General features: G+C 69.0%; 59 protein-coding genes (2 of these 59 running past the window's edge). 31 read left to right on the forward strand and 28 right to left on the reverse strand.

Annotated elements, in window-relative coordinates; translation table 11 throughout:
• The 5 genes from LT965_RS07435 to LT965_RS07455 form a co-directional block, all read left to right on the forward strand.
• Positions 1-249, forward strand: partial view of a DUF424 domain-containing protein gene (locus LT965_RS07435; RefSeq protein ID WP_232703387.1) — the 3' portion only. The gene continues 42 nt to the left of window position 1, outside the view; the window shows 249 of its 291 coding nt (coding positions 43-291); its start codon lies off the left edge, out of view; its stop codon occupies positions 247-249.
• 408 nt (positions 250-657) lie between these two features.
• Positions 658-1,899 carry an aminotransferase class V-fold PLP-dependent enzyme gene (locus LT965_RS07440; RefSeq protein ID WP_232703388.1) on the forward strand — a complete coding sequence of 414 codons (1,242 nt, stop codon included), beginning with the start codon at positions 658-660 and terminating at the stop codon, positions 1,897-1,899.
• Between the two features lie 61 nt (positions 1,900-1,960).
• The gene (locus LT965_RS07445) at positions 1,961-2,380 is read left to right on the forward strand and encodes an iron-sulfur cluster assembly scaffold protein (RefSeq protein WP_232703389.1); all 420 of its coding nucleotides are present in this window, start codon (positions 1,961-1,963) and stop codon (positions 2,378-2,380) included.
• A gap of 45 nt (positions 2,381-2,425) precedes the next feature.
• Positions 2,426-2,830, forward strand: coding sequence for a hypothetical protein (locus tag LT965_RS07450; RefSeq protein WP_232703390.1), 405 nt, complete (start codon positions 2,426-2,428; stop codon positions 2,828-2,830).
• Positions 2,831-2,950: 120 nt separating this feature from the next.
• Positions 2,951-3,643 carry a hypothetical protein gene (locus LT965_RS07455; RefSeq protein WP_232703391.1) on the forward strand — a complete coding sequence of 231 codons (693 nt, stop codon included), beginning with the start codon at positions 2,951-2,953 and terminating at the stop codon, positions 3,641-3,643.
• A 3-nt stretch (positions 3,644-3,646) separates the two neighbouring features.
• Here LT965_RS07455 and radA read toward each other — a convergent pair whose 3' ends face one another.
• Complete coding sequence (radA, locus tag LT965_RS07460) at positions 3,647-4,678, reverse strand: DNA repair and recombination protein RadA (protein WP_232703392.1); 1,032 nt, start codon at positions 4,676-4,678, stop codon at positions 3,647-3,649.
• A 116-nt stretch (positions 4,679-4,794) separates the two neighbouring features.
• On the opposite strand from radA, the gene LT965_RS07465 reads away from it, so the two are divergent.
• The 3 genes from LT965_RS07465 to LT965_RS07475 are packed head-to-tail and all read left to right on the forward strand — an operon-like array spanning position 4,795 to position 7,717.
• On the forward strand, positions 4,795-5,526 hold the full coding sequence (locus LT965_RS07465; protein ID WP_232703393.1) for a hypothetical protein: 732 nt from the start codon (positions 4,795-4,797) through the stop codon (positions 5,524-5,526).
• A gap of 59 nt (positions 5,527-5,585) precedes the next feature.
• The gene (locus LT965_RS07470) at positions 5,586-6,686 is read left to right on the forward strand and encodes a 60S ribosomal export protein NMD3 (RefSeq protein ID WP_232703394.1); all 1,101 of its coding nucleotides are present in this window, start codon (positions 5,586-5,588) and stop codon (positions 6,684-6,686) included.
• Entirely contained in the window at positions 6,683-7,717 is a 1,035-nt protein-coding gene (locus LT965_RS07475; protein ID WP_232703395.1) for a class I SAM-dependent methyltransferase, read from the forward strand. The genes LT965_RS07470 and LT965_RS07475 overlap by 4 nt, the downstream gene beginning before the upstream one ends.
• Positions 7,718-7,852: 135 nt before the next feature.
• On the opposite strand, the gene LT965_RS07480 is transcribed toward LT965_RS07475, so the two are convergent.
• Positions 7,853-9,655, reverse strand: a complete 1,803-nt coding sequence (locus LT965_RS07480) for a helicase C-terminal domain-containing protein (protein ID WP_232703396.1) — start codon at positions 9,653-9,655, stop codon at positions 7,853-7,855.
• Positions 9,656-9,769: 114 nt separating this feature from the next.
• On the opposite strand from LT965_RS07480, the gene LT965_RS07485 reads away from it, so the two are divergent.
• Positions 9,770-10,372, forward strand: a complete 603-nt coding sequence (locus LT965_RS07485; RefSeq protein ID WP_232703397.1) for an amphi-Trp domain-containing protein — start codon at positions 9,770-9,772, stop codon at positions 10,370-10,372.
• A gap of 37 nt (positions 10,373-10,409) precedes the next feature.
• On the opposite strand, the gene LT965_RS07490 is transcribed toward LT965_RS07485, so the two are convergent.
• Positions 10,410-11,411: a potassium channel family protein gene (locus LT965_RS07490; protein ID WP_232703398.1), complete on the reverse strand. Its 1,002-nt coding sequence runs from the start codon at positions 11,409-11,411 to the stop codon at positions 10,410-10,412.
• A gap of 182 nt (positions 11,412-11,593) precedes the next feature.
• Positions 11,594-11,794 carry a DUF7561 family protein gene (locus tag LT965_RS07495; RefSeq protein WP_232703399.1) on the reverse strand — a complete coding sequence of 67 codons (201 nt, stop codon included), beginning with the start codon at positions 11,792-11,794 and terminating at the stop codon, positions 11,594-11,596.
• A gap of 132 nt (positions 11,795-11,926) precedes the next feature.
• Here LT965_RS07495 and LT965_RS07500 point away from each other — a divergent pair, with 132 nt between their 5' ends.
• Positions 11,927-12,799 carry a YkgJ family cysteine cluster protein gene (locus LT965_RS07500; RefSeq protein WP_232703400.1) on the forward strand — a complete coding sequence of 291 codons (873 nt, stop codon included), beginning with the start codon at positions 11,927-11,929 and terminating at the stop codon, positions 12,797-12,799.
• Between the two features lie 17 nt (positions 12,800-12,816).
• On the opposite strand, the gene pstA is transcribed toward LT965_RS07500, so the two are convergent.
• From pstA to LT965_RS07525, 5 genes are all read right to left on the reverse strand, one after another.
• Positions 12,817-14,535: a phosphate ABC transporter permease PstA gene (pstA, locus tag LT965_RS07505; RefSeq protein ID WP_232703401.1), complete on the reverse strand. Its 1,719-nt coding sequence runs from the start codon at positions 14,533-14,535 to the stop codon at positions 12,817-12,819.
• Complete coding sequence (gene pstC, locus LT965_RS07510; RefSeq protein ID WP_232703402.1) at positions 14,535-15,470, reverse strand: phosphate ABC transporter permease subunit PstC; 936 nt, start codon at positions 15,468-15,470, stop codon at positions 14,535-14,537. Before pstC ends, pstA begins: the two co-directional genes overlap by 1 nt.
• 39 nt (positions 15,471-15,509) lie before the next feature.
• Complete coding sequence (locus LT965_RS07515) at positions 15,510-16,559, reverse strand: phosphate ABC transporter substrate-binding protein PstS family protein (protein WP_232703403.1); 1,050 nt, start codon at positions 16,557-16,559, stop codon at positions 15,510-15,512.
• A gap of 243 nt (positions 16,560-16,802) precedes the next feature.
• Complete coding sequence (locus LT965_RS07520; RefSeq protein WP_232703404.1) at positions 16,803-16,973, reverse strand: DUF5786 family protein; 171 nt, start codon at positions 16,971-16,973, stop codon at positions 16,803-16,805.
• A 64-nt stretch (positions 16,974-17,037) separates the two neighbouring features.
• Positions 17,038-17,322, reverse strand: coding sequence for a DUF5789 family protein (locus LT965_RS07525; protein ID WP_232703405.1), 285 nt, complete (start codon positions 17,320-17,322; stop codon positions 17,038-17,040).
• A gap of 121 nt (positions 17,323-17,443) precedes the next feature.
• Here LT965_RS07525 and LT965_RS07530 point away from each other — a divergent pair, with 121 nt between their 5' ends.
• Both LT965_RS07530 and LT965_RS07535 read left to right on the forward strand, forming a co-directional pair.
• Positions 17,444-18,247, forward strand: a complete 804-nt coding sequence (locus LT965_RS07530; protein ID WP_232703406.1) for a PHP domain-containing protein — start codon at positions 17,444-17,446, stop codon at positions 18,245-18,247.
• Positions 18,248-18,294: 47 nt separating this feature from the next.
• Positions 18,295-18,456, forward strand: a complete 162-nt coding sequence (locus LT965_RS07535) for a DUF6757 family protein (RefSeq protein ID WP_009486969.1) — start codon at positions 18,295-18,297, stop codon at positions 18,454-18,456.
• 50 nt (positions 18,457-18,506) lie between these two features.
• Here the strand turns inward: LT965_RS07535 and LT965_RS07540 are convergent, their stop codons facing one another.
• Positions 18,507-18,827 carry a 4Fe-4S dicluster domain-containing protein gene (locus tag LT965_RS07540; protein WP_232703407.1) on the reverse strand — a complete coding sequence of 107 codons (321 nt, stop codon included), beginning with the start codon at positions 18,825-18,827 and terminating at the stop codon, positions 18,507-18,509.
• A gap of 97 nt (positions 18,828-18,924) precedes the next feature.
• Between LT965_RS07540 and LT965_RS07545 the strand changes: the two genes are divergently transcribed.
• Entirely contained in the window at positions 18,925-19,392 is a 468-nt protein-coding gene (locus LT965_RS07545; protein WP_232703408.1) for a cupin domain-containing protein, read from the forward strand.
• 2 nt (positions 19,393-19,394) lie between these two features.
• The gene (locus LT965_RS07550; protein ID WP_232703409.1) at positions 19,395-19,766 is read left to right on the forward strand and encodes a thiol-disulfide oxidoreductase DCC family protein; all 372 of its coding nucleotides are present in this window, start codon (positions 19,395-19,397) and stop codon (positions 19,764-19,766) included.
• Positions 19,767-19,800: 34 nt separating this feature from the next.
• Here the strand turns inward: LT965_RS07550 and LT965_RS07555 are convergent, their stop codons facing one another.
• The 3 genes from LT965_RS07555 to LT965_RS07565 all read right to left on the reverse strand — a co-directional run bounded on the left by LT965_RS07555 (position 19,801) and on the right by LT965_RS07565 (position 22,688).
• Entirely contained in the window at positions 19,801-20,685 is an 885-nt protein-coding gene (locus LT965_RS07555) for a DUF7979 domain-containing protein (RefSeq protein ID WP_232703410.1), read from the reverse strand.
• A gap of 77 nt (positions 20,686-20,762) precedes the next feature.
• Positions 20,763-21,923 carry an acyl-CoA dehydrogenase family protein gene (locus LT965_RS07560; protein WP_232703411.1) on the reverse strand — a complete coding sequence of 387 codons (1,161 nt, stop codon included), beginning with the start codon at positions 21,921-21,923 and terminating at the stop codon, positions 20,763-20,765.
• 75 nt (positions 21,924-21,998) lie between these two features.
• Positions 21,999-22,688: a type 1 glutamine amidotransferase gene (locus tag LT965_RS07565; protein WP_232703412.1), complete on the reverse strand. Its 690-nt coding sequence runs from the start codon at positions 22,686-22,688 to the stop codon at positions 21,999-22,001.
• Positions 22,689-22,877: 189 nt separating this feature from the next.
• Between LT965_RS07565 and LT965_RS07570 the strand changes: the two genes are divergently transcribed.
• Positions 22,878-24,059 carry an HD domain-containing protein gene (locus LT965_RS07570; RefSeq protein WP_232703413.1) on the forward strand — a complete coding sequence of 394 codons (1,182 nt, stop codon included), beginning with the start codon at positions 22,878-22,880 and terminating at the stop codon, positions 24,057-24,059.
• A 101-nt stretch (positions 24,060-24,160) separates the two neighbouring features.
• Complete coding sequence (locus LT965_RS07575) at positions 24,161-24,544, forward strand: DUF7344 domain-containing protein (RefSeq protein WP_232703414.1); 384 nt, start codon at positions 24,161-24,163, stop codon at positions 24,542-24,544.
• Positions 24,545-24,571: 27 nt separating this feature from the next.
• Here LT965_RS07575 and alaS read toward each other — a convergent pair whose 3' ends face one another.
• Entirely contained in the window at positions 24,572-27,349 is a 2,778-nt protein-coding gene (gene alaS, locus LT965_RS07580; RefSeq protein ID WP_232703415.1) for an alanine--tRNA ligase, read from the reverse strand.
• A gap of 225 nt (positions 27,350-27,574) precedes the next feature.
• Here alaS and LT965_RS07585 point away from each other — a divergent pair, with 225 nt between their 5' ends.
• The 3 genes from LT965_RS07585 (at position 27,575) to LT965_RS07595 (ending at position 30,449) form a co-directional block, all read left to right on the forward strand.
• Positions 27,575-28,855, forward strand: a complete 1,281-nt coding sequence (locus LT965_RS07585; protein WP_232703416.1) for an outer membrane protein assembly factor BamB family protein — start codon at positions 27,575-27,577, stop codon at positions 28,853-28,855.
• Between the two features lie 98 nt (positions 28,856-28,953).
• Entirely contained in the window at positions 28,954-29,937 is a 984-nt protein-coding gene (locus tag LT965_RS07590) for a glutathione S-transferase family protein (RefSeq protein WP_232703417.1), read from the forward strand.
• A 32-nt stretch (positions 29,938-29,969) separates the two neighbouring features.
• On the forward strand, positions 29,970-30,449 hold the full coding sequence (locus LT965_RS07595) for a TspO/MBR family protein (RefSeq protein ID WP_232703418.1): 480 nt from the start codon (positions 29,970-29,972) through the stop codon (positions 30,447-30,449).
• 9 nt (positions 30,450-30,458) lie between these two features.
• Here LT965_RS07595 and LT965_RS07600 read toward each other — a convergent pair whose 3' ends face one another.
• Together LT965_RS07600 and LT965_RS07605 are read right to left on the reverse strand one after the other, a co-directional pair.
• On the reverse strand, positions 30,459-30,755 hold the full coding sequence (locus LT965_RS07600; RefSeq protein ID WP_232703419.1) for a hypothetical protein: 297 nt from the start codon (positions 30,753-30,755) through the stop codon (positions 30,459-30,461).
• A 103-nt stretch (positions 30,756-30,858) separates the two neighbouring features.
• Positions 30,859-31,830: a replication factor C small subunit gene (locus tag LT965_RS07605; protein ID WP_232703420.1), complete on the reverse strand. Its 972-nt coding sequence runs from the start codon at positions 31,828-31,830 to the stop codon at positions 30,859-30,861.
• Between the two features lie 196 nt (positions 31,831-32,026).
• On the opposite strand from LT965_RS07605, the gene LT965_RS07610 reads away from it, so the two are divergent.
• From LT965_RS07610 to LT965_RS07620, 3 genes are read left to right on the forward strand one after another with little or no spacing between them, the layout of a single operon-like run.
• Positions 32,027-33,115 (forward strand): bactofilin family protein, encoded by a 1,089-nt coding sequence (locus LT965_RS07610; protein WP_232703421.1) that lies wholly within the window; start codon positions 32,027-32,029, stop codon positions 33,113-33,115.
• Between the two features lie 38 nt (positions 33,116-33,153).
• Positions 33,154-33,351, forward strand: coding sequence for a ubiquitin-like small modifier protein SAMP2 (gene samp2 / locus LT965_RS07615; protein ID WP_232703422.1), 198 nt, complete (start codon positions 33,154-33,156; stop codon positions 33,349-33,351).
• The gene (locus LT965_RS07620; RefSeq protein ID WP_432419313.1) at positions 33,341-33,724 is read left to right on the forward strand and encodes a GNAT family N-acetyltransferase; all 384 of its coding nucleotides are present in this window, start codon (positions 33,341-33,343) and stop codon (positions 33,722-33,724) included. Before samp2 ends, LT965_RS07620 begins: the two co-directional genes overlap by 11 nt.
• 3 nt (positions 33,725-33,727) lie before the next feature.
• Here LT965_RS07620 and LT965_RS07625 read toward each other — a convergent pair whose 3' ends face one another.
• The gene (locus LT965_RS07625; protein WP_232703423.1) at positions 33,728-35,098 is read right to left on the reverse strand and encodes a phosphoglucomutase/phosphomannomutase family protein; all 1,371 of its coding nucleotides are present in this window, start codon (positions 35,096-35,098) and stop codon (positions 33,728-33,730) included.
• Between the two features lie 134 nt (positions 35,099-35,232).
• Here LT965_RS07625 and LT965_RS07630 point away from each other — a divergent pair, with 134 nt between their 5' ends.
• Positions 35,233-35,820 (forward strand): NADPH-dependent FMN reductase, encoded by a 588-nt coding sequence (locus tag LT965_RS07630; RefSeq protein WP_232703424.1) that lies wholly within the window; start codon positions 35,233-35,235, stop codon positions 35,818-35,820.
• Positions 35,821-35,852: 32 nt separating this feature from the next.
• On the opposite strand, the gene LT965_RS07635 is transcribed toward LT965_RS07630, so the two are convergent.
• Both LT965_RS07635 and LT965_RS16695 read right to left on the reverse strand, forming a co-directional pair.
• On the reverse strand, positions 35,853-36,086 hold the full coding sequence (locus tag LT965_RS07635) for a GIY-YIG nuclease family protein (protein WP_232703425.1): 234 nt from the start codon (positions 36,084-36,086) through the stop codon (positions 35,853-35,855).
• Between the two features lie 38 nt (positions 36,087-36,124).
• The gene (locus LT965_RS16695; protein ID WP_432419314.1) at positions 36,125-36,274 is read right to left on the reverse strand and encodes a DUF7563 family protein; all 150 of its coding nucleotides are present in this window, start codon (positions 36,272-36,274) and stop codon (positions 36,125-36,127) included.
• Positions 36,275-36,584: 310 nt separating this feature from the next.
• Between LT965_RS16695 and LT965_RS07640 the strand changes: the two genes are divergently transcribed.
• Positions 36,585-36,752, forward strand: coding sequence for a DUF1931 family protein (locus LT965_RS07640; RefSeq protein ID WP_232703426.1), 168 nt, complete (start codon positions 36,585-36,587; stop codon positions 36,750-36,752).
• A 69-nt stretch (positions 36,753-36,821) separates the two neighbouring features.
• Here the strand turns inward: LT965_RS07640 and rpiA are convergent, their stop codons facing one another.
• The gene (gene rpiA, locus LT965_RS07645) at positions 36,822-37,496 is read right to left on the reverse strand and encodes a ribose-5-phosphate isomerase RpiA (protein WP_232703427.1); all 675 of its coding nucleotides are present in this window, start codon (positions 37,494-37,496) and stop codon (positions 36,822-36,824) included.
• Between the two features lie 136 nt (positions 37,497-37,632).
• Here rpiA and LT965_RS07650 point away from each other — a divergent pair, with 136 nt between their 5' ends.
• The gene (locus tag LT965_RS07650) at positions 37,633-38,160 is read left to right on the forward strand and encodes a DUF7504 family protein (protein WP_232703428.1); all 528 of its coding nucleotides are present in this window, start codon (positions 37,633-37,635) and stop codon (positions 38,158-38,160) included.
• Positions 38,161-38,366: 206 nt separating this feature from the next.
• Here the strand turns inward: LT965_RS07650 and LT965_RS07655 are convergent, their stop codons facing one another.
• A complete protein-coding gene (locus tag LT965_RS07655) occupies positions 38,367-39,491 on the reverse strand; it encodes an ORC1-type DNA replication protein (protein ID WP_232703429.1) in 1,125 nt (374 codons plus the stop codon).
• Between the two features lie 60 nt (positions 39,492-39,551).
• Complete coding sequence (locus tag LT965_RS07660; RefSeq protein WP_232703430.1) at positions 39,552-40,325, reverse strand: helix-turn-helix transcriptional regulator; 774 nt, start codon at positions 40,323-40,325, stop codon at positions 39,552-39,554.
• A gap of 127 nt (positions 40,326-40,452) precedes the next feature.
• Between LT965_RS07660 and LT965_RS07665 the strand changes: the two genes are divergently transcribed.
• Positions 40,453-41,298 carry a Rieske 2Fe-2S domain-containing protein gene (locus LT965_RS07665; RefSeq protein ID WP_232703431.1) on the forward strand — a complete coding sequence of 282 codons (846 nt, stop codon included), beginning with the start codon at positions 40,453-40,455 and terminating at the stop codon, positions 41,296-41,298.
• Here the strand turns inward: LT965_RS07665 and LT965_RS07670 are convergent.
• From LT965_RS07670 to tatC (LT965_RS07680), 3 genes are all read right to left on the reverse strand, one after another.
• Positions 41,273-42,421, reverse strand: coding sequence for a sensor histidine kinase (locus LT965_RS07670; RefSeq protein ID WP_232703432.1), 1,149 nt, complete (start codon positions 42,419-42,421; stop codon positions 41,273-41,275). The genes LT965_RS07665 and LT965_RS07670 overlap by 26 nt on opposite strands.
• A gap of 48 nt (positions 42,422-42,469) precedes the next feature.
• Positions 42,470-44,440: an endonuclease MutS2 gene (locus tag LT965_RS07675; protein WP_232703433.1), complete on the reverse strand. Its 1,971-nt coding sequence runs from the start codon at positions 44,438-44,440 to the stop codon at positions 42,470-42,472.
• 308 nt (positions 44,441-44,748) lie between these two features.
• Positions 44,749-45,879, reverse strand: coding sequence for a twin-arginine translocase subunit TatC (gene tatC / locus LT965_RS07680; RefSeq protein ID WP_269782718.1), 1,131 nt, complete (start codon positions 45,877-45,879; stop codon positions 44,749-44,751).
• Positions 45,880-45,971: 92 nt separating this feature from the next.
• Between tatC (LT965_RS07680) and tatC (LT965_RS07685) the strand changes: the two genes are divergently transcribed.
• The 4 genes from tatC (LT965_RS07685) to LT965_RS07700 all read left to right on the forward strand — a co-directional run bounded on the left by tatC (LT965_RS07685) (position 45,972) and on the right by LT965_RS07700 (position 50,411).
• Positions 45,972-48,137 (forward strand): Sec-independent protein translocase TatC, encoded by a 2,166-nt coding sequence (tatC, locus tag LT965_RS07685; RefSeq protein ID WP_232703434.1) that lies wholly within the window; start codon positions 45,972-45,974, stop codon positions 48,135-48,137.
• Positions 48,138-48,309: 172 nt separating this feature from the next.
• Positions 48,310-48,486 carry a ribbon-helix-helix domain-containing protein gene (locus LT965_RS07690; protein WP_232703435.1) on the forward strand — a complete coding sequence of 59 codons (177 nt, stop codon included), beginning with the start codon at positions 48,310-48,312 and terminating at the stop codon, positions 48,484-48,486.
• Positions 48,476-49,189 carry a queuosine precursor transporter gene (locus LT965_RS07695; RefSeq protein ID WP_232703436.1) on the forward strand — a complete coding sequence of 238 codons (714 nt, stop codon included), beginning with the start codon at positions 48,476-48,478 and terminating at the stop codon, positions 49,187-49,189. Before LT965_RS07690 ends, LT965_RS07695 begins: the two co-directional genes overlap by 11 nt.
• Before the next feature lie 52 nt (positions 49,190-49,241).
• Positions 49,242-50,411 (forward strand): DUF7537 family lipoprotein, encoded by a 1,170-nt coding sequence (locus LT965_RS07700; protein ID WP_232703437.1) that lies wholly within the window; start codon positions 49,242-49,244, stop codon positions 50,409-50,411.
• Here the strand turns inward: LT965_RS07700 and LT965_RS07705 are convergent.
• From LT965_RS07705 to LT965_RS07715, 3 genes are all read right to left on the reverse strand, one after another.
• Entirely contained in the window at positions 50,408-51,181 is a 774-nt protein-coding gene (locus LT965_RS07705) for a 23S rRNA (uridine(2552)-2'-O)-methyltransferase (protein WP_232703438.1), read from the reverse strand. The two genes, LT965_RS07700 and LT965_RS07705, sit on opposite strands and share 4 nt — an antisense overlap.
• A 52-nt stretch (positions 51,182-51,233) precedes the next feature.
• The gene (locus LT965_RS07710) at positions 51,234-51,893 is read right to left on the reverse strand and encodes an SOUL family heme-binding protein (protein WP_232703439.1); all 660 of its coding nucleotides are present in this window, start codon (positions 51,891-51,893) and stop codon (positions 51,234-51,236) included.
• 244 nt (positions 51,894-52,137) lie between these two features.
• Positions 52,138-53,454 (reverse strand): DUF4382 domain-containing protein, encoded by a 1,317-nt coding sequence (locus LT965_RS07715; RefSeq protein ID WP_232703440.1) that lies wholly within the window; start codon positions 53,452-53,454, stop codon positions 52,138-52,140.
• A gap of 244 nt (positions 53,455-53,698) precedes the next feature.
• Here LT965_RS07715 and LT965_RS07720 point away from each other — a divergent pair, with 244 nt between their 5' ends.
• On the forward strand, positions 53,699-53,851 hold the beginning of the coding sequence (locus tag LT965_RS07720; protein ID WP_232703441.1) for a DNA polymerase sliding clamp. It continues 591 nt past the right edge of the window; only the first 153 of its 744 coding nucleotides appear in the window; it begins with the start codon at positions 53,699-53,701; its stop codon lies off the right edge, out of view.

Raw genomic sequence — 53,851 nt, forward strand, 5'->3', positions numbered from 1 at the left:
ACCGCCTGTGACGCGGACGTGCTCGGCGAGACGTTCGAGAACGGCGAGGTGGAGTTCACGGTCAACGAGGAGTTCTACGGCGGCGACGAGGCCGACGAGGCCACCGTCCGGGACTCGCTCGCTCGCGCGAACGTCGCCAACCTCGTCGGCGACGCCGTCGTCGACATCGCCATCGAGGAGGGCTACGTCGAGGAGGGCAACGTTCTGGACCTCGACGGAACCGTTCACGCCCAGTTCATGCGTCTGTAGTTCCGTTCTGGCTGGGATTCGGTGGTTTCTGCTTCTGGGTGCAGTTCTACGACGTGTAGAAAGCCCCGGCCGTCTCGGGTCGAGGGGCTCGCTGCGCGCGCTCCCTTCGGTCGCGTGCTTGCGTCGCCCGTCTTCCCCGAGACGGCCGCCCCTTTCATTCCCACCCACTAACGGCTAGCCAGCTGACAACGGGCGGATTGAAAGGGGCGAGGCTGTGGACGATGGCAGGCGACGCTAGCACCGAAACGACCGGGGGGAGTGAGGAACGCAGCGAGCCTCCCGAGTCCACAGCCCCGGGGCTTTCTGGGTAGTGTAACTGCCCACAAAGCCGACTTCGCTCTATCCAACTACTCCCCATCTTCCCCGGCACCGAAGGACAGTTGAAGCCGGACTCCCTACCTCCGAGCAATGAAAGCGAGCGAACAGGCGCCGCTCGACGTCGAGGCTATCCGCGAGGACTTCCCCATCCTCGAGCGCGAGGTGGCCGACGGGAAGGGCCTCGTCTACCTCGACAACGCGGCGACCGCACAGACGCCCGACCAGGTCGTCGACGTCATCGCGGACTACTACCGCACGTACAACGCGAACGTCCACCGCGGCATCCACCAGTTGAGCCAGGAGGCCTCGGTCGCCTACGAGGACGCCCACGACCGGGTCGCGGAGTTCGTCGGCGCCGACGGCCGCGAGGAGATGGTGTTCACGAAGAACACCACGGAGTCCGAGAACCTCGTCGCGGGCGCGTGGGGGCTGAACGAACTCGGCCCCGGCGACGAGGTCGTGCTCACGGAGATGGAACACCACGCCTCCCTCGTCACGTGGCAGCAGGTCGCCAAACGGACGGGCGCCGAGGTGAAGTACATCCCCGTCGACGAGGACGGCTACCTCGACATGGACGCCGCGGCGGAGCTGATCACCGACGACACCCAGCTCGTCAACGCTGTCCACGTCTCGAACACGCTCGGCACCGTCAACCCCGTCGCCGACCTCGCGGACCTCGCCCACGACCACGACGCGCTGTTCTTCGTCGACGGCGCGCAGGCGGCTCCCACCCGCCCCGTGGACGTCGAGGCGATGGACGCGGACTTCTACGCGTTCTCCGGGCACAAGATGCTCGGCCCGACCGGCATCGGCTGCCTGTACGGCAAGCGCCACCTCCTCGAGGAGATGGAGCCCCACCTCTACGGCGGCATGATGATCAACCGCGTCACCTTCGAGGAGTCGACGTGGGCGGACCTCCCCTGGAAGTACGAGGCCGGAACGCCGGTCATCGCGCAGGGCATCGCGCTCGCGGCGGCCGTCGACTACCTCGACGACGTCGGGATGGAGCGCATCCAGGCCCACGAGGAACACCTCACCGAGTACGCCTACGAGCAACTCGACGCCGACGACGTCGACATCCTCGGCCCGCCGGGCGACGACCGCGGCGCCGTCGTCTCGTTCAATGTCGACGGCATCCACGCCCACGACCTCTCGACCATCCTCAACGACCACGGCGTCGCCATCCGCGCTGGCGACCACTGCACGCAGCCGCTCCACCAGAAACTCGGCATCCCGGCGTCCACGCGCGCCTCCTTCTACCTCTACAACACGAAGGAGGAGGTCGACGCGCTCGTCGAGGGCGTCGAGGCCGCTCGTGAGATTTTCCACTGAGCGGGTCCCGTCTCTGCCGCGCGGAACGCTTTTAGGTCGTTCTGCCCTACCAGCAGCCAAGATGAGTATGGGCTCGGACATGTACCGGCAGCAGATTCTGGACCACTACCGAAACCCCCGGAACCACGGCGAACTCGGCGACCCGACGTTCAGCCACGAGGGGTACAACCCCTCCTGTGGCGACGAACTGGAGTTCGACGTGGTCCTCGAGGACGACGGCGAGACCATCGAGCGCGTGGCGTTCCGCGGCGAGGGCTGTGCCATCAGCCAGGCGTCGGCGAGCATGCTCTCCCAGGAGCTCCCGGGGATGACCCTCGACGAGGTCGCCGACCTCGACCGCGACGACGTCCTCGAGTTGCTCGGCGTCGAGGTGACGCCGATGCGCATCAAGTGTGCGGTGCTCGCGGAGAAGGTCGTCCAGGACGGCGCACGGATCTACGAGGGCGAGGCGGACGTCGACCAGACGACGACCGAGGACTGAGGCCGCGGGCCGCGCTTTCTTCCGTTTTCGTCGCCTACGTCTGGTATGGTCGGACAGCCGACTGTCCCTGGGTTCGTCCTCGGCGCGCTGGTCGGCGCCGTCGCCACGGCCGCCGGGTCGTACTTCGTGTTCTGGCGGCGCCAGCGCGCGGCGACCGCACGACTCCGCGTCGCGCTCGCCCACGAGTTACAGTCACTGGACTACCTCGACGACCTCGTCGAGTCGGGGGCGTACGAGGCCGTGACGACGGCCGTCGAGACGCCGGTCGTCTACGAGGCGAACGCGGACGAACTGGGCCACCTCTCCGAGCGCGAAGTCGCGGCCCTCGTGGAGTTCTACGCGTCGCTCTACTGGTTGCGGGACCTCCAGGACCCGGAGGACAAGAAGGCACGGATCGACGACGTCGTCGTGAAGCGCCGGGCCGCCCTGGACGCCGTCGAGGGCGCCTGACGCCACAGACGGGCGGCGAGCACGAACTCGCCGTCATCCTCGCGGGCAAACACTTTTAGTCTCTACCCGCGCAGTCGAACCCGTATTCCCTCCAGACGGCTCGCAGCGGCTCTCGCAGCGATGGTACTGCTCTCCGGCTGTTCGATGCTCCCCGGCGGCGGGGGTGGTGGCGGCGACGTGGAGCCGGACGGCCCGGCGTACCACTCCTTCTCGTTCGCCTCCGATACCGGTGGTGCGGCGTTCGAGGCGACGCTGACCGTCGAGAAGGACGGGTCCGTGATCCACGAGGAGACGGTGTCCAGCGACGGCAGCCGGACGTTCGCAGAACTGGGCCAGGTCGAGGAGCCGGGGCCGTACACGGTGACGGTGAACACGACGATTCCGGCCGCCGGCAGCGGGAACACGAGCAAACGGGCGGAGTTGAACGGGACGCTGGGGACCGAGACGGTCGTCGACGTGACCTACCTCGGAATCTCCTTCGAGTCCCACTCACTGCCAGAACAGGAGATGGCGGAGCCGCTGTACTTCAAGAAGGACATCCCCATGGAGATCGCCTCGACCGTCGTCGTGTCCTACGAGGGCGAGACTGTGTTCTCGGACACCGTCGAGCGGCAGGGTACGGAGGCAGTCGAGCTCGCCGACCTCCCCGAGACCGGCGTCTACCACGTGGCGGTCAGCGGGTCGCACGGCGAGCGCTGGGAGAATCGGACGGTCGTCCTCTCCGACCCGGGGGAGAAACTGTTCGTCGGCCTCGACGGCGACACGCCGGAGATAACCGTCTACGCGCCGGGTGAGGGGCCGTCGCGGCAGTGACCGCTACTCCGGCTTGAGGCCGCCGTCCTGGACGCGCATGACGGCTTCGCCGTCTGCGAGGTTCGGCGCGTCGACGAGCTTCACGATGCGCTTGTCGTTCTTCGACTTCCGCAGGTACATGCGGAACGTAGACTTGTGCCCGAGGATGTTGCCACCGATGGGCTTCGTCGGGTCGCCGAAGAACGAGTCGGGGTTGGACTGCACCTGGTTCGTGACGACGACGGCGGCGTTGAACAGGTTACCGACCTTGTCGAGGTCGTGGAGGTGTTTGTTGAGCTTCTGCTGACGGTCCGCGAGTTCGCCACGGCCGACGTACTCCGCGCGGAAGTGCGCAGTCAGCGAGTCCACGCAGAGCAGGCGGACGGGGTACTCGTCGTCCTCGAACTCGCCCGCGATCTCCTGGGCCTTCTCGGCGAGGAGCATCTGGTGGTTGGAGTTGAACCCCTTCGCGACGTGGATCTTGTCGAGGAAGCTCTGGACGAGTTCCTCCATCGCCTCCTCGTCGTCGGGGGTCCCCTCGATCTCGCGCTGGTCCATCGCGGCCTGGAGCTGCTCCTCGGAGAGGCCACGCACCATGTCGTCGATGCGCTCCGGGCGGAACGTGTCCTCGGAGTCGATGAAGACGGCGCGACCGTGGAGGCCGCCGTGCTCCTGGGGGAGCTGGATGTTGACGGAGAGCTGGTGAGTCACCTGGGACTTGCCGGCGCCGAACTCGCCGTACACCTCGGTGATCGACTGGGTCTCGACGCCGCCGCCGAGCATCTCGTCGATCTCGGGGACGTTCCACGAGAGCTTCCCGATCTGTTCGCGGCGTTCGAGCACCGTCGCGCCGGTCTCGAAGCCACCGACGTCGGCGGCCTCGCGGGCGGCCTGGACGACGTCCGCGGCGGTGCTGTCGCCGACGTCGGCGGCGTTCGCGAGTTCGCCGGACGACGCGACGGCGAGACTCTGGAACGACTCGAATCCGTTCTCTCGGAGTTTCTCTGCGGTTGCGGGACCGACACCGGGGAGTTCCTCGAGGTCTGCTTCGGGCATGTACTCCTGGCTTGGCCCCTCCACCGTATAAAGGCTCGTATACACCGGACTGAAAGTGAAACTGGGGGTCGGAGGCAGGGGTACCTTTATTGCTGTCGTCCAACTCCTCTGTGCCGATGCCCTCCAGACGGCTCGCAGCGGTCCTCGCAGCGATGGTACTGCTCTCCGGCTGTTCGATGCTCCCCGGCGGTGGCGGCGAGCAGACCACGACGCTCGACTCTCCGGACCGCCACGAACTCGTCTTCGCCTCCGAGACCGGCGGCCACGAGTACGAGGCGACGGTGACCGTCGAACGGGACGGCGAGCAACTCCTCTCGGAGACCGTCGCCTCCGACGGCGACGGCCTGTACGCGGAACTCGCGACGTTCGACGAGCCGGGGCCGTACACGGTGACGGTGGACACGACGCTCCCCGACGCGGGCGGGGAGAACGAGCGCGTGCAGTTCGAGACGGACGGCGACCTCGGGAACGCGACCGCCGTCCACCTCGACTACCAGGACGTCGAGCACGCGACGTTCGAACTGCCCCGCCGCGACCTCGAACACGAACTCGGCGTGCAGTCGGATCACACGTCCATCGACGGGCCACAGCCGACGGAGGTCCACTTCCGCGTGGAGCACCGCGGCGAGCAGGTGGCCACCGAGACGACGACCGTCCAGGGGAGCGAACTCACGCGGTCCGTCGACCTCGCGGAGACCGGCGTCTACAACGTCGCAGTCCGCATCGACGACACGTGGGCGAACGACACCGTCGTCGTCACCACGCCCGCCCAGCACGTCGCGGTCACCGTCAACGACCACGGCGACGACGCGACCATCGAGGTCCAGCAGCCGTTCCAGTGGAACTGACGGCGGACCGCCCCGGTCGTGACGGGCGACTTAACACGGTCGGCGGCCTACGGCGCGGTATGACCGACGCAGGGACCTCTTTCTGCCCGCGCTGTGGCGACCCCATCGCCGAGGACGGCGACGGGGCCACTCGCCGCGAGCGCTCGCTCTGTGACGCCTGCTACTTCTCCGACTTCGACCTCGTGGACGCGCCCGACCGCATCGAGGTCCGGGTGTGTGCGCGCTGTGGCGCCGTCTACCGCGGCAACCGCTGGGTGGACGTCGGCGCCATGGACTACACGGACGTCGCCATCGAGGAGACCAGCGAAGCCCTCGGCGTCCACGTCGAGGCCGAGGACGTCGAGTGGGAGGTGCGCCCGGAGCAACTCGACGAGAACTCCATCAGGATGCACTGTTTCTTCTCGGGGACCGTCCGCGGCACCGTCCAGACCGAGGAGGTCGTCGTGCCAGTGAAGGTGAGCCGCCAGACGTGCACGCGCTGTGGCCGCATCGCCGGGGATTACTACGCCTCGACGGTGCAGGTGCGGGCGAACGGCCGCGACCCGACCAGCGAGGAGACCGACCGCGCGGAGGAACTCGCCCACAGCATCGTCGCCGACATGGAGTCGACGGGCGACCGGAACGCATTCGTCACGGAGATCACGGACGCCGAGTCCGGCATCGACATCAAGCTCTCGACGAACAAGATCGGGCTGAAGCTCTCCCGGAAACTCGTCGAGGAGTTCGGCGGCGGCTTCGAGGACCACGAGACGCTCGTCACTGAGGACGAGGACGGCAACGAGGTGTACCGGGTGACGTACGCGGTCCGCTTCCCGGAGTTCAAGCCCGGCGACGTCATCGACCTCGCGGACGACGACGGCGGCCCGGTGCTCGTGCGTTCCGTGCGTGGGAACCTGAAGGGCGTCCGGGTCACCACCGGCGAGCCGTACGAGGCGAGCTACGAGGACGGCGACAGTCCCGAGGCCCGGAAACTCGGCGCCCGCGAGGACGCCGCCGAGGCCACCGTCGTCACCGTCGAGGACGACAACTCAGTCCAGATCCTCGACCCCGAGACGTTCGAGTCGAAGACCGTGCCGCGACCGGACTACGTCGACGAGGACGCCAGCACCGTCCCGGCACTGAAGTCCCGCGCCGGCCTCCACGTCCTCCCCGAAGCGTGACGGACCTCGCCGTCGTCGTCCCGAAACCCGACGCCGAGGACCGCATCGCGGCCCTCGAAGCGGAGGGCGTCTACGACGACGCCCGGAAGGTCAGCGAGCACGACGCCGAGCGCGTCGAACTCCCGGTGACCGAACGCCCGCAGACCACGGCCTTCGAACGTGTCGTCGAGCAGCACGATCCCGAGATGCGCTCCCCGGACCTCGACGCGCTCCTCCGCGAGCGCGGCTGGAGCGACGAGGAACTGGCCCGTGCGCCCTCCTCGTGGGCGGTTATCGGGACCGTTCTCCTCGCGTCGTTCGGCGACTGCCCCCGCCCCGAGGAGGTCGGCGAGGCGCTGCTCGACCTCCACGGCGAGGCGGACACCGTGCTCGACCGCCGTGGGGTCAGCGGAGAACACCGCGAACCCGACGTGGCGGTCGTCGCGGGCGCGGGCGACACCGAGACCGTCCACACCGAACACGGCACGCGGTACGCGATGGACCTCGCTCGCGTGATGTTCGCGCCCGGGAACGAGGCCGAGCGCGTCCGCATGGGCGAGGTCACCGGCGACGGCGAGCGCGTGCTTGACATGTTCGCGGGCGTCGGCTACTTCGCGCTCCCGATGGCGCGGGCCGGCGCCGACGTCACCGCCGTCGAGACGAACCCCGAGGCGTTCCGCTTCCTCGCGGAGAACGCACAGCTCAACGACGTCGCCGACCGACTGGACTGTCTCCTCGGCGACTGCCGCGACGTGGAGACGACGGCGGACCGGGTCGTGATGGGCTACTACGACGCGCTCGGCGGCGGCCCCGTCCACGGTGAGGGTGACGACCCGGGCTACCTCGCGGCGGCCCTCGACAACCTGGTCTCGGGTGGCACGCTCCACGCGCACGCCGTCGCGCCCGAGACCGAACTCCCGGACAGGCCGGAGACGGCGCTCCGCGAGGGCTGTGAGCGCGCCGGCCGCGACGTCGACGTCGAGGCGGTGCGGCGGGTGAAGTCCCACAGCGAGGGCGTCTACCACGTCGTCCTCGACGCCCGCGTGGACTGACCAGCAGGTCTTTGGGTCGACAGTGCTACAGTTCCAGTATGACCCGGCAGCAGGTGCTCGCCGTCTTCCTGACGGTGCTGATGCTCGGCTCCTCGATAGTGTACGGGCTCTCCTTCATCTGAGGCGGCCGGCCGCCTACTCGGTGTTCCAGACATCGGCCATCGGTCCGGACACCGACGGCTGCTCGTCCTCGTCGTCAGCGCCGTCGCTTTCTGCCGACGCGCCAGTCGCAGTTCTGCCGCTGTTCTCGGTCGCGTTTCCACCCGTGGACGGGGCTTCCACCTGATCGACGCCGCCGGTCGTGTCGCCGAGCGCGGCGTCGACGTCCACCTCGGGCAGGTCTGGGACGCTCATCCGGTCGACCTGCTCGCGGAACCACGGCGGCATGTCGGTGCGGGCGCGCTCGAAGAGGTCGAGGATGCTGGTGTCCGCGACGTACGTCGCGCCCTGGTCGTCTGGTGCGCGGACGACCCGTCCGCAGGCCTGGATGACTGTCCGCAGGGCGGTGCGGTAGTACCACGCCCACTGGCCGTCGGCGAGGCGGGCGGCGACCCGGGAGTCGTTCGTGTTGAGGAACGGCGCCTTGCAGAGCACCTGCCAGCGCGAGAGGTCGTAGGCGAGGTCGAGGGCCTCCTCCATCTTCACGGCGATAAAGACCTCCGGGTCGTCGCTGGCCTTCCAGCGTTCGAGTTCCGCGTCCCGCGTGTCGCTGTCGTGGGTGCGCACGCGGTCGCCGACCCCGTACTTACGGAGGTGGCCCGCGAGTTTCTCCGCGATGTCGTAGGAGTGGGCGTGGACGATGCCCTTCTCGTCCGGGTGGTTCGCCATCACGCGCACCACCGTCTCGGCCACCTTCGGGAGGGTCTCGTCGCGGTGCTCGTAGGTCATCTTCCCCTGGGTGACGTCGTACAGCGGCCGGTTCTCCACGGGGAACGTGTGTTCGACGTCGACGAGCGCGACGTTCGACGGGTCGAGGCCGACGCTCCGGCAGAACGCCTCCTTGTTGAGGATGGTCGCCGAGAGTAGCGCGTGCCGGTTCGCGCGGTCCCACACCGTGTGCGTGAGGTAGCGCTCGGGGTCCATCGGCTTCACCGTCACGCCGTTCTCGTCGGCGTCGACCACCCACGTCGTGGCCGACTCCGGGTCGTTGTAGTCCTCGACGAACCAGCTTAACTCGGAGATGAGCTCCTGGAGGCGGTCGCGCTCGCCGGCCTCCTCGGCGGTGAGTTCGTCCTGGCCGAGCAGTTCGTCCTTGGCCGCCTCGCAGACCCGCGTGAGGTGTTCGGCGAAGTTCACCGCGGCGTCCACGTCGCCGTCGAGGTCCGGCACCCGAACCTCCTCCCAGACGGGGACGGTGCGGTCGTTCAGGTCGATGGTGGCGTACATCTCCGCCCACTCCGCGAGGCCGTGGGCCTCGTCGATGACGCAGACGTCCCGGGTCCGGAACACCTCCGACCCGGCGGTCCGCATGAAGTACGCCAGCGTCATCGCGGCGTAGTCCCGCGAGGAGGCGATGGCGCGGTCCGAGAAGTACGGACAGCGGTGTTTGACCGCGCAGTCGTAGCCCCGCTCGCGGGCGCAGGGCGCCCGGTCGACCGGCGTCGTCTCCTCGTTCGGGAGGATGCAGGTGTAGTTGGACTTCCCGCGGATGAGCTTGAGGTCGTCCAGCAGGTCGTCCTCCGCGACGTCGTCCAACTGGCTCACCTGTGGCGTGGTGTAGTAGGCGCCGGTGGCGTCCGTCGGGTCGGCCTCCTCGACGGTGCGAGCACACCCCATGATCGCGCGAGCGACGAGGCTCTTCCCGCTGCCCGTCGGCGCGCGCACCAGCACCACGTCGTTGCCGTCCTCGAAGGCCGCGCGCACGTCCCGGAGCGCCTGTTCCTGCGCGCCCCGGAACTCCGGCGCGGGGAACTCCCCGACGATGCGACCTGGTTTCACTGTCGGAGGGCAGGCGGGCCGCCGGGTTAACCTCACCGCTCGAAGACGACCGCGCGGCCGGGCCGGGCGAGTCGCCTGCTACAGTTTAACACGCTCGCGGCCGTTGGTCCTCTCATGGCCCGAGACCACTTCGAGTCCGAACTGACAGGCAGTCGCGAGGAGATCGCAGCGGCACTGAGCGGCGTGACAGACGGGATCCTCGCGGGGTCGGTGCGACTGGACGACGGCGCGGACGCCGTCACCGTCGACGTGCCCGAGGACATCTCCCTGGAGATAGAACTCGAGAGCGAGGACGACGAACTGAGCCTCGAACTCGAGATGGAGTGGCCCGCGCCGGACGGTTCGCCGGCCGTCGCCCCCGCCGAGCAGCAGCCCGAATCGAGCGGCGACGTGGGCGGAGCCGACACGGGCGAGACCGAACCCGTCGAGGGGGGCGCGGAGACGTCGGCAGCGGGCACGGACGCGTCCGACGCGGCGGCGCCCGCCGAAGGGACCGAGGACATCGTCGTCCCGGTGGCCGCGGCCGACGCCTCGCAGTCCCTGGCCCGCTTCGAGGTGTTCCGCGACCGGGGCGACGAGTGGCGCTGGCGGCTCCGCCACCGCAACGGGAACATCATCGCGACCAGCGGCGAGGGGTACACGCGCAAGCACAACGCCTGGAAGGGGCTCCGGAGCGTGGTGCAGAACGCGCCCGAAGCGGAGGTCCACGAGGACTGACGACCCGGGAACGGACGCCGGTCGGCCGGCGAGGCGCCTACGACTCGCGAGTGTTCGGCCACTCGTGCTCGTCGGACCGCACGAGGCCGAGTAGCCGCCGTCGACGCTCCTCGAGGTCGGCGAGTGCGTCGGCGAACGCCTCGTCGGAGACTGTGGGGACGCCCGCTTCGCGGAGGGCGTCGAGGTCGGGTCCGGGCGGCGCTTCCTCGGCCGGTTCGACGTACGCGGAGCCGACCGTCTGGAGGTACTCGCCGACGCTCGACCGGGACTCGGCGAGCAGGAGCGCGCCGGGGCGGTCGGCCTCGGGGACGCCGTGCTGGAACAGCGTGAGCGTCTCGTCGAGCACCGCGACGCTGGTCGTCGGCGCCCGGTCGGACTGTCTGGTGTAGAAGTAGTGGAGTACGGGGTACGCCATGTGGTTCGCGGTCAGGGTGTTGAGCTGTGTCGCGACCGTGTTCAGGGGGACGCGCAGCCCGGAGAACCGCTCGCCGTCCCAGCTCCGCCGGAGCACCTCCGTGCCCCGCTCCCCCAGTCCGCTGACGTTCTTCGCGAACGTCCGCTTCTGCGTGACCGCGCCGAGCACGGAGAGGACGTACGTGACACTCAGCGTCACGAACAGCATCCCGCTCCCGGCCGCGAGCGTGGTGGCGACCTGCCAGACCGTCCCGCGCGGGACGAAGTCGCCGTTGCCGAGCGTGAAGAACACGTACCCAGTGAAGTAGACGAGGTCTCCCCACCCGACCGTGCGGGCGCCGAACGCGTCCGCGATCGCCTCGCCCGCGCTCGCGAACACCAGCGTCCAGCCGCCCCACAGCCCGGCCGTCCAGACGACGAACCCGGCCCCCAGCACCAGCGGCCCCCCGAGCTCGAGCAGCCGCGACTCCCGCGACCCAACGCGCCGCAGCACCCGCCACGTCCCCGACATCAGGCGCGCCGTCAGCGGGCCAGCGCCGCCCTCCACCCAGACGATCGTCCACAGCAGGTCGACCACGACCCCGACGAGCAGGACGAGGCCGACGACGAGGGTGACGACGCTCATCCCCCGTCCCTCCCGCTGCCGGACGCTCGCTGCGGGACCCCACCAGCCGCGCCACCCGGAACCGTACTGCCTCCGCTGGACTGGTTCGAGTCAGTTCTCACCCGCGGGAGTACGCGCTCGACGCGGAAAGGTCCCCTACCGGCAGCCGCCAGCCGTTTTCCGAGTGCGCCGACAGCCCACGGTCAGTCCCGGAGGTCGTCGACGTCGCCAGCTCCCGGGTCGTCGGGCAGCGCGTCGATGCAGTCGAAACAGAGGAAGAACTCGGTGTCGTCCGTGAACTCCAGGGTCATCCCACCAGTCCTGGTCTGGCTGGTCGTCCAGATGTTCGCGATGCCGCCCGCGAGTCGGACCTCCCCGGCACACCCCTCGCACTGTTCGGCCATACCTCTCGTTGTGGTCCGGTGGGCAAACACTTTCGCCTCCAGGAGGGGGCCAGCCGTCTTTCACTACTCGAAGTAGTATCCCTGGCTCCCGCAGGGGGTACTCTGAACACCCTCAATCACGAACGCGCGACCATGGAGGTGGACTGCGAGAACTGCGCCGGCTGTTGTGTGGACTGGCGCGCGCTCGCGGACGTCCCCGAGCACGAGCGCCGCGGCCCACAGGAACCGCTCGACGACACGTACAACCTCGTGCCGCTCACGCGCGAGGACGTGCGGGCGTTCGTCGACGCGGGGCTGGGGGACGCGATGACGCCGCGGCTCTGGCGCGCTCGCGAGGGGCCGAGCGTCGAGGTGGACGGCCACCAGGTCGCCGCAGTCGCCGGCAAGCCGGCGTTCTTCGTCGGCCTCCGGAAGGTCCCGAAACCGGTCGCCCCGTTCGACACCGACCCGCGGTGGCTGCCGACGTGCGCGTTCCTCGACCCCGAGACCCTCCAGTGTCGCATCCACGACGACCCCGAGTACCCCGCGGAGTGCGGGGCCTACCCCGGCCACAACCTCGCGCTCGACGTCGAGACCGAGTGCGAGCGCGTCGAGGAACACGTCGGCGGCGACCGCCTGCTCGACGACACACCGCCCGGGGAGACGGCGGCGCTCCTGTTCGGCCCGGAGGCGGTCGGCCAGAAGGTGTTCGTCTACCCGGAGCCCGACGACCTGGCGGACGGCCTCGTCGACCGCCTCGTGGCAGGTGAACCCACCGACGTGGACCGGGCGCGGTTCGTCGCCGTCGCTGCCGCCAGCGCGCCCGGGACGACGGCCGTCGAACCGACGAAACGCGAGCAGGCGTACGAGGCGACTCTCGACGCCGACTCCTGGGTCGGGCGCGCGGTCGCGGACTGGGCGACTCGCGCCGACAGCGACGACCCCGACCCGGCGCTCGGCGAGCGCGTGGAGGCGGCGCGGGGAGCGCCAGAGACGCCCGGCTGGGACGCACTGCGGTCGGAGTGAGGAGTGACCGGCGTTCGTCACTCACTCCGCTGGTACCTGTTCCGGACGACGATCGCCGTCCCGTTCATCAACAGCAACACCACGACCAGTGTGACGACCCCCGCCGCCAAAACGCCGAAGCGGAAGTCCGGGTCGAACTCCGACGACCAGGCGAATATCTGGCGAGGCATCGCGCTGAACTTGTCGAAGAACCCGTTGGGCGCCAGGCGCACGGAGGCCGCAGCGCCGATCATCAGCAGTGGCGCGGTCTCCCCGATGGCGCGGCCGAGCGCGAGGATGGTGCCGGTGAGGATGCCCGGGAGCGCCCGTGGCAGTACCACGTTCCGTATCGTCTGCCACTGGGTCGCCCCCATCCCGTAGGAGGCGTTCCGCAGCGAGTCCGGGACCGCCCGGATGGCCTCCTGTGCGGAGATGATGACGATGGGGAGGATCAACAGCCCCACCGTCATGCCGCCCACGACGACGATGCCGCCGGCCAGCCCGACCTCCTTGACGAAGAGGGCCAGCCCGAGCAGCCCGTAGACGACCGACGGGACCCCCGCGAGGTTGCCGATGTTGATCTCGACGAGGTCGACGAGTCGGCCGCGGAGGCCGCTGTCGGGCGCGTACTCCTCGAGGTAGATGGCGGCGCCGACACCGACCGGGAACACGAGGACGACGATGACGGCCAGCATCAGCACCGAGCCGACGAGCGGCGGGTAGATGCCTGCCTTCTCCGGCGTGATCGACGTCGGACTCGTGAGGAACGCCCAGTTCAGCCAGGAGTCCGGACCGGCGAAGCCCAGACTGTCGGTGAGCGCGACCCCGAGGGCGACGCCTCCGGCGAGGACCGGGGGGAACGCGAGTCCGGAGCGGCCCTCGCGCCGACGCACCACCCCCTCCAGGTAGACCGCAGTCGGGACGACCGTCGCCGTCGCCAGCAGGACCCAGTTCTGCGCGCTCAGCCCAACCGCCGGAGCGATGAACGAGCCGACGGTCAGGACCAGCAGGGACCCGGCCACGGTCTCGCGAACGCCGCGGTCGTCGTTCCGGCGACGCTCGACCACGCGACCGAACAGCAGGGCCGTGGGGAGGGTGACCGCTGCGAGGAGCAGTAGCCAGCCCGGGACCGCGCTCAGCACCGGACGGAGCACCGCGCCCACGCTCGGCAGCAGGTCGGGCGTCGCGAAGCTGACCGTGACGATCTCCGTGTTCGTCAGCGGCGACGTGAGCGTCGTGTCGACGCTCACTGCAGGGACGCCCTGGACGGCGACGAGTGGCGCCAGGACGACGACGGCCAGCCGTTCCACGGCGGCCGCCGGCCGGAACCGCTGGTGGGCGAGGACGGCGGCGCCACCCACGAACAGGGCCGCGACGAGTCCGAACCAGTCTGCGGGTGTGGCGATCTCGATGAACAGGACGGCCAGCCCGGCGCCGACCACGAGGCCGACGACCGGAATCCCGGTGACTGCGACTGCGACCTCGCCGGCCGGTCCGTCGGCCGTGTAGTACGTCACCGCCAGCGCCAGCACCGGGAGGACGACGGTCGCCGCGTAGACGGCGTGCCACCCGGGGTCGGCAGTGAACGGCTGGACGGCGTCGACGAACACGTACGCCAGCATCGCGGCGACCACCACCAGCCCGAAGACGGTCGCGGCGAGCGTGACGCCCTCGAAGAGACGGCCACGGAGTCGGCTGACGCCGGTCTCGCCGGTGAAACGGTGTTCTCCGTCCTCCGAGCGGTGTTCCTGGGCCATCAGTTGTACTCCTCCCGGTGTCGTTCGGCGATCCAGTTGCTGAGGTAGTTCATCACGAAGGTGATAGCAAACAGCGTCAGTCCGAGCGCGAACATGCTCTTGTAGGTCGGCGACGCGGCGCCGGCGTCGCTCGTCACGGCCTGGACCATGGCCGACGTCATCGTCTGGCCGGACTCCTGGAGGCTGGACGTCGGCGAGGTGAGGTCGAGCATCCGTGGCCGGAGTCCCATCGCCATGACGACGACCATCGTCTCGCCGATGGCCCGCGAGAGCGCGAGGATGAACGACGCGAAGATGCCGGAGATGGCGGTCGGGACGACGACGCTCGTCGACACTTGGAACTTCGTCGCGCCGAGTGCGAACCCGCCCTGGCGCAGGGAGTCGGGGACGGCGCTCATCGCGTCCTCGCTCAGACTCGACACCATCGGGATGACCATCACGCCGACCATGATCGAGGCGCTCAACACGTTGAACGTCCCGAGGTCGAGGCCGAGCGTCCGGAGGAACGGCGTCAGGTAGATCAGCGCCAGGTAGCCGTACACGACCGTCGGGACGCCGGCCAGGATCTCCAGTGCGGGCTTCAGCACCGAGCGTGCGCGGTCGGAGGCGTACTCGCTGAGGTATATCGCCGCGAGGACGCCGACCGGAATCGCGACGAGCGCGGCGACACCGGTGACGAGCAGCGTGCCGGTCACGAGTGGCAGGACGCCGAACTGGTCACGGGCGGTGATCCACGTCGTCCCCGTGAAGAAGGCGACCGGGTCGACCAGCTCGAAGAACTGGAGCGCGTCGAACGCGAGCGTGAAGATGATACTGCCGGTGACGACCACCGTGAGCGACGCGCACAGCAACAACAGGTACCGGTACAGCCGCTCGCGGACGACTCGGCTCTGTTCGCCACCGGACAGCTGTAGAGATGGGGCTTGGTTACTCATCTGAAATAGGGGGCGGTCACGGTGTCGAGGCGACGGCGGCTAGTTCTCGTAGACGTCTTCGAGCGTGCTGAGGTTCTCGTCGCGCATCTCGACGCTCGACGGCACGTAGCCGATCTCCTGGACGAGGTCCGTCTCGGCGTTCTCGAGGTAGAACTCGAGGAACTCGTAGACCTCCTCGCGCTGGATCGCGGACTCCGAGCCGTAGATGAACAGGGGACGGGCCATCGGGTAGGAGCCGTCCTTCGCGTTCGCGAGGCTCGGCTCGGAGGGTTCGTCGCCCTCCTCGGCGGCGATCTTCACGGCCTTGACGGAGTCGGAGTTCTCGTTGTAGTAGGCGTACCCGAAGTACCCCATCGCGTACTGCGAGTCCTGGATGCCCTGCACGATGAGGTTGTCCTCCTCGGTGGGTTCGTGCTGGGCGGTGTGCTCGTACTCCTCGCCGATGACGTTCGCGTTGAACCAGTCGTACGTCCCGGAGGTCGAGGCCGGGCCGAACAGTTCGAACTCCTCGTCGGGCCACTCGTCGCGGACGTCCGACCACATCTGGGCGCCGTCCTTGCGCCAGATCTGGGACAGCTCTTCGAAGGTCATGCTGTCGACCCAGTCGGCGTCGTTGTTGACCGCCATTGTCAGCGCGTCGCCGGCGATGTGGAACTCGATCGGCTCGACGTCGTTGCCGCGGCAGTTCTCGACCTCGCTGTCCTTGACCGGGCGCGAGGCGCCGTTGATGTCCGAGTTGCCGGGGCAGAAGTGGTTCTCGAAGCCGCCGCCGCTGCCGGTCGAGTCGACAGTGACGTTGACCTGTGGGTGCTCCTCCATGAACCGCTCGGCCATCGCGTTCGTGACGGGGTACACCGTACTGCTGCCGGTGTTGACGACCTCCCCGGAGAGTGCGTCATCGCCGCTCCCCTCGGTCGTGTCGTTCCCGCTGCCGCCACTGTCACCGCCGCTGCCACCAGTGTCCCCGTCACCGTCGCCGTCGCCGCTCGAGGTACAACCGGCGAGTGCGGTCGCTCCGACGGCACCGGACGACAGCAGGAATCTCCGCCGCGATACCAGGTCGGACAGACGCTCTGAGTCGCGCGTCATCACCTGAAGCGGGGCGGTAATCTACTAAACCCCTTTATAATAGGGGTCCGGGCTGCTCTGAGGTGTCCGGACTGCTACGGGCCGTTCAGAGCGGTTCGGGTGTCACTGTTCGCCTATATAGTTCGCCTCGCTGGCTGGCAGCCCCACGCGTGGTAGTCGTGCCGGCCTGGAACGCTGCCGTCGCTATCGTGTGGAGAACACCGTGGTCACTGTCGCGTCGTCGTGCGCGGTAAAACAGGCGGGTCAGTTCTTCATCTGCTGGAACCGGTCGAGCAGTTCCTCCGCAGAGTCGCCCGAGTCGAACTCCACGGACCCCTCGTAGGTCGTCCGGGTGTCGTCGTCGGTAACCTCGACGTTGTTGTTCTTTGCCTCGCGGCGCTCGTGCTCGTCCTCGTCATAGGCACCCATTGACATGGCAGTCACTCACACGTTTGTAGTTGGTACCTATGAATGTAACGGATGTTCACACACCCGTCGGTCAGAACGAAACCTGGTCGGGGCCGTCGACACCCATCGGCGTCGGGTCGCGGTCGCTGTAGCCGACCCGTCCGACTGCGTCGGCGCCGACCGCACCGTACACCGCGAACGTCGCGTCGAGCGCGCTGTCGAACTCGCGGTCGCCGCTGCGCTCGATGAGCGCGCGCAGCGTCTCGCCGCCGTCGGCCTCGTCGAGTTCGTAGTCGCCGCAGGCCGCCACGAGTTCGCTGGCCGTCAGCGGGTACGACTGCGCCGCGAGCACGTCGGTGGTGTCTCTGAGTGTCATCAACGAGATGGTCGCCCAGGAACTACAAGAGGGTTCTGGATGAACAATAATGAATGTTCTAGGGGCCTTAGTCGCCGCGCCGGACCGGGCGGTTTAGGTGGCGCCGCGTCGCCACCCCCGTATGGTCTACGCGGACCTCCACGTCCACACCGACAACTCGGACGGCACGCTGGCGCTCGGCGAGGTTCCCGCGGCCGCCCGCAACGCCGGCGTCGAGGCGGTCGCCATAACCGACCACGACCGACTCCACCCCGACCTCGACGCACCGGTCACGGAACGGGACGGCGTCGAACTCGTCAACGGCATTGAGCTCCGCGTGGCGGCCGACGACCAGCGCCTCGACCTGCTCGGCTACGGCGTCAGGGCCACCGACGCGCTCGTCGCCGAGACCGAACGCATCCAGCGCGACCGCGTCGAGCGCGGCCGCCGCATCATCGAGAACGTCGAGGCCGAACTCGGCGTCACTCTCGACGTGGAACCCCGGGAGGGGCTCGGCCGACCCCACGTCGCCCGCAGCGTCGTCGCCCACCCCGACACCGACTACGACGAGATCGGCCCCGTCTTCGACGACCTCATCGGCGACGACGGCCCCTGTTTCGTCGCCCGCGACGTCCCCGACTTCGAGACGGGCGTCGCGCTCCTCTCGGAGTCGTGTGGACTCGTCGGCCTCGCCCACCCGCTGCGCTACGAGGACCCCCCGGCCGCGCTCGCGCGCTGTGACGTCCTCGACGCCGTCGAACTCCACTACCCCTACGACCGGCCGGTCGGCGACGACCCGGACGAGGGCGGCGCGGCGCTCGTCCGCGCGGCCATCGACGACCACGACCTGCTCGCTACGGGGGGTAGTGACGCCCACGAACGCACGCTGGGGAAAGCCGGTCTCGACCGCGAGGCGTACCTGGCAGTTCGACGACGACTCCCGTAACTTCCTCTGCCGTGAGGGTCATGTAGCCCGAGCCCCAACCAACGTGCATGCAGTGTCACTACTGCGACGGGAGTGCGGACGTCACTGTCGACAAGGACGGTGTGAAGGTCGGTGTCTGCGAGGACCACTTCCAGGACCGGCTCGACGAGCTGTCGGACAGTGAGACCCTCCAGCGACTCCGGGAGCAACTCGAGATAGAGCGGTCGTAACCGTCGCGGACGGCCGGAGCAGTTCTCTCGCCTTCGCTCGCGAACAGTCGCTACGTTCGGCCGGCGTCGACGTCGATGGCGTCGACGGGGCAGACGTCGACGCAGAGCATGCAGTCGATGCACTGGCTCTCGTTGGCCGGGTCGGCCTTGAGTTCGCTCTCCGGATGGTCGGGGGAGTCGACCCACTCGAAGACGTCGACGGGGCAGTCCTCGACGCAGGCGCCGTCGGCGAGACAGATGTCGAAGTCCACCGCGACGTGGGTGCCGTGGATGCCGAGTTTCTCGGGTTCCTCGACGGGACCCCACACGTCGTGGCCCTCGTGGGTGTCCACCTGCTCTCGGTTCTCCGTGAACTGCGGGTCGATAGCCATACTGGACCTCCGTCGTCCCGCGGTATCAACCCCTCGGGTCACACGTTCGGCACGCGCGACGAGTAGGCTTATGCGCCAGCCCCGGCTTCGTTCATCCATGCGGAAAGTACGCCTCGACGACCTCGACTCCCGGATGGGGCCCGCCGACCGGAGCCTCCCGCTGACCGACGCGCTCGGCGTCACGGACGCGGCGCTCAACGTCTACGAACTGGCCCCCGGCGACAGCTTCGCGTACGGCTTCCACGCCCACGAGAACCAGGAGGAGATCTTCTACGTACTCGAGGGCACGGTCACGTTCCGCACGCTCGACGACGACGTCGAGGTGGGGGCCGGCGAAGTCGTGCGCTTCGCGCCGGGCGAGTTCCAGCGCGGGGTCAACCGCGGCGACGAGCGCGTCCGGGCGCTCGCCGTCGGCGCGCCCCAGGACGCCGGCGACACCGAGATCCTCCGCGAGTGTCCGGAGTGTGGCGGCGAGACGACACACGACCTCGAACTCGCCGACGACCGCTCGGAGATCCGCGCGGTCTGCGAGGAGTGTGGGATGGTCACTGGCCGCTTCGACTGACCATGCCCGAACACCCGCCCCGGGTCGTCTTCGACGACGACTGCGGCTTCTGCACGTGGTGTGCGAACTGGGCTGCCCGGCACGGCGACGTCGAGACGGTCGGGTTCGAGCAGCTCACACCGGACCAGCTGGCGCGGCTCCCAGAGGACTGGGAGAACTGCACGCACTTCCTCACGGACGACGCGGTGTACTCCTGCGGCGAGGCCGTCGAGCGCGCGCTCGTCCACGACTTCCCGGTTCTCGGCCCGGTGTTCGCCGTGCTGCGTGCGATTCCCGGCTACGCCTGGCTCCGCGAGCGGCTCTACCGCTTCGGCGCCGACCGTCGGGTCCTGCTCGGGAAGCTCGCTCGCGACGACCCGCCCGCGCGGCGCTAGGCGTCGTCAAGCGATTCGAACACCGACGCTGCGGTCACTCCACGACGCGGACGGGCGTCACTTCTGCGACTGCGTCGACGGTGGCGACGTAGCCAACGTCGTCGAGGTAGTCGAGGAGTGCCTCCGGGTTCGAGACTCCCGAGAGACCAGTTCTGCCCATGGCTACCGCCGCCCGCAGTTCGTCCGTCCACCCCTTCTCGGGTTCACGGTCGACGACCGTGACGACTCGCGCATCCCCGTCCGGATTCGCCGGGTCGAGTCGGAGCATGTGGTGGGCCGCGTAGTCGCCGACGACCTTCCGGACGCGGTGCGTCGTCCCGTCCGCCCGGAGGTAGCTGTGGCCCTCGAACGTCTCGACGGCGGCCGGCCGCTCCTCGTGGTGGCCGACGGCGAACGACCCGTTGTCCAGCATCTCGTCGGCGACTGCGCGCTCGCTCTCGGTGAGGTCCGTGTAGTCGAGGACGTCACCGTCCGCCTCGCTGTCGGTCGCCTCGACGAGGCTGTACTGGTAGCTCGCCTCTTCGGCGAAGTCGGCGAACGACGCGGTCGCATCGTACGTCTCGTCCCGGAACTCGACGTAGTCGAACTGGCCGAGCACGAGCGTCTCCTCGGGGTCCGTGTCGCCGGGTCGGGTGAGGTCCACGCGTCCATCGCTCTCGGCGGCGTCGACGACCAACTGGGAGAGGTCCGGGGCGGCGACGGCGACCGTCGCCCCGTCCGGCACCTCGCTCGGCGCTACCTGCGTGGCGTCTAGTTGCAGGTCGACGGTCGTCTTCGGACCTGCCGTCGTCGTCTCCTCCGTCGTCGTGTCCGGCTCCTGGGTAGTGTCGCCGGTCGAACCGCCACCGCTCGCACAGCCAGCGACGACCGCGAGCAGCACTGCACTCCCCGTCCGGAGAGCGTTCCTGCGGGAAACCATACGCGTCGTTCCAGCGCGCCGAGTAAGTGCTTTGTCGGACGGCGATTGACGACGACCCCGTGGCAGAGAAGAGCGGCTTACTGGTACGCTGCGATGCCGGTGAGGTCCTCGCCCAGGATGAGCGTGTGGATGTCGTGGGTCCCCTCGTACGTGTAGACGGTCTCCATGTTCGCCATGTGGCGCATCGGCGAGTAGTCCGTGGTGATGCCGTTGCCGCCGAGCATCTCGCGGGCGACGCGGGCCTGGTCGCGGGCCATCCGGACGTTGTTGCGCTTGGCCATCGAGACGTGCTGCGGGCGGAGGTCGCCGCGCTCCTTGAGGTCCGCGAGGCGGTGGGCGAGCAGCTGGCTCGTGGTGATCTGGGTCGCCATCTCCGCGAGCTTCTGCTGCTGGATCTGGAAGCCGCCGATCGGCTTGCCGAACTGCTCGCGGTCGGTGGCGTAGTCGCGGGCGGTCTCGAAGCAGTCGCGGGCCGCGCCGACGGCGCCCCACGCGATGCCGTAGCGGGCCTGCGTCAGGCACGAGAGCGGCCCCTTCATCCCCTCGACGCCGGGGAGGCGGTTCTCCTGGGGGACGCGGACGTTCTGGAGGCTGATCTCGCCCGTGATCGAGGCCCGGAGGCTGAGTTTGTCGTCGATCTTGTTCGTCGTGACGCCGTCGCGGTCGGTCTCCACGAGGAAGCCGCGGACCGTGCCGCCCTCGGAGGCGTCCTTCGCCCACACGACCGCGACGTCCGAGATGGGGGAGTTCGTGATCCACGTCTTCGAGCCGTTCAGGACGTACTCGTCGCCGTCCTTCTCGGCGCGCGTCTCCATCGCGGAGGGGTTCGAGCCGTGTTCGGGTTCCGTGAGGCCGAAGCAGCCGACGGCCTCGCCGGCGCCGAGTGCCGGCAGCCACGTCTCCTTCTGCTCCTCGCTCCCGAAGGCGTGGATCGGGTACATGACGAGTGCGCCCTGCACGCTCGCCATCGAGCGCAGCCCCGAGTCACAGGCCTCCAGTTCCTGCATCAGCAGGCCGTACGCCTTCTCGCCGACGCCGGGGAGGCCGTACCCCTCGAGGTTCGGCGCGTAGAAGCCGAGTTCGCCCATCTCCGGGATGAGCTCGGTCGGGAACGTCCCTTCGACGTAGTGTTCAGCGACGTCCGGTCGGACGTTCTCCGCGACGAACTCGCGGGCGGTGTCGCGGATGAGCCGCTCCTCGGCGGACAGGTCTGCCTCCAGACCCACGTAATCGAGCATGAGAGCTAGTCGGCGAGCGGCGGTCAAAAAGCCTGCTAGTCGGTCTCGCACCGTCGAACGCCGACGGTGTGGCGCTCAGTCGGCCGCCGGGGAGTCGGCGACGCTGCGCGTGAAGTTGTCGAACAGCTGTTTGGCCTCGCAGGCCGCGGCGTAGTTCTCGTCGTCGATGCCCGCCAGCACCTCGGCGACGCGTTCGTCGCTCAACTCCCCCTTCCGGGTCGTCACGCGTTCTGCGGTCTCGGGGTCGTACTCGGGGTGGAACTGGACGCCGACCGAGTCGTCGACGCGGAACGCGTGGACGCCGTAGTCGTTCTCCGCGAGCAGTTCCGCGCCCGGTGGGAGTTCCGTGACCGTGTCGGAGTGGGTCGTGAAGACGGTGACGGAGTCGCCGACGCCGTCGAAGATCGGGTCGTCCGTCGTCACCTCGACCTCGCGGTAGCCGATCTCGTACTCGCCCATCGTCTCCACGTCGCCGCCCAGCGCCGCTGCGATGACCTGGTGGCCGAAGCAGACGCCCAGTAGGGGCACACCAGCGTCGTGGACGTCGGCCACGTAGTCGACGAGCGGCTCGATCCACGCCTCGTCGTAGTAGACCGAGGCGCGGGACCCGGACACGACGACGCCGTCGTAGTCCGTGCTCTCGGGGAGTTCACCCGAGACGGCGTGGAACTCGACGAGGTCGGTGTCGAGTTCTCGGCGGAAGTTCCGGGTCGTGTCCGTGGAGTCGTGGGCGGCGTTCAGCAACGCGACGCGGGACCGGCTCATTCGAGTACTGGTAGTAGCTGCAGCTTAAAGGCGGTTTCGCCGCCGCAGGGGGCCCCGGGGTCGTTCGAGCGGGGGCGGACACCCGGTAGCACCGGCCTACTCGTTCGTAGACTCGACTTAGGACGGTCCGGGGGGCCGGTCGCGGGCGCTCCGAATCACCTTTGACGGGGCACCGTCACGTCCGAACAAATGCGTGCCATCAAGGACAGCGTCCACGACTACATCGAGGTCGCGGGCGTCGCGGAGGCGCTGCTGGACGCGCCCGCCGTCCAGCGGCTCCGCCACATCAAGCAGCTGAGCACGATTCGGCTGGTCTACCCGTCGGCGAACCACACGCGCTTCGAGCACTCCCTGGGCGTCTACCACCTCGCCGACCGCGCGCTCGACTACCTCGACGTCACCGGCGCGCGAGCCGACACCGTCCGGGCCGCCGCGCTCCTCCACGACGTCGGCCACGGCCCCTACGGTCACCAGACGGAGGGCATCATCCAGCGTCGCCTCGGCCGCCACCACGACGAGGTCGGGGAACTGCTCACGGAGGGCGTCGTGGGGGAGACGCTCCGCGACCACGGCCTCGACCCGGACCGCGTCGCCGCCGTCGTGGCGGGCGAGGGGCGACTCGGCCAGCTCGTCGCGGGCGAACTCGACGTCGACCGGATGGACTACCTCGTGCGGGACGCCCACCACACCGGCGTCCCCTACGGCACCATCGACCACGGCCGCCTGCTCCGTGCGCTCACCTTCCGCGACGGCGACCTGGTGCTCGCCGAGGGGAACGTCGCGACCGCCGAGAGCGTGCTCGTCGGCCGCGCGCTGATGAACGCCACCGTCTACCGCCACCACGTCTCCCGCATCGCGGGGTCGATGCTCGAGCGCGCGAGCGAACGCCTCCTCGACGAGACCGACCTCGACCCGGCGACGTTCGCGCGTACGACCGACGCCGAGTTGCTCGGCGCGCTCCGCGAGTACGACGCCACCGCGGACGCCGCGCGCCGCATCCACGACCGCGACCTCTACAAGCGCGCGGTCTGGACCGAACGCGGCGACGTCCCCGACGACCTGGTGGCCGCCGACTACCACGACGTCCGGGAGTTCGAGCGCGACATCGCCGAGAGTGCTGGTGTCACCGAGCAGTGCGTCGTCGTCGACAACCCCGGCTCCCCGTCGATGCCGGAGTCCTCCGTGCGTGTGGCAGTCGGTGGAGACGTCCGCCCCCTCCACGAGCAGTCGCCGCTCGTCCGCGGGATGCAGGAGTCCCAGCGAGTCCAGTGGCGCTTCGGCGTCTACGCTCCCGACGAGCACGTGCCGGCGGTCGCGGCGGCCGCCGAGCGCGTCCTCGGCCTCGGCGGCGTCGGCGACCCGACGGAGTAACGCGCACGCTTTCGTACCGTGTTCCGGACGAACGAGCTCTCAGCCCGCCCGTTCTGCCGTAAACCCTATCCGTACACCCTGGTTATACCACACGATAGATAATGACATACTCTGGGGGGCGTCCGGGCGACTCCGGACCCGACGCTACGTCCGCTCGGGCAGACAGCCAGCCGTCGGTCGACGCGCTCCTCGACGTCCTGGCCGACGCCCACCGGCGGTTCCTCGTCGAGTTCCTGCGCGAACAGCCAGCGGAGACGTGCTCGTTCGCGGCGGCTATCGACCACGTCGTCGCGCGGGCAGAGCGGGAGCGCGAGGAGCAACTGGACCACGACGACGTCGAACTCCAGTTCTACCACCGCCACCTCCCGAAGCTCGCGGACGCCGGGCTCCTGGAGTACGACACCCGCAGCGAGACGATCCGCTACCGACCGAACGAGCGTCTGGAGCTACTGTTCGACGGCATCCAGGAACTCCGCACGGACTGAAGAAGCCGTTTCTCGACGCGTCGCCGGTCAGGCGCTCGCGACTTCGCGCAGCACGTCGGGCGCCGCCTCGAGCGCGTCGTCGAGTCGCTCGCCGTCGGGACCGCCGCCCTGCGCGAAGTCCGCCGGGCCGCCACCGCCGCCGCCGACCATCCCTGCGAGTTCGCCGACGACTTCGCCCGCGTTCACGGGCACGCCGTCGGGCACCGCGACGACGAACTGCGCACCGTCCGCGCCGGAGCCGACGACCGCTATCTTCCCCTCCTCGGCGAGCGCGTTCGCCGTCGCGCGGAGTTCGCCCATGTCCGAGTCGATGCGCTGGACGACCGCCGTCGTCCCCGCGACGTCGACCTCCTCGCCGTCGCCGCCGCCCGAGGCGCGGGCCGCCGCGAGCTGTTCTTTCAGTTCGTCGATGGTCTTCCCGCGTTCCTTCCACTCCGTGAAGAACCGCTCGGCGGTATTGGGGACCTCGTCGGGCGAGACGTCGAACGTCTCGGCGGCCGCGAGCAGGTCGTCTTCGGTCGACTGGACGTGCTCGATGGCGGCCGCGCCCGCGGCGAACGTCAGGCGCTCGACGCCGTCCTGGACGCGCTCGGCGTTCAGGATCTTGATCGCGCCGATCTCGCCCGTGCGGGCGACGTGCGTGCCGCCGCAGGCCTGGACGTCCTCGCCGACGTGGACGAGACGGATGTTCTCGCCCGTCGGGACGCCGCCCTGGTAGAGGTCGAAGCCGTACTTCTCCTCGGCCTCGTGGCGGTGGGGCCACTCGCGCTGGACGGACGTGTTCTCGCGGACGACCTCGTTGGCCACGCGTTCGATCTCCTTGACCGTCTCCCGGTCGAGGCGCTCGAAGTGCTGGACGTCGAGGCGCGAACTGTCCGTCCCCTTCTGGGCGCCGGCCTGCCGGATGTGGTCACCGAGCACCTGCCGGGCCGCGTAGCCGACGACGTGTGTCGCGGTGTGGTGGGTCATCAGGCGCTGGCGGCGCTCCACGTCGATCTGGCCGCGCACGAACTCGCCCTTCCCGGGATTCTTGTCCGTCCGGTGGAGGACGACGTCGCCGCGCTTCTGGACGTCCAGGACGTCGGCAGTGAGGTCGTCCGTCGACAGCGTGCCACGGTCGGCCGGCTGACCCCCGCCCTCCGGGTAGAACATCGTCTGGTCGAGCACGACGTCGTACGTCGTCTCGTCGTCGCCCTCGCGCTCGAAGACGTCGAGGACGACCGCCTCGAACTCCGAGCGGTAGGCGTCGTCGTAGTACAGCGGCTCGGTCTCGGGGAGGTCAGCGACGCGCTCGTCACCCGCTTCGCCGCCAGCCACCGCACTCTCGGTGTCGTGGCGCTCGGCGACGAGCGAGTAGAAGTTATCCGGGGACTCCACGTCCGCCCCGACGTCGTCGGCGATGTCCGCGACCATGTCCGGCTGGATGCCGTGGGAGTCGTACAGTTCGATGAGCTCCTCGGTCGGGACGGGTTCGCCGCGCTCGGCGTACTCCTCTGCGAGCTGTTCGACCCGCCGCCCGCCGCGTTCGAGCGTCTCGGCGTACTTCTCGACCTCGCTACGCACGACGCTCCGGATGGTGTCCCGGTTCTGGTAGCCGAGGCGCTCCGCGGCCATGTCGACGAGTTCGTCGAGCGGGACGTCCGCGCCGACGCTGTCGACGAGGCGCTTCGTGCGGCGCAACACCATCCGCGCGAGGTAGCCCGTGCCGACGTTCGACGGGACGATGCCGTCGCCGAACATGTACGCGAGCGTCCGGGAGTGGTCCGCGATTGCGTAGATCTCCTCGAGCGGTTCGACGAGCTCGCCGAGTCGAGCGGTCTCCACGCCGAGTTTGTCCGCGATGTTGTCTCTGGCCGCCTCCATGTCCTCGACCTCGTCGATGTCAAGGTTCCCCGAGAGCTTCGCCGCGCGGTGGACGAGCTGTTCCTCGTCCTCGGAGTAGTCGAGGCCGGCCTGCTTTTTGAGGAAGTCGATCATCTCGGGGTAGACGGCCTCGTAGACGGTGGGGGTCCCCTGGCTCATCCACGTCCAGCGCTCGACGCCGTAGCCGGTGTCGACGACCCGGCGGTCCATCCGCGTGTAGCGGTTCCCGTCTTTCATCTTGTACTCGCCGTCCGGGTCCTGTTCGAGGGACATGAAGACTAGCGTCGCCAGCTCCAGCCCGCGGAAGATGACCTCGAACGCCGGCCCGGCGTTGCCGCCGCCGACCCACGGGTCCTCGATGAACGTCAGCTCCTCCAGGTCGACGCCGACCTCGTCGAACAGCAGCTCGCAGTACTCGACGGTCTGGTCCTTCCAGTACACCTCGCCCTCGTAGGCGTAGTCGGTGCCGGGGTCGGCGTTGAACGCGTGGTGACCGAGCATCTCGAACGCCATCGTGTGCCGGCCGGTCTTCCCGACGTTGTCGATGTCCTGCATTCGGATGCAGGGCTGGGAGACGACCAGCGGGTTCGCTGGCGGCGGCGACGCCCCCGAGGTGACGTGGGGCTGGAAGTCGTAGATCGATGCCTGCGTGAGCAGCACGTCGTCGCGCCACCGGTTGGCCGCCACGGGGTACGGCTCGATGCGCTCGTGGCCGTGCTCCTCGAAGAACGAGAGGATGCGCTCGCGCATCTCCGTCAGCGAGTACGACTCGTCGAAGCCGGGGTCGTCGATGAACTGGTAGTCCTCGCAGGGCGGTTCGCCGCACGTCTCGCGGTCGTGGTCGCGGGTCCAGAAGTGTACACCACAGTCTGTACACTCCTTCCGCTCGAAGTCCTCCTCCTCGAAGTAGTCGAGGCGGTACTCCGACTCAAGATCGCTCATTGGGAGTAGGTGGCCGACGAACGAGTAAAACAGTTCCGGGACTGTGAGACGGCGAGTGAGCACCGCGAACGAGCCTTCTCGGGATATTCGAGCGGTGACCGGAGAGAACCGCGAGCGCGAGGCGCCTAACGGCGCCCCGAGCGGAGCGAACCGTGAGCCGCGAGCACGGGTCCGTTTGCGCGGTGAGCGACTGCCTTACACGCTGTCCCTCGTAATCCTGTGCCGATGGAACGACGGCGTCTCTCGCGGCGCGCCCTCCTCGCCGCGCTCGGTTCGACCGCGGCCGCCACCGCCGGCTGCACCGCTCCCTCGCGGTCCCCAAGGACGACCAGCGAACCGTCCACCGGCAGCGACGCTGCGGACGACCCCGAGATCTCGCTGTCCGGCGACGACGCGTGGACCACCTACGGCTACGAGTCCGGCCACAGCGGCTACAACCCGGACGCCGCCGGCCCCGACGCGGACCCCACGCAGGTGTGGGAGTCGTACGTGGAGGGTATCTACACGCTCCGGGAACCCGCCGTCGCGGACGGCCGCGTCTACGTCGGTAGCGAGCAGTCGACGTGGGCGTTCGACGCCACGACCGGCGAGCAGGAGTGGCGCACCGACCTCGACTCGATGCCCCACCACTACCCACCGACGTACGCCGACGACACGCTCTACGTCGTCTCCAAGGAGTCCGGCGGCGTGAACAACAGTGCGCCGGGCTACGTGCGGGCGCTGAACCCCGAGAACGGCGCGAAACGGTGGACGACGGGGCTGCCCGTCACCTCGACGGTCGCCCACGACGGCGACCGCCTCTACGTCGCCGCGAAGGAGTCTGGGGCGGGCTACGTGCGCGCACTCGACGCCGAGTCGGGCGACCTGGGCTGGCGATTCGACGTGCCCGACGCCTCGCAGAGCTACGTCACCGGGACGCCCACGTACGCCGACGGCACGCTGTTCGTCGCCGCCACGCACGTCGCGGCCGACGGCTCGAAGTCCGGCGCGCTGTACGCCCTCGACCCCGACGACGGCAGCGTGAACTGGTCGTGGGAGGCGGACAGCGCGCTCCCGGTCTCCCCCGTCGTCGCGAACGACCGCGTCCACCTCGCCACGCGCGGCGGCGCCGTCCGGGCGTTCTCTGTGGACGGCGAGGCGGCGTGGTCGGCGGACACCGGGGCGGGGGTGTACACCCGTCCGACGTACGCGAACGGTCGGCTGTTCGTGCTCACCACCGCGGACATCGTGGCCTACGAAGACGCCGGCGAGGAACTGTGGCGGGCCGGCAGCGAGCGCACCCAGATGACCGGGATGACCGTCGCGGAGGACACGCTGTACGTCGGCGGCGAACCGCTGTTCGCCCTCGACGCGACCGACGGCTCGGTCACCTTCGAACTCGAGGTCGGCGTCTTCCACGGCTCCTACGGCGCACCCGTCGTCGTCGACGACGTGCTGTACGCCGGTATCTGCATCAAGGAGGCGGCCGGCGGGCAGTACGACAACTACGTCCGGGCGTTCGTGTAACGTCGTTCCCGCTCACCAGCGGGCCTCGCGCCCACCCCGTCGGGGCGAGTGGGTCCGCCTCCCGCAGCGATAAACCCGCGGAGCGCCTCGTACGAGGCATGGGACGAATGGTCGACGGCGAGTGGCGAACGGAGGAAGAGCAGATCGACCTCGGCGAGGACGGCGAGTTCGAGCGCGACTCCACGAGCTTCCGGGACTGGGTCGGCGAGGAGTACCCCGCGGAGTCGGGGCGCTACCACCTCTACGTCTCCTACGCCTGCCCGTGGGCCCACCGCACGCTGCTCGTGCGCGCCCTGAAGGGTCTGGAGGACGCCATCTCGGTGAGCGTCGTCGACCCGGTGCGCTACGACCAGGGCTGGGAGTTCGACTCCGACGTGCCCGGCGCGACGCCCGACCACCTCTTCGACGCCGAGTACCTCCGCGAGGTGTACGTCCGCGCCGACGAGACGTACACGGGCCGAGTGACCGTCCCCGTCCTCTACGACACGGAAGCGGACACCATCGTGAACAACGAGAGCGCGGAGATCATGCGGATGCTCGACGGCGCCTTCGACGAGTTCGCGACCCGGGACGTCGACCTCTACCCCGAGGGCTACCAGGACGAAATCGACCACCGCATCGAAGACATCTACGACCCCATCAACAACGGTGTCTACCGCGCGGGGTTCGCTGGCAGCCAGCGCGCCTACACCAGGGCCGTCGAGGACCTGTTCGAGGCGCTCGACGAGTACGACGACCTGCTCGCCGACCGGCGCTACCTTGCCGGCGACGTGCTCACGCTCGCGGACGTGGCGATGTTCACCACGCTGTACCGCTTCGACGAGGTGTACCACACGCACTTCAAGTGCAACCGCGAGCAGATCGCGGACTACGACAACCTCTGGCCGTATCTCCGCGAGCTCTGCCAGCTCCCCGGCGTCGCGGAGACGCTCCACATGGACCACGTGAAGAACCACTACTACCGGAGCCACGCCGACCTCAACCCGAAGCGCATCGTGCCTGTCGGACCGGACCCGGACTTTTTCGCGCCCCACGACCGCGACGAACTGCCAGGCGGGCCGCCAGAGACGTTGCGGCAGTGAACTGATTTGGGGCTGGCCGCCCTCGTCCCCGTATGGACCTCTCACGCGAGGACCTCCCCGGGCTCGTGGTCGCCGTCGTCGTCTGCGAGGTGGTCGGCGCCTCCCCCGCACTCGTCACCGCGACCGGCTCCGGAACGTGGTACGAGACGCTCACGCAACCCGCTCTCGCCCCGCCGAACTGGGTGTTCGGGCCGGTGTGGACGACGCTGTTCGCGCTGCTCGGGGTCGGCGTCTACCTCGTGTTGCGCGACGGCCGCGGCCGCCAGCGGACGGTGGCGTTCGGCCTCTTCGTCGCGCAGTACGTGCTCAACGTCTCGTGGACGCTCGTCTTCTTCGGCGGGGAGAACATCGCCGGCGGCCTCGCGGTCATCGCCGCGCTCTGGGCGCTCATCGTCGCCACGATCGTGGCGTTCTGGCGGGTGCGGCCCGTCGCGGGCGCGCTGCTCCTGCCGTACCTCGCCTGGGTGTCGTTCGCCGCCTACCTCAACTACGCGTTCTGGACGCTGAACTGAGCGGTCGTCTCACTCGCTGCCGCGGTGTTCGGCGCTGACGCCGATGCCGCCCTCGTTCCACTCGCGGAGCTGGTCGTCGACGGCGCGCAGAATCTCGTTCGTGTTGGAATCCATCCCGTCGGCGACCTGGAAGACGTACGCCGCCAGCAGGCTGACGTGCGGCGAGAAGTCGCTCCGGTCCCGGGGGTCGTTCTGGATGAACATCTCCGGTCCCGTCGGCGCGTGGTACAGCACCGACATCGGCACGTCGTCGAGTTCGGTCACCGCCTCGATGACCTTCTCCTGGTACTCGGTGAGGTCTGCCATCCCCTCACGGTGCGGACGCGAGGGGGAAGAACCCTGCTGTTCGGTCGGCCATGCGTCTCACCGTCTGAATCGTGGACGTCTTAGCTCTGCGCCTGGAGCGCCCCTACTCTCGCGCTCGGAGCGCGACCGAGGCCAAAAGCGCCTCCAGCTGGACGCGCTCGTTGGCGCCCTCCGCGATGCGGTAGTCGGCCTCGCCGAGGCGGTCGAGCAGGCGCACCGCGGCCTCCTCCTCGACGTCGAACGACCAGATCGAGCGGTGGATCTGGTCGATGATGTCGCCGCCCGCCAGCCCGCGGTTCGTCAGCAGGTCGTCGAGCGTCGAGCGCGCGGCCGTGAAGTCGCCGTCCAGTGCCTCGGTCACCATCCCCTCGATCTCCTCGGGGCGGGCGGTCGCGGTGATGGCGTAGACGACCGCCTCGTCGACGACGTCGCCGGTCGCGGAGGCCGCCTGCAGGGCGTTGATCGCGCGGCGCATGTCGCCGTCGGCGGCGTAGACGAGGGCGTCGATGCCGTCCTCGGTGTACTCCAGGTCCTCGCGGGACGCGATGTCCCGGAGGTGGGCGGCGACGGCGTCGTCGTCAATCTGGGAGAACCGGAACACCGCACAGCGGGACTGGATGGGGTCGATGATCTTCGAGGAGTAGTTACAGGAGAGGATGAACCGCGTGTTGGCCGAGAACTGCTCCATCGTGCGGCGGAGCGCGGACTGGGCGTCGTCGGTGAGTGCGTCTGCCTCGTCGAGGAAGATGATGCGGTAGTCGTAGCCGCCGAAGGAGGCCCGCGCGAAGTTCTTGATGCGGTCCCGGACCACGTCGATGCCGCGCTCGTCGCTGGCGTTCAGTTCGAGGAAGTTCTCCTGCCAGTCGTCGCCGTAGATCTCCCTGGCGATGGAGACCGAGGAGGCGGTCTTCCCGGTGCCGGCGGGTCCAGCGAACAGCAGGTGGGGGAGGTCGTCGCGGTCCACGTAGCTCTGGAGGCGCTCCGTGATGTCGGGGTGGCCGACGACGTCCTCGAGTCGCTCCGGCCGGTACTTCTCGACCCAGATTTCCTGCCGTCCGCCGGCGGCGTCTGCCATGTGGACTGCGTGGCACTACCCGGACTTAAACTCCGCGAGACGGACGGCCACGCGGTCGACCAGCAGGAGGCCGCGGTTCGAGCGAGCGGTGACTTCCGGAGCCGCGAGCCACGCGGCCGCGGCCCACACCCGTGCGGGCCGGACGGGCCAACACGTTCCGGACACGCTTATGTGACCTACCGTTGATAGTTTACCCATGAACACGTCCCCTACCGGCCCTCGAAGAGCAGTCGTGCTCGCGCTCCTCGTCGCACTGTCGTTGCCCCTGTTCGCGGGCGTCGCGGCGGCCGACGAGCGCGCGGGCGGCACCGTCGTCGTCGAGGAGGGGGAGACGGTCACCGGCGGCCTGCAGGCGACGGCCGGCACCGTCGTGGTCCGGGGCACCGTCGAGGGGAACCTCGAAGCGTTCGCCGGCACGGTCGAGATCGCCGAGTCCGGCACCGTCACCGGGAACCTGGAGGGGGCGGCCGGCAACGTCCGCATCGCGGGCACCGTCGAGGGTAACGTGGAGGCCGCGGGCGGGAGTTTCGTCGTCGCCCAGTCTGGCACCGTCGGCGGCGACGTACAGGTCGGCGCCGGGTCGTTCTCGCTCGACGGCACCGTCGACGGGACGGTCCAGGTCGGCGCCGGCAGCATCTCGCTCGGCGAGAGCGCGGCCGTCGGCGGCGACTTCCTCTACGACGGCGAACTCACCCGCGCCGAGGGTGCGACCATCGACGGCGAACTCCGCCAGGACTCCAGTCTCGGGTTCAGCACCGTGCCGCGGCTCTCCTGGGCCGCGGGGTGGGTGCTGACGCTGTACGGCATGCTGCTGACGCTGATCGTCGGCGCGCTGCTGTTGCTCGCGTTCCCCGGCACCTCCGCGGCCATCGCCGAGAGCACCATCACGTCGCCGCTGCGCACGCTCGGGGTCGGCTTCCTCGCACTCCTCGCCGGACCGCTGCTGTTCGTCCTGCTGTTGCTGTCGATCGTCGGCATCCCGCTGGCGTTCCTGTGGCTGTTCGTCTTCGGACTGCTGCTGTTGCTGTCGTTCGTCTGGGGCGAGTACGCCGTCGGCGCGGCACTGCTCTCGCTGGTGAACTACGCGAACCGCTGGCTCGCGCTCGTCGTCGGCGTGGTCGTCGTCTTCCTCGTCGGTCGCGTCCCAATCGTCGGCGGTATCGTCGAGTTCCTCGTCCTCCTACTCGGCCTCGGTGGACTCGCACTCACCACCGTCTACTGGGGGCGCCGCCGTCGTCGGCGCGACACGAGTGAACCGATGCGGACGGGCACGGACGAGCGCTAACCACACGGCTGAAGGTCGCCCGTCGGCTACGCCACTGCATGCAGGTGACCGTCGAGGTGGTCGGCGAGGACACCCACGAGTTCGACGTGACCGACGAGACGTACGCCGACCTCCTCGAAGTAGTGGAGCTCAGCCCGCACGAGGTGTCGGTGATGGTCGAGGGGCGCCCGGTCCCCGAGGACCAGCCGGTCGACACCGACCACGTGCGCGTGCTCAGACTCATCCGTGGCGGGTAGCGTCGACGTCCGGCCAGCGTCGACCCGCGACCACCTCGGTGTGATGCGGGTGCTCGACGGCGCGAACCTCGAACTCTCCGCGACCACCGCCGCGGACCGTATCGACGCTGGCACGGTGTTCGTCGCGGACGACGACAACCGCATCGTCGGGGCGCTCGTCGCGATATCCCGAGACGAGGGTGCTCACGTCGAGGCCGTGGCCGTCCGCCGGAAGCGGCGCGCGAGCGGCATCGGCTCCGCGCTCGTCGAGGCGGCGGCCGACCGGTGGACGCCGCTCACTGCGGACTTCGATCCTCCAGTCAAACCGTTCTACGACTCGCTGGGCTTCGACATCGAGCAGAACGGCGACCGCTACCGCGGCGTCCGCGACTGATCCTCAGACGAGTGGTTCGACGAGGTCGACGCCCGCGTCGAGTAGTTCCGCGACGCGTTCGCCGCTGTCGCCCTCGGCGTAGACGCGCATCTTCGGTTCCGTGCCCGACGGGCGGACGAGCAGCCACGTGCCGTCGGCGAGCAGGATCTTGAAGCCGTCCGTGTCGTTGACGCGCTCGACGGCGACGCCCGCCACCGCCTCGGGGAGCCGCGTTTCGAGGTCGGCGAGCACCGCGGCCTTCCGGTCGTCGGGGCAGTCGACGCTGCGCTTGTCCTGGTGGATCTCGCCGTGCTCGGCGGCGATGGCGTCGAGGCGGTCGTCGAGGTCCCGTTCGCTGGCGGCGGCGCTCGCGACCAGCGCCATCAGCACGCCGTCCTTCTCGCGGACGTGGCCGCGCATCGTGTAGCCGCCGGACTCCTCGCCGCCGAACAGCGCGTCGTGTTCGCCCATCGCCGCCGCGACCCACTTGAAGCCGACCGGCGTCTCGACGACGTCGCAGCCGTGGGCTTCGGCGATGCGGTCGACGAGGAACGTCGTGGAGACGGTGCGGATGGCCGTCCCCGTGTCGGACTCGAGGAGGTAGTCGTAGACGAGCGCGAAGTAGCGGTTGCCGTCGAGGACACCGCGCTCGGGCGTGACGACGGCGACGCGGTCAGCGTCCCCGTCGTTGGCGACCCCGAAGTCCGCGTCGTGTTCGTCGACGGCCATCGCGAGCCCCTGGAGGTTCGCCTCGTCGGGTTCCGGCGCCGTCCCGCCGAAGTCGGGGTCGCGCTCGCAGCGCTGGCAGATCACGTCGGCACCGGCGCGTTCGAGCAGGGCGTCGGTGACGCCACGCCCGCTCCCGTGCATCGCGTCGTAGACGACCGTGAGGCCGGAGAGGTCCGCCTCCACGAGGTCCAGGCAGTGCTCGGCGTACGAGGCGACGAAGTCGACGTCCCGTACGTCGCCCGTGTGCTCGTCCGTCTCGGGTTCCCGGAGGTTCGCCTCGATGGCCTCCGTCACCTCGGGGAGCGCGGGTGCGCCGTCCTCGGGGAGGAACTTCACGCCGTTGTACTCCGGCGGGTTGTGCGAGGCGGTGACGACGAGCGCGCCCGCCAGGTCGCGCTCGACGATGGCGTGGGAGACCAGCGGCGTCGGGCAGTCCCGCTCGGGCAGCAGGACGTCGAAGCCGTTCGTCGCCAGCACGTCCGCGATGTCCTCGGCGAACCCGCGGGACGTCTCGCGAGCGTCGTAGCCGACAGCGACCGTCTCACCCGCGTGTCCCGTGTCCTCGAGGTAGTCGGCGGCGGCCTGCGCGACCACGCGGACGCGCTCGCTCGTGAACACGTCCAGCGTGGCGCGCCAGCCGTCCGTTCCGAAGGAGATGGCGTCCATGGTCCAACGTCGCTGCGTCGCGTCAAAACCCCTGTGGTCGACCGGACCTCTCGCGGAATCTACAGAAATCGAGTGCCGGTGATTCCCGACGGCGACCGCCGCGAGTTTAACCGACTATCCCCAACGGTAGGGTAATGACTGGGCCCCCACTCGTCGTCGGCATCTCCGGGAGCCGTCGCGCCGGCAGTTACACCCGACAGGCCATCGAGCACGCACTCGCCGTCGCGGAACGAGCGGGCGCGGAGACCGACCACGTCGACCTCGGCGACGTCGACCTCCCACTGTACCACCCGGACCGTTCCGTCGAGGACTCGGGCGACGCGGCCGACCTGCTCGCCCGCGTCCGCCGGGCCGACGCCGTCATCGTCGGCTCCCCGAACTACCACGGGAGCTACTCCTCGACGTTCCGGAACTTCCACGACTACTGTGGCTTCGACGAGTACGAGGACACCGTCGTCGGCCTGCTCGTGGTCGCCGGCGGCGGCACCATCGCGTCACCGCTGGACCACATGCGGGTGACGATGCGGGGCGTCCACGCGGAGGTGGTCCCCGACCAGGTCGGCATCCTCAACGCCTCCTCGAAGTTCGAGGACGGCGTACTCGTCGACGAGGCCATCGCCGACCGCATCGAGCGCATGGTTGAGGGTGTCCTCGCGGCCACCCGTCGCCGACTGCTCGCGGCCGAACACCCGGTCGAAGTGGAGACCGAGGCCGACGACTAGACGGGAGAACTCGGAGCGGCGTAGAACGACACCTAGAACAGCTGTTCCTTCTCGGGTCGCGAGAGTTGTTTGATCTCGTGTTCGCGGCTCATGGCCGCCGCTCTCGTCTCGTAGGACTCGACGTGCCGGAGTTCGACCGGCGTCCGGCCGCGGGTGTACTTCGCGCCCTCGCCGGCGTCGTGTTCGGTTACGCGGCGGTCCACGTCGGTCGTGTAGCCCGTGTAGTACGTGCCGTCGCTACACTCGAGGACGTAGACGTAGTGCACGACCGAAACGTGACGGCGGGGCGTAACCTGTGTTTCGGTCAGGCCTTGCGCCCCCGGTCGCGGGACACTTCGGCGATTCCGACGTTCGCCGAACAGTTCGGGCAGGCCATGAGCCGACCGTCCTCGTCCGCGAACACGCGGACGAAGTCGTCGGACACGTGGCCGTCACAGTGGTCACAGCGGGGCATGGGGGTGGTTGCCGACGGGTCGTCGGCACTGTGTGAGTACGCCGCACACGATTAAAGGAGTTTTCCCAAATTGGAACATAATTTCTTCCAACCCGAACCTCAGTTCGTGGACGCCGACGCGCCGGCAGACTACCGCCGGAGTGGCTGTCGCGGGCGAGCGGCCCACCCCGTCAGCACCGCCACAGACAGTTCCTTCCAAGGGGGTGTCGCGTTGGTCCTTCTCGATACAGGCGTGAACAGGGGCCAACAGGGGGATGAGGCCGCCGATTATGGGAAGCCTTATAAGGAGGGCAAGAAAAAACCCGATTGTATGGCAGACCTCATCGTCAAGGCCGCTGTGAAGGAAGAACTCAACGACAAGAACGTTGCCTCCGACTTCTACCAGGCACTCGACGAGGAAGTTTCGGAACTCCTCGAAGACGCCGCCGAGCGCGCGGAATCCAACGGTCGAAAGACCGTCCAGCCGCGCGACCTGTAATTCGGTTCCAACCTTCTCGATATTTTTCGCGCCCCGTAGCGACCGCGCCGTCCACGGTACCGACGGTAGCTACGGCTCCGTGACGCGGACGCCGTCCGCAGTACCGACGTAGACGGCGTCCGCCATCCCGACGAAGAGGCCGTGGTCGAGGACGCCAGGGAGCGCCGACAGCGACGCCGCGAGTTCGTCCGGACGCTCGATCCGGCCGAACGCGCAGTCCAGGACGAGATTGCCGTTGTCCGTCACCACCGGCCCGTCCTTCCGTTCGGCGGCTCTGAGGTCGGGGTCGCCACCCAGGTCGCGGACGCGCTCGGCGACCACCGTGTGGGCGTCCGGCAGCACCTCGACGGGGACCGGGTAGTCGAGCGCGTCGGCCTCCTTCGAGGGGTCGGCGACGACGACGAAGCGGTCCGCACTTGCGTCGACGAGTTTCTCCCGGGCGTGGGCCGCACCGCCACCCTTCACGAGGTCGCCGCCTGCCACCTGGTCGGCGCCGTCGATGGCGACGTCCACGGACGCCTCCTCGAGGGTCGTCAGCGGGATCCCCGCCTCGATGGCGCGCTGGCGCGACTGGAAGGAGGTCGGGACGCCCTCGATGTCGACGTCGGCGTCGCCGAGCGCGTGGATCGCGTGCGCCGCCGTGCTCCCCGTCCCGAGGCCGACCACCATCCCCTCGGCCACCTCGTCGGCGGCGGCCTCTCCCGCCCGCCGTTTCGCCGCCTCGCTGCCGCCCGTGTTCTTCATGGCGGACTGTGGCACGCGCCCGACCAAAAACCCACGCGCTCGGCGGGAACCCGGTCGTCGCCGTGCCGACGGAACTGCCGCCGACCGGGTTTATCCAGTGGTTAACTAAGGTGGTGAGGCGTCGCAAGACGAACGAATGACACGCGCAACTCGTCCGGGGGAGGCGAGCGAGCGACCGGACGAGGGTACTCTCGCGTTGCTTCCCACCTCGGGCGTCGAGAACGGCGAGCACGTCTGCGCCGCGCGCCTCGCGGACGCCGACGCCGCCTTCGTCGTCGCCATCCGGCAGTCTCCCGGCGGGTGGCTCGACGGCCGCTCCGAGACTCTGCCGCCCACGCGGTTCGTCGCCACGTACCCGCACCCCGACTGCGTCCGCACCGTCTCCGACCCCGGCGACCTGACCGGCATCGGAATCGCCGTCTCCGAGTTCCTCGACGCGCTCCCGGCCGACGCCACGCCCGGCGTCTGTCTGGACTCGCTCACGACACTCCTGCAGTACACCGGCCCGACGCGCGTCTACCGCTTCCTGCAGGTGTGCGTCGGCCGCGTCCGTGCCGCCGACGGGACGTTCCACTGCCACGTCGACCCGAGCGCGCACGGCGACGACGTGATGACGACGCTCGAGGACGTCTTCGACGTCGTCCTCGAAACCTCTTCGCGCTGACGGCGACGCCACACCCGACCTCCGAGCATCCGCGAGCGAGCGGCTCGAACGAGCCCGAGCGAAGCGGTTCACTCCGCGACCGCAGGGAGCGGAGGCCGACGACTGACTAACGCGGCGCGAAGCGCCGCGGCTGGAAGGAGGAGTGCTTTTTCCGCAAGTTTTTGCCGAGGGGGTCGCGGAGCGACCCCCGCAGCGCAAAAAGTGCGTTAGAGCTGTTCCTTGACCGTCTCGGGGTCGTGGGCGAGGCGGAGCGTCCGCGAGCGCCCGCGGCCCTCCAGTTGCTCGTACTCGGCCTCGATGAGCCCGAGTTTGTCGAGTTTGTTGACGATCTCCGTGTAGCGCGTGTAGCCGAGGTCCGTGCGCTCGCGGAACTCCTCGTACACCTCGCCGGCCTGCTCGCCGTCGAAGTTCGCGACCGTCTCGACGAGCGCGCGCTCCTGGTCGGAGAGCGCGCGGAGGTTCCGCGAGAGGTGGATGTGTTTGGCCTGCTCGTAGACGGCGTCGACGTCCTGCGGTTCGACGGTCTTGCTCGCGCGGGACTCGGCGTGGAGGCCGGCCCGCCGGAGTACGTCGATACCGACCCGGAGGTCGCCGGCCTCGTCGGTGAGTTTGCTCACCTTGTCCAGCACCGTCGTCGGCACCGCGCCCTCGCGGAACCCGACCTCGATGCGGTCCCGGAGGATGTCCGTGATATCTCCGCGGTCGTAGGAGGGAAAGTACGCCTCCTCGGGGCGGAACACGGACTGCACGCGGCTGTCGAGGTTCTCGATGACGTCGAGGTCGAGGTCCGAGGACACCACGATGACGCCGACGCGCGCCCCCGAGTGGGTCTCGTGGGCGCGCAGCAGCGAGTACAGCGTGTCGGAGGCCTCGCCCTCGTAGAAGAGGTAGTTCACGTCGTCGAGCGCGACCACGAGCACCTCGTCCTCCTCGGCGATCCGCTCGGCGACCTGCCCGAACAGCTTCTTGAACGAGATGCCCGAGGACGGCGGCTCGTACTCGAAGATCTCCTCGAAGACGCGGGAGAAGACGGCGTAGCGCGTGGAGTCGACCTGGCAGTTGACCCGCACCGTCCGCACGCCGCGCTGGCCGCCGAGTTCGCCGAACAGCTTCTGTACGGCGGTGGTCTTCCCGGTGCCGGGCGGTCCGCGGACCATCACGTTCAGCGGTCGCGACCCCCGGACGGCAGGGCGGAGCGCGTACTGGAGGGTCTGTAGCTGGGACTCGCGGTGGCGGAACACCTCGGGGACGTAGTCGATCTCGAGGACGTGCTCGTCGCGGAAGACGGTCTCGTCCCAGCCCAGCATCCCCTCTTCGGGGTCGTCGTCCATCACTTTCACCACGCTCTCACAGCTACTTAATGCTTCGCCACGAGGCCGTAAAGAGGGGCGTTACCGGCTGCTGACGGCGGTTTCCTCGGGCGGCACCGTCGCCGACTGCCACCCGAACTCGAAGTAGTCCCGGCCCCACGCCAGCGCTGGGTCCGTCCGTGCCAGCAGGAACGACTGGTCGTCGAAGGTGCCGTCGAGGTGGGGCAACTGGACGAGCAGCGCGTCGTCGGTCACACAGAGCGCACACGGGGCGTCGCCGGCCCGGACGGAGACGCCGTCCTCGGAAGCCGACACGCCGCTGTCCGCCGGTGAGAGGCTCTCGTCGAGTACGACGCGAGTTCGCGCACCGCTCGCCCGCCCGGTCAGCGCGTCCGCGCGCTCGGGGTCGCGGACCGTGAGGAACGCGTCGACCCGCTCGGCCGACGACAGCAGCGACTTCGCGCGCGCTCTCGCTCGCGTCGGGTAGGTGTCGGGGCTCTCGACCACCTCCGCGTCGGCGAGCGCGGGGAGTCGCCGCCGGAACGGCGTCGGGAGGACGCTCGCGTCGTGGGACTCCCAGTAGCCGTCGCCGTCGAGCAACCGGGCGACACGCTCGCGGTCGGCGAGACGGCCCGCCACGACGTCGCCGAGTCCCGTCGTCGCCAGGTCGTCGTCGCCGTGCACCACCAGTCCCGCCTCCGAGAGCGCGTCGACGGCCTTGTACACCGCCGACCGACTCCCCTCGACGGCAGCGAGCAGGTCGTCGGTGGTCGCCCCACCGTCCGCGACGGCGTGGAGGACGGCCCGCCGCACGGCCGAGCGCGCGACGAACTCGTGTATCGTGTCGGAGACCATGTGCGGAGGCTACTCCTGTCCGGTGGGTGTCGTTTTCGACGATTCTCACGAACTGGGTATCGTGGCGCGAGACGGGTGGAGGCCGCCGAATTCAACGCTTTTGGGGATTCGAGTGGGCGTTCGAGGTATGTCCTCCAACGACGACAAGTACCCGGCGAACTCCGGCCGTCGCCGGTTCGTGAAAGGCGTGGTCGGGTCGGCCGGCCTGGCCAGCGCCGGCACCGCCGGGGTCGCCGCCGTGAACTCACTGGTCTCCTCGTCTGGCGTCGGCGGCGGCGCGGTGGCCTACTACGGCATCGAGAACACCAAGGGGCCCGCCCCTCGCGCGATGCCCCAGATCCCCGTCGAGATAGACGACGAGGGCTACCTCAGGGGCCGCTGGACCGGGTTCGAGGAAGTCGAAGCCAGGGACGGGAGCACGAAACTCGTCGTCCAGACCGAGGAGATCGGCGGCATCGAGTACTCGCCGCAGTGGTTCCAGTACTGCGGCATCCAGGGACTCGGCGGGCTCTCCCCGGAGTACGACGGCGACAACTACTTCCGGTACGCGTCCGGCGGCCGCGCCTACGACTGGCAGCCGTCGAGTGGTCGCGTCGCCGTCGAGGACTTCGCGGACTACGAGACGTGGACGAACGGCGTCGGCACCGACGGTCTCGGGAAGGGTGCGTTCGCCACGTGGCGCTCACAGGACGTCGACACGCCGATCCCCGTCCAGATACTCCGGAGTTCGCGCATCGAGCGGGCCGCGGAGGGCGACGACGAGGGGGCGGAGTGGCTCGCCGCGAGCACCGACGAGGGGTTCATGGCGGTGCTGAACAAGTGCACGCACTACTGCTGCACGCCGAAGTTCAAGTCTCCCCAGGGGCCGAAGTTCGACGCCGGCGACGAGTCGTACTGCCCCTGCCATCAGTCCGCCTACGACCCGTTCAGCATCGTGAAGCGCTCGTTCACGGCACTCCCGCGGCCGGAGTAGGGTCGACGGTCGCCGGGATGGTGAAGTAGAACGTCGCTCCCTCACCGGAGTCGGACTCGACCCAGATGTCGCCGCCGTGGCGTTCGACGATGCGCTCGCACATCGCGAGGCCGATGCCGCTCTCACCGGCCTCTCCCGCTCCGTGGCCGTGAACCTGCTCGAAGACGGTGAAGATGCGGTCCTGGTGTTCGGCGGCGATACCGACCCCCTCGTCGGCGACGGCGAACCGCCAGGTGTCACCCGTCCGTTCGCCGCTCACGTGGATCCGCGGCGGTTCGTCGCCGCTGTACCTGAGCGCGTTCGAGAGCAGGTTCTGGAACACCTGTGCGAGCTGGTCCGAGTCCGCGGGCACCGTGGGGAGGTCGTCGACGGTGACTGTCGCGTCTGTCTCCTCGACCCGTAGCTGGAGGTCGGTGAGTACGTCCTCGAGGACCGCGTTGGTGTCCGTCGGCTCGAACGCCCCGCCCTCGGTCGTGACGCGGGAGTACTCGAGGAGGCTCTCGATCATCGTCCGCATGCGGTCGGCGCCGTCCACCGCGTACTCGATGAACTCCTCGGCGTCCTCGTCCAGGTCGTCGCCGTATCGGTTCTCGATCAACTGGAGGTAACTCGACACCATCCGCAGCGGCTCCTGGAGGTCGTGGGACGCCGCGTACGCGAACTGTTCGAGGCGCTCGTTCGACGCCGCCAGCTGTTCGACCGCGTCCTCGAGTTCGCTCGCCCGCGTCCTGGCCTGCGCGTTGTAGATGCCGGTGGCGAGTCCGGCGAGGCTGGCGAGTCCCGTCAGGATGAGGACGACCGACGGCTCGTCGACCTGTTCGCCGGGCTGGAGGCTGTAGAACCCGAGGACGGCGAGCATCACTACGAGCCCGCCGAAACACCAGGCAACGACGGTCGGGTAGAACTCGGGGTTGACCTGGAAGCGGTCCAGTCGGCTCCCGCCGTAGAGGATGACGAAGCCGGGACCGGCGACCAGCAGGAAGACGATGAGTTCGTCCAGTAGCGGGTCGCCGAGGTCCTGAGTGAGCACCCAGCCGACGGCGAGCACGACGTACAGCGCTCCGAGCGCGCCGACGAGTCGTCGTCCGCCGACGGCGGAGACGGAGCGCTCCCAGGCGTTCATTTCCTCCAAGTACGCGAACAGTCCTAATAATGTCGTGGGAGCGGCCGTCTAGAACTTCTCCAGCAGCCGGCCGTAGAAGTCGCTGCCGCCGCCCTCCGCGAGTTTCTCCACGATGAGTTCGGGCGTCGAGCGCGCGAGGTGGTCCTTCACGGGGGAGCGCTCGACGACGAGTTCGCCGTCCTCCAGCCCCCTCGCGCGGATGCCGTCGACGGTCACGTCGAAGCCGCACTGCTCGGCGATCTCGCCCGCGAGGTGGGAGACGAACACGCCAGACGCGCCGGCCTCGTGGAGTTCCTCGAGGATGCCCGCGACGATCTTCGCCGACGCCCCGGGCTCCGTGATCGACTCGAGTTCGTCGACGAGCACGAGTTTCCGCGCGGCGCCCTCCGTGAGCCCCGCGAAGTCCCGGAGCGTCGCCTCGAAGGCGCCCGCGTCCAGCGTCCCCTGGGACTTCGCGTAGTAGTGGAGTTCCTCGACCTCGGGGACGCGGGCGGACTCGGCGGGCACCGGGAGGCCCATGTGCGCGAGCACGACGACGACGGCCACGAGGTCCAGCGTGCTCGTCTTCCCGCCGGAGTTCACGCCCGACAGCAGCGAGACGCCGTCGACGCCGTAGTCCACGGGGTCGACGTCCTCGAAGTCGACGTCGAGGATGGGCGAGCGGCCGCCGTCGACGTCGAACCCGCGCCCGCCGCGCTCGGCGAGCACGCAGTCGAAGTCGTCGGCGAACCGCGCGACGGCCAGTTCCACGTCCAGGTCCAGCGCCCGGTTCACGAGCGCCCCCGTCGGCTCCCGGAGGTCCGCGAGCGTCGCCGCGAGGTCGCGCTTGCGCTCGGCGGCACGCCGGTCCCGGGTCGCGGTGAGGTCCTCGCGGAGCCGCGAGACCGCCTCCTCGTCGTGAGTCACCGGGAACGTCGGGTCGTCGCCGAACGCCCGGCGCGCGACCGCCGCCTCGCCGTCCCGCAGGTCGAGTGCGTCCACGAGGTTGTCGCGGGCGGCGTCGACGGCCGCGGCGTACTCGTCGGCGAGTTCCCGGGAGAGCAGACTGTCGACCCCCGCGCCGCGCTCCACGAGGCTCAGCAGGTCCGCGCCCTCGATGGTCACGTCCTGCTCCTGGATGGCCTCCCGGAGCCGGTCGTTCGCCACGGACTCGGACGTCGAGACGGCGGCGTCGAGGTCGTCGACGGCCGTCGACAGGCGGTCGAGTTCCTCGTCGCCGGCGACGCTCCCGTCGCTCTCCAACTGTTCGAGCGCCGCGTCCAGTTCGTCCAGGTCGACGTCCGTCTCCAGCCCCGCGGCCTGGTGGACCGCGACGGCCGCCCGGATGCGGTCGCGGTTCGTCGCGAAGAAGGAGAGCACGCGCTCCGGCACGACCTCCTCCGGTCGGTCGAGCGCGTCCGGTTCGACGCGCACGTCGCCCTCGACCTCGACGCCGACGAACGCCTCGTCGAGCGCGACCACCGTCGAGTACCCCCGCGCCAGATCCGCCAGGCCGCGGGCGTCCTCGACGACTTCAACGGACAACTCGGGGAACGTCTCCCGCGCCGCGCTGTACGTCTCCGCGTCGGTCGTGGCGAGACACCGGTCCCGGACCGCGAGACTGTCCGGCCGCGACAGCGGTTCGACGCCGTCCAGCGCCTCCAGCACTGCGAGGTCGGGGTCGCGCTCCATCGCCGCCGCGGCGAACTCGTTGACCTCCGCGATACGCGAGTCGACGGCGCTCGGGTAGAACGTCCGCAGCCGCTGGCTCGCGTACTCCGTCACCGCGCGCTCCTGCAGCAGTTCGAGGACGACCTCGTGCACCTCCCGCGCGCGGTCCGTGGCGAGGAAGCCGCCGTCGTCGTCGTGGCGCGCGCGGATGGCGCCCTGGACGATGCGCGCGGCCCGCCCCTCGCTGACGCCCGGCGCGGCCGCGACGGCCGCCACGTCGCCGCGCTCCAGGGCGTCCTCGGGGTCATCGAGCGACCTGAGGGCGTCCGCGGTCTTCGCACCCACGCCCGGAATCGCCTCCAGTTCCATCGCCCGGGCCTACGTGCCCCGCGCCAAAGGTCTTACGAGGGTTCGTGTCAGGTGGTGTGTACTCCGTTGGTGGCGACGACTCCGTTAGAATGCCCTCGCGTCGCTCGGCTCCCGGGCACCGGAAGACTCGCGTCGCTCGTCTTCCGAGGTCACGTTCGCTACGCTCACGTGACTCTCGCTGCGCTCCTTGCGGTGCTTACTTCGTCCGGGTTCGCCGACCGGCGCTCGCCCTTTCAGTCCGCCAGGGTGTCGGTCGTGGAGTAGGCAAGTCTGCATTCGAACTCTGGCGTTGCAGGAAGAGCCGCCAACTAATTTCCAGTCCACCGCAGCAGCGCGAGCGTCCCCTCGAAGAGGGCGATCATAGTGATGGCGACGATGATGGGGACGACGCCGGTCGGGTCGATGGCGCCGAACGTGAACGAGATCCCCGCGAACGCCGCCCAGAACAGCAGGCGGCGGCTCTCCAGCCAGCGCCGGGTGACGACGCCGAGCATGATGGCGAGCATGATGAACAGCGGAATCTGGAAGACGACGGCGAGGTACCCCATCACCATCAGTATGAGGTTGAACGTCGTGCCGAGTGCGAACGCGACGTCGGCCGTGCCCTCGGTGTACCCCTGGAAGTAGTCCATCGTGTACGGGAGCACGAGGAGATAGCCGAACAGGACGCCGAGCACGGCGAGCACGAGGCTGCTGGGGACGGCCGCGAGGTAGTAGCGCCGCTCGTGCTTGTACAGGCCGGGGCGCATGAACGCGTAGGACTCGTAGACGAAGACGGGGAGCGCGACGACGAGGCCGGCGAGGCTGGCGACCTTCACCTGCGTGATGATGAGCTCCAGCGGGTGGTAAACGCGGGGGTCGACGGCCTCGCCGCCCGGGAGGACGTAGTTCCAGATGGTGGTGATGAGCCCCTCGGTGAGCGGGAAGACGACGACGCTGGCGAGCCCCGCCACGGCGATGACGATGGCGAGGCGCTTGATCATCTCCTCGATGTGGACGGCGAGGGGCTGTTCGGCGTCGCTCTCGGGCGCACTCGCCACCAGGTCGTCGTCGGACGTCGGCGTCTCGTCCGGCTCGATGACGGTCTCCGTGGCGGAGTCGCCCGGTTCGTCGGCCTGGTGTTCCTCGTCGGCGAGCAACTGGGGGTCCGACGCCGTCGAGGGTCCCTCCCGGGTCTCGGGGGTGTGGAAGTCCTCGGCGGTCCACCCGTCGCCGCTCGACTGCGGGCGAATCGCGGGCGTGAGGTCGCTCCAGTCGCCGAGTCGGCCGCCGGGTTCGATGGAGCGGACGGCCGGGGTGAGGTCGCCCCAGTCGGTGCGGTCGGTGCGGTCGGCGGGGGCGTCCTCGACGCGGCGGACGGCTGGCTCGAGGCCACTCCAGTCGACGCGTGGCGCACGCTCGCCGTGCACGTCGCGTCCGCCGTCCGGTTCCTCGGCCATTACTGGTCGCCTCTTGGCGGCGGGTCCGTTATAGGCTTTCTTTTGGCGGTCGACGGGAAGATTGATAATTGCGAGCGGGTTAGCCGGTTCCAATGAGTAGCTCCGGCTCGGACATCGTGGATCCGGACACGGCGCGTGCCATCGGCTCCGGCCGGGAGACAGTCGGCGTGCTGTTGCGCTCTGCACAGAAGCGCCTCCAGCACGTCTTCATCGCGTTCGCTCTCGGTCTCGTCGGCGGCATCTTCGCGATGCGACTGTACGTCTGGCCGGAACTCCGCGAGGACCTGCTCGTCGAGACCGCGGAAATCATCGCCCAGACGCCGTTCGACGTCATCCTGATGCAGGTGAAGATCGGGCTGTTCACCGGCGTCGCGTTCATCGTCCCGGTCGTCCTCTACCACGCCCGCGAACCGCTACGGGAGCGGGACATGATCCCGGAGCTTCGCATCACGAAGTACCACGTCTTCGGCTTCGTCGTGGTGTTCCTGGGGCTGGCCGCCGTCGGCATCGCCTACGCCTACCTCCTGTTCTTCCCGCTGATGTTCGACTTCCTGGCGGGGAACGCCGTGGGGTCCGGGCTGGCGCCGAAGTACTCCATCGTGAAGTGGACGGAGTTCATCTTCTTCCTCGCACTGTCGTTCGCGCTCGCGGCCCAGCTACCTCTCCTGATGTCGGCGCTCTCGTACACCGGCATCGTCCCCTACGAGACGTTCCGGGACAAGTGGAAGTACGCCGTGATGGGCATCTTCGCGTTCGGCGCGATGTTCTCCCCGCCGGACCCGTTCACGCAACTGCTGTGGGCGACGCCGCTTATCCTGCTGTACGGACTGTCGCTGTACCTCTCGAAGGTCGTCGTGACGATGAAACGCGGCCGCGAACACGTCGACGTCGGTGGCGTGTTCCGCGAGCGCTGGAACCGCATCCTCGGCGTGGCCGTCCTCGGGTTCGGCGCGGGCTACGCGTTCGGCAACTTCGAGGGCGTCGCGGCGATCAACGACGGTCTCGCTGCCATCGGGTCGTCGGTGCGGCTCTCGACCGCGGCGGCGACGTTCGGCGTCCCGGCGGAGACGAGTTTCCTCCTGCTCGGCGCCATCTTCGCGGCGGTCGCGCTGCTCGCGGCGCTGTTCTACTACGTCTACGTCGCCGTCGAACGCGCCGCGAAGGCGGTCGCCGCGGCGGGCGGCGGCGCACCCACCGAGATCGACCTCGACGTCGTCGACGTCCAGGGCGTCCGCGCCGCACCCCCGGAGAAGTTCGCGTCGATGAGCGAGGACGAGGCGATGGCCGCCGCCCAGCGCGCGCTCGAGGACGGTGACGACCAGAAGGCCCAGGCCATCCTCGACCGCTTCGACGAGGTCCAGGCCGAACTCGAGGCCCAGGCCGAGGAGAGCGAGGACGAGTCCAACCCGGTCCAGAGCACGGCAGCGGGGATGATGGACGCGTTCACCGAGGAGGAGACGACCGAGGACGACATCGGCGGCTACTACTACGACATCCGGTTCATCCTCGGCAGCCTGCGCTCGCGGGCGTTCCGCATCGTCGGGACGTTCATGGCGCTTCTGGTCACCATCTTCGGGTGGTTCTACTACGGCGGGTTCGCGGAGCTGCGCGACGACTTCATCGCGCGCATCCCCCAGGACGTCCAGCCGGCGGGCGACGTCGCGTGGCCCATCACGCTCCACCCGGTCGAGGCGCTCGTCTTCCAGGTGAAGATCTCGACCGTGCTGGCGACCATCGGCGTGCTCCCCATCCTGATCTACTACATGTGGCCGGCGCTCGCCGACCGCGGCCTCGTCACCGGCGACCGGCGCACCATCCTGGTGTGGGGCGGCGGCATCGTCGGCGGCCTCGCGGTCGGGAGCTACCTCGGCTACTCGTTCGTGGCGCCGGAGCTCATCTCCTTCCTCGTCTACGACGCACTCCAGTCGGGGATGGTCATCAGCTACACCGTCAGCAACTTCGCGTGGATGGTGTTCCTGCTCACCGTCGGTATCGGCCTGCTGGCGGACATCCCGGTGACGATGGTGCTGTTCCACCTCGGCGGCATCGTCTCCTACGACACGATGCGGCGGCGCTGGCGCGTCCCCGTGCTCTCCATCTTCGCGTTCAGTTCCCTCGTCACGCCGGACAGCCTCTACACGATGTTCCTCATCGCGCTCCCGATGATCCTGATGTACTTCCTGGGGCTGGGGATACTGTTCGTCGTCACGCTCGGCGGCCGCCGCGGCGGGCCGCGGACGCCGGCCTCTGAGGCGTAACTCGCTCCGGCACCGGTAGCACGTCTCACTCGACCGCTCTCTGTACGCGACCCACTACGACGAGTAGCAGTTGGCTCGGTGGTGGCTGGCTCGTAACGCAGTCCTCGAACCGACGTTCCAGTGGCACGGCCGAGACGCACCGCTTATACTCTCTGGATAATACTGGGGTAATATGCCCAAGATCAGCGTGGAGGTGCCCGAGGAACTCCTCGCGGACCTCGACGAACACGTCGGCGACGACGGGAAGTTCGTGAACCGCAGCGACGCCATCCGGGCGTCCATCCGGAAGACCCTCGACGTCCTCGACGACATCGACGACCGCCACGGGAGGCTCGACGATGAGGAGTGAGGAGCGACTGGCGACCGGCCGCATCGTCCTCGTCGGCCTGTTCGTCACCGCGCTGGTGACCGCCCAGCTCACCGCCTCGAAGATCCTGCTGTTCGAGATCCCGTTCAGCCTCCCGTTCGCGGAGTCGGCGCTCGTGATGCCCGGCGCGGCGTTGGCCTACGCGCTGACGTTCTTCGCGTCGGACTGCTACTCCGAACTGTACGGCCGCCGGGCCGCCCAGGTGATGGTGAACGTCGGCTTCGCGATGACGCTCGTGATGCTCGCGCTCGTCTACACCACCATCGAGGCGCCCATCGCGGGGTTCTCGCCGGTCGGCCAGGGCGAGTTCTCCCGCGTGCTGTGGTCGAGTTCGAACGTCGTGGTCGGCAGCCTGCTCGCCTACGTCGTCAGCCAGAACTGGGACGTGATCGCGTTCCACGCCATCCGCGAGCGCACCGGCAGCGACCTCCTCTGGGTGCGGAACGTCGCGTCGACGGCGACCAGCCAGGCCATCGACACGGTCATCTTCATCACCGTCGCGTTCTGGGCGGCGCCCACCCTCTTCGGCGTCGGCACCGCGAACACGCTCGACGAGATCCTCGCGCTGGTCGTCGGGCAGTACGTGCTCAAACTCGGCATCGCCGTCCTGGACACGCCGTTCGTCTACGCCGTCGTCGGCGCGTTCCGCGACCGCGGCCTCGGCACCACCCCGGTCACGGAGTAGCCCGTTCCCGCTTTCGTCTACTTTTATCACCCCGTATCCCAGAGCGCGGTACGTGACAGCAACCAGGGCACTCGCGGTCTGCACGCTGGTCGTGCTCGCCGGCTGTACCGGCGCACTCGGCCCATTCGGTAGTGGTGACGACGGTCCGTCGCCACCGCCGGGTGTCGAGGACGACGCCGTGAACGCCACGGTGCTCCTCGACGCGCACGTCGCATCGCTGGAGAACGAGTCGTTCACCGCCACGCTCCCGGGTGGACCGGCGGGCCACGGCGGCAGCGTGACCGCTCGCGTGAGCGCGAACGACACCGCTCGCGTGGCACGCGAATCGGCGCTCGGCGGGACGGCGAACGTCTACGTCGCCGACGGCAGGTCGTACTGGGCTACCGACGAGTCGGCCACGGAGTACGTCGTCTCGAACTGGTCGGCGCGCCACGACCGCTCGCCGCGCGCCCAGTTCGCGGCACCGCCGGCACTCAGGCAGACGCTCGGCGTCGTCGACGGCCGCGCCTCGCCGGCGCTCTCGCCGAACGGGACCGTCGAGCGTGACGGCCGCACGCTCTGGCGGCTGGACGTCGAACCGTCGAACCAGACGACCGCCGCCGCGCTCTCGGACGTCCACGGCCGCGTGCTCGCCACACCGGACGGCCGCATCGTCGAGGCCGCCTACCACTACGACCGCAGCGGGACGGCCGTGAATCTGACGTACGAACTCTCGGCCGTCGAGGAGACGGTCGTCGAGCGCCCCGACTGGGTGGACGACGCGCGCCGCCACGGCGACTACCGCGGCTTCGGGTCCGACGACCGCCGCCTCACGACGGACGTCCCCGCGGGATTCTCGGGGGAGTCCCGCGGTCTCGTCACGCTCGTCGGCGTCCCCGAACGCGCGAACCACGGCGACGTCAGGGCCAGGCCGGTCGGCGTCACCGAGGACCCGCTGGGGGACGCCGTCGTCGCCTGGTACGCGTCCGTCCAGGCGGCAGCCAGCCACGACCACGCCTTCCTCACGTTCCAGTACAACGAGTCGCTGCTCCCCGCGAACGGCTCGGAGTCCGAACTCGACGTCTACCGGTACTCGAAGCAGGAGGCGGCGTTCGTCGCGCTCGACGCGGACGTCGACACCGAGGAGAACGAAGCGTCGGTGCGCGTCGACGACGCCAACGGCCTCTACGTCGTCTTCCACACGCCGACGTACGAGCGACTCCGCGAGCGCCTGGAGGACTAGCGCTTCTCCGCGAACCCGAAGTTCGGCTTCACGTCGGTCACTTCGACCTCGACGGTCTCGCCTTCCGCGGCGTCGGGCACGAAGATGGTGTACCCCTCGACCTTCGCCACGCCGTCGCCCTCGTCGCCCTCGCCGACGACGTCGACCTCCAGGACGTCGCCCTCCTCGACGGGCGCGTCCACGCGGTTCTTCGCAACGACGTACAGCTCCGAGGAGGAGTCACGGGACGCATCCGGCGTGTACGTCCGGGTGAACGCGAACTCCTCCTCGACGTCCGCGAGGAAGTCCTTGAAGTCCTGGCCGTCGAAGACCTTCACCGCGAAGTGGCCGCCATCGGTCAGCACCTCGCGGGCCGTGTCGAGGGCCTGTCGCGCGAGGTGGACCGAGCGCGCGTGGTCGAGGTTGTACTCGCCAGTCATGTTCGGCGCCATGTCCGAGAGCACGACGTCGACGCCACCTGTGCCTGCCGCCTGCCGGATCTGCTCGCGGGTGTCCGCCTCGGTCATGTCGCCGCGGATCGTCTGCACGCCCGCCTCGGTGTCGATGTCGTCGATGCGCTGGAAGTCCACACCGATGACGCGGCCTCGCGCTCCAGCCTCCTCGGCGGCGACCTGCAGCCACCCGCCGGGCGCCGCGCCGAGGTCCACGACCGTCGCGCCGCCGAACAGCAGGCCGAACTCGTCGTCGATCTGCTTCAGTTTGTAGGCGGCGCGGGTCCGGTACCCCTCCTGTTTCGACTTGTTGTAGTAGTGGTCCTTTCCGTTCCCCATAGTCAGTTGTCGGCGCTACGCCGCGTGAACGGAAAACCGCGTCGTTCCCCCGTCAGTCGGCCCGCACGGGCACTGCGACCTCGTTCGTGCGGAGGAACGGGAGGGTGCCCGGCGAGTCGTAGCCGAGGAAGAACGGGTCGCCGGTCGGCTCGATGCCGTGCTCGTCGAGGGTCTCCAGCAGTCGCCGCTCGTGGTCGCGGATGCGACTGTCGGTCGGCCGCCACGAGAACTCGCGGACCGCGACCGTCCGTGCTGGCTCGGTCACGAGGTCGACGTCGGGGTCGGTGGGCTCCGGCGCGCTGTCGGCGGTGTAGTCGGCGGGCAGGTAGAACGCCATCCGGACGCCCTCGCCGGCTGACCGCTCGCCACCTCCGGGTAGCACCGCGGTCGGCCGGACTCGGACCGGCGCCGTCATCGGGACCCGGGTCCCCGCGATGCGGACGGGCGCGGTCATCTCGATGCCTCGCTCGCCGGTGTTCTCGCCGCTGATGTAGCCGAACAGCCGCGAGAACGCCTCTCGGCGGTCCTCGGCTGCGCTCTCGACGAGCACCGTCTCCGGGTAGCGCCGCAGTTCGACGCCGTCGAGGGTGAGGACGGTGTCGTAGTCGAGTCGCTCGGTCTGTCGGGATTGGTACGTCACGGCTGCTGCGGCGAGGCCCACTGTCGCGGCGACTCCGGCGGCCGCTGCGAGGACTCTGGTGGTGGTACGCATACGAGTCGTAGGGCTCTGAGGAGAATAAGCGTTCACTCGGAGGCGACGAATCGGACGACGATCTCGGGGACGTCCCGGAGCACGAACGCCGCCACGTCGACCGGACCGAGTGACTGCTGGCCCTGGAGTGCACGCGGCTCCCACCGCGTCCAGCGGCTTCGAAGTCCGCGACACTCCCCAGGGTGTCCCTTCGACCGGAAAACCGCGAGAAGAACACACCGCGAGTCGCTGCGGTCGCCGTGCGTCAGTTCGCAGCGACGACCGTCGACGCGTCGACGGTGACCGTCTCGTCGTCGCTCGTCACCGTCACCTCGGAGTCCACGCTCGCGTTCGCCGGCACGCCGAAGGTCAGTTCGCCGTCGGCGTTCGTCTCGCCGACGACGTCGCCGTCCACGGCGACCGTGGCGTTCTCGACGGCTTCACCGTCGTCGTCGGTCACCACGACCGTGACGTTCTCGCCCGCAGTGAACGAACCCTCGAACGCGACGGCGAGATCGGTGGACGCGTTCGTCTCGTCGTCGTCCGCCTCACTGTCCTCGCTCTCGTCGAACTCGAACTCGAGTTCGGCCTCACCTTCGCCGTACTCGCTGTCCTCCCCGGTGCTCGCCTGGAGTTCGAACTCCTCGACGTCGGCGGGCACCTGGACGGTCGCGGTACCGTTCGCGTCCGTCGTGGCGACGACCTCCTCGTCGACGCGCACCTCGGCGTCGGCGACGGGTTCGCCGCCCTGGGTGACCTTCACGGTCGCGTTCTCTCCGGCGGAGACGTTCCCGACGACGCTCGCGCGGAGTTCCCGCTCGTCCTCGTCGTCACCGCCGACGACGTCGATGGGGACGTCCGTGCCGGACTCGCTGGCGACCGGTTCCAGGATGAACTTCCCGCTGTTGCCCGCCTCGAAGACGGTGATGTCGAAGACGAAGTTCACGCTCCCCGCGCTCGTCACCTCGACGTCCTTGTTCAGGTGGAGCTTCTGGGAGGGGAGTTTCACGTTCACCTGCTCGCCCGTCTTCAGCGTCCCGTTCACCTCGCCGACGTGGACGAAGACCGTCTCGTACTCGCCCGACGGCACGCTGAGGTTGCCCAGCAGCGTGGCGTTGGCGCCCTGGAGTTCGGTCAGGTCGACGGTCCGCGAGTCGACGTCGCGTTCGACCCGCTCGCCGTCACCCGAGTCCTCGGACTCGTTGGTCTCGGTCTCTGGCTCCTCGGTCTCGGTCTCCTCCGAGGCGTTCTCGGCAGTGGTGGTCGCCGTCTCGTTGGCGGCCGTCGTCGTCTCTACAGTGGTCGTTGTCGTCGTCTCGTTGTCCGTCGTGTTCGCGGACGCGTCGCCGGACGCATCCGCGTCACCGCCCGCCTCGCCCTTCTTGAAGCCGACGCTCGTGACGGTCACGTTCAGGTGTTCGAACTGTCCGATAGCGTTCTCCTCGTCGCTCACGTAGAACTGGACGGTGCCGCTGTCGTCCGCCGACTCGGTGCCGGTGGCGTCCGGCCCCGCGATGCCGCCGGCGCAGCCGGCGAGGACGACCAGCGCGGCTACCAGTATCGTCGGTACGGTGTGGCTCATTGCACTCGGGCCCAGTCACCCACGCCACGTAAAAGGGGGACGCCCTGAAGCGGGATTGCGCCGCCGAGGAGCCGAATTAATCCCGATTAACTGGGCTTTTACCCACGACTTGCCGTCAGCACCTCCGACGGTTCTCGTTCGCTCTCCGAACGCACGGTGCGCGCCGACGCGAACGCCGTCCTGCGGTCTCGCGAGCACGCGGAACGTGGGGCTTTTTATTCCCGGATTTCGTAGCGACTCTCATATGTTCAAGGCGATTGTGAGCGCCGACACGCTCCGGGAAACACTCGACTCCGTGAGCGTGCTGGTGGACGAGTGCAAGATCCACCTCGACGAGGACGGACTCTCCATCCGCGCCGTCGACCCCGCGAACGTCGGGATGGTGGACCTCGACCTC

This window comes from Halobacterium wangiae, assembly GCF_021249345.1.
GTDB lineage: Archaea > Halobacteriota > Halobacteria > Halobacteriales > Halobacteriaceae > Halobacterium > Halobacterium wangiae.

Excerpts from the sequence above, each read along its gene's own strand:
- LT965_RS07500 (WP_232703400.1), top strand. The coding sequence starts at position 11,927 with ATGGAGGTGGACTGCGAGAACTGCGCCGGCTGTTGTGTGGACTGGCGC.
- LT965_RS07605 (WP_232703420.1), bottom strand. The coding sequence starts at position 31,830 with ATGGCAGACGCCGCCGGCGGACGGCAGGAAATCTGGGTCGAGAAGTAC.
- LT965_RS07550 (WP_232703409.1), top strand. The coding sequence starts at position 19,395 with ATGCCCGAACACCCGCCCCGGGTCGTCTTCGACGACGACTGCGGCTTC.
- LT965_RS07705 (WP_232703438.1), bottom strand. The coding sequence starts at position 51,181 with ATGGGGAACGGAAAGGACCACTACTACAACAAGTCGAAACAGGAGGGG.
- radA (WP_232703392.1), bottom strand. The coding sequence starts at position 4,678 with ATGCCCGAAGCAGACCTCGAGGAACTCCCCGGTGTCGGTCCCGCAACC.
- LT965_RS07655 (WP_232703429.1), bottom strand. The coding sequence starts at position 39,491 with ATGGACGACGACCCCGAAGAGGGGATGCTGGGCTGGGACGAGACCGTC.
- LT965_RS07610 (WP_232703421.1), top strand. The coding sequence starts at position 32,027 with ATGAACACGTCCCCTACCGGCCCTCGAAGAGCAGTCGTGCTCGCGCTC.
- samp2 (WP_232703422.1), top strand. The coding sequence starts at position 33,154 with ATGCAGGTGACCGTCGAGGTGGTCGGCGAGGACACCCACGAGTTCGAC.
- LT965_RS07520 (WP_232703404.1), bottom strand. The coding sequence starts at position 16,973 with ATGTCAATGGGTGCCTATGACGAGGACGAGCACGAGCGCCGCGAGGCA.
- LT965_RS07570 (WP_232703413.1), top strand. The coding sequence starts at position 22,878 with ATGCGTGCCATCAAGGACAGCGTCCACGACTACATCGAGGTCGCGGGC.
- LT965_RS07455 (WP_232703391.1), top strand. The coding sequence starts at position 2,951 with ATGGTACTGCTCTCCGGCTGTTCGATGCTCCCCGGCGGCGGGGGTGGT.
- LT965_RS07540 (WP_232703407.1), bottom strand. The coding sequence starts at position 18,827 with ATGGCTATCGACCCGCAGTTCACGGAGAACCGAGAGCAGGTGGACACC.
- alaS (WP_232703415.1), bottom strand. The coding sequence starts at position 27,349 with ATGAGCGATCTTGAGTCGGAGTACCGCCTCGACTACTTCGAGGAGGAG.
- LT965_RS07625 (WP_232703423.1), bottom strand. The coding sequence starts at position 35,098 with ATGGACGCCATCTCCTTCGGAACGGACGGCTGGCGCGCCACGCTGGAC.
- LT965_RS07710 (WP_232703439.1), bottom strand. The coding sequence starts at position 51,893 with ATGCGTACCACCACCAGAGTCCTCGCAGCGGCCGCCGGAGTCGCCGCG.
- LT965_RS07595 (WP_232703418.1), top strand. The coding sequence starts at position 29,970 with ATGGACCTCTCACGCGAGGACCTCCCCGGGCTCGTGGTCGCCGTCGTC.
- LT965_RS07440 (WP_232703388.1), top strand. The coding sequence starts at position 658 with ATGAAAGCGAGCGAACAGGCGCCGCTCGACGTCGAGGCTATCCGCGAG.
- LT965_RS07590 (WP_232703417.1), top strand. The coding sequence starts at position 28,954 with ATGGGACGAATGGTCGACGGCGAGTGGCGAACGGAGGAAGAGCAGATC.
- rpiA (WP_232703427.1), bottom strand. The coding sequence starts at position 37,496 with ATGAAGAACACGGGCGGCAGCGAGGCGGCGAAACGGCGGGCGGGAGAG.
- LT965_RS07545 (WP_232703408.1), top strand. The coding sequence starts at position 18,925 with ATGCGGAAAGTACGCCTCGACGACCTCGACTCCCGGATGGGGCCCGCC.
- LT965_RS16695 (WP_432419314.1), bottom strand. The coding sequence starts at position 36,274 with ATGCCCCGCTGTGACCACTGTGACGGCCACGTGTCCGACGACTTCGTC.
- LT965_RS07575 (WP_232703414.1), top strand. The coding sequence starts at position 24,161 with ATGACATACTCTGGGGGGCGTCCGGGCGACTCCGGACCCGACGCTACG.
- LT965_RS07665 (WP_232703431.1), top strand. The coding sequence starts at position 40,453 with ATGTCCTCCAACGACGACAAGTACCCGGCGAACTCCGGCCGTCGCCGG.
- LT965_RS07535 (WP_009486969.1), top strand. The coding sequence starts at position 18,295 with ATGCAGTGTCACTACTGCGACGGGAGTGCGGACGTCACTGTCGACAAG.
- LT965_RS07560 (WP_232703411.1), bottom strand. The coding sequence starts at position 21,923 with ATGCTCGATTACGTGGGTCTGGAGGCAGACCTGTCCGCCGAGGAGCGG.
- tatC (WP_269782718.1), bottom strand. The coding sequence starts at position 45,879 with ATGGCCGAGGAACCGGACGGCGGACGCGACGTGCACGGCGAGCGTGCG.
- LT965_RS07485 (WP_232703397.1), top strand. The coding sequence starts at position 9,770 with ATGGCCCGAGACCACTTCGAGTCCGAACTGACAGGCAGTCGCGAGGAG.
- LT965_RS07495 (WP_232703399.1), bottom strand. The coding sequence starts at position 11,794 with ATGGCCGAACAGTGCGAGGGGTGTGCCGGGGAGGTCCGACTCGCGGGC.
- LT965_RS07695 (WP_232703436.1), top strand. The coding sequence starts at position 48,476 with ATGAGGAGTGAGGAGCGACTGGCGACCGGCCGCATCGTCCTCGTCGGC.
- tatC (WP_232703434.1), top strand. The coding sequence starts at position 45,972 with ATGAGTAGCTCCGGCTCGGACATCGTGGATCCGGACACGGCGCGTGCC.
- LT965_RS07490 (WP_232703398.1), bottom strand. The coding sequence starts at position 11,411 with ATGAGCGTCGTCACCCTCGTCGTCGGCCTCGTCCTGCTCGTCGGGGTC.
- LT965_RS07525 (WP_232703405.1), bottom strand. The coding sequence starts at position 17,322 with ATGACACTCAGAGACACCACCGACGTGCTCGCGGCGCAGTCGTACCCG.
- LT965_RS07565 (WP_232703412.1), bottom strand. The coding sequence starts at position 22,688 with ATGAGCCGGTCCCGCGTCGCGTTGCTGAACGCCGCCCACGACTCCACG.
- LT965_RS07465 (WP_232703393.1), top strand. The coding sequence starts at position 4,795 with ATGCCCTCCAGACGGCTCGCAGCGGTCCTCGCAGCGATGGTACTGCTC.
- LT965_RS07630 (WP_232703424.1), top strand. The coding sequence starts at position 35,233 with ATGACTGGGCCCCCACTCGTCGTCGGCATCTCCGGGAGCCGTCGCGCC.
- pstC (WP_232703402.1), bottom strand. The coding sequence starts at position 15,470 with ATGAGTAACCAAGCCCCATCTCTACAGCTGTCCGGTGGCGAACAGAGC.
- LT965_RS07515 (WP_232703403.1), bottom strand. The coding sequence starts at position 16,559 with ATGACGCGCGACTCAGAGCGTCTGTCCGACCTGGTATCGCGGCGGAGA.
- LT965_RS07650 (WP_232703428.1), top strand. The coding sequence starts at position 37,633 with ATGACACGCGCAACTCGTCCGGGGGAGGCGAGCGAGCGACCGGACGAG.
- LT965_RS07470 (WP_232703394.1), top strand. The coding sequence starts at position 5,586 with ATGACCGACGCAGGGACCTCTTTCTGCCCGCGCTGTGGCGACCCCATC.
- LT965_RS07445 (WP_232703389.1), top strand. The coding sequence starts at position 1,961 with ATGAGTATGGGCTCGGACATGTACCGGCAGCAGATTCTGGACCACTAC.
- LT965_RS07715 (WP_232703440.1), bottom strand. The coding sequence starts at position 53,454 with ATGAGCCACACCGTACCGACGATACTGGTAGCCGCGCTGGTCGTCCTC.
- LT965_RS07585 (WP_232703416.1), top strand. The coding sequence starts at position 27,575 with ATGGAACGACGGCGTCTCTCGCGGCGCGCCCTCCTCGCCGCGCTCGGT.
- LT965_RS07600 (WP_232703419.1), bottom strand. The coding sequence starts at position 30,755 with ATGGCAGACCTCACCGAGTACCAGGAGAAGGTCATCGAGGCGGTGACC.
- LT965_RS07555 (WP_232703410.1), bottom strand. The coding sequence starts at position 20,685 with ATGGTTTCCCGCAGGAACGCTCTCCGGACGGGGAGTGCAGTGCTGCTC.
- LT965_RS07640 (WP_232703426.1), top strand. The coding sequence starts at position 36,585 with ATGGCAGACCTCATCGTCAAGGCCGCTGTGAAGGAAGAACTCAACGAC.
- LT965_RS07690 (WP_232703435.1), top strand. The coding sequence starts at position 48,310 with ATGCCCAAGATCAGCGTGGAGGTGCCCGAGGAACTCCTCGCGGACCTC.
- LT965_RS07450 (WP_232703390.1), top strand. The coding sequence starts at position 2,426 with ATGGTCGGACAGCCGACTGTCCCTGGGTTCGTCCTCGGCGCGCTGGTC.
- LT965_RS07670 (WP_232703432.1), bottom strand. The coding sequence starts at position 42,421 with ATGAACGCCTGGGAGCGCTCCGTCTCCGCCGTCGGCGGACGACGACTC.
- LT965_RS07675 (WP_232703433.1), bottom strand. The coding sequence starts at position 44,440 with ATGGAACTGGAGGCGATTCCGGGCGTGGGTGCGAAGACCGCGGACGCC.
- LT965_RS07660 (WP_232703430.1), bottom strand. The coding sequence starts at position 40,325 with ATGGTCTCCGACACGATACACGAGTTCGTCGCGCGCTCGGCCGTGCGG.
- LT965_RS07530 (WP_232703406.1), top strand. The coding sequence starts at position 17,444 with ATGGTCTACGCGGACCTCCACGTCCACACCGACAACTCGGACGGCACG.
- pstA (WP_232703401.1), bottom strand. The coding sequence starts at position 14,535 with ATGGCCCAGGAACACCGCTCGGAGGACGGAGAACACCGTTTCACCGGC.